We start from the raw sequence: 57,671 nt of genomic DNA on the forward strand, positions 1-57,671 counted from the left end.
TAGCAGGGAAAACTATTTTTTTATTTGTCTCATCACTAAGTTGACGGCTATGGTGCAGACCTAACTTCCAGCAAATACATTCTTTAAGGGCAAGTCAATGCTCAGTAGCTTATTGGTTTCAGCAAGAGATGACAGAAGTAATAACAATCGTTTCACAACTTTCTTAAAAAAAAAGGCTATTGCAACTTAGGTTACAAACTTCAGCTTTTTTAAATCCCATTTTTACTCCTGGGTAAAGCTTTACACCGACAAGACTAAAAAGTACATCAATCTAACAATTAAATTGAACATTTATGAAAAGACCTGTTTCCCGGCCTTTAATTATTATGGCCCAGATACTGCTATGCCTTTTCATTTCTGTAGATTCTTTCTCCCAGCAGAAGGAGTCAGGTGGGGCAGGACCATACCATGACAGAGATAAAAAGAGTCTTACCAGAGATCAGAAAAAGAAACTGAAAGAATACAAAAAGCATCCTGTCTGGGTGGATATGTTAAAAGACCAGTCTCATCTCAATTATTATGAAACGGTAACTGCATTTGAAACTTTCTGGGAAGAGCGTCCTAAACCTAAAGAAAAAGAACTTGAAAAAGGGAAAAAGGGAAAAAAGGAAAAGAAAAGATCTCTTCCTAAAAGACTCCTGAAATCTGATAAAAAGCTAAAACGGGAAAGCAACCGGCTGGTCGTTGAATGGAAATCTTTTGAATCGTGGAGGAGAGAGGTACAGCCATTTGTGCAACCCGATGGTACAATTTTATCCGAAGAAAGGATGCTACAAATCATTAACAGTCAGGTGCAGGAATAATCTTAAAAAAGTAAATTATGAAAAAAAGGTATAAATCTTTAACGTGGGCGCTGTTGCTGGTATTATCCGGTATCAGCAGTCTGATGGGACAGCAGGCAGGCGAATGGCAACCGCTGGGTCCTGTAAAATTTCCCCTCAACAAGATAGGGCAGATCAATGGTATCACGAGGACAGGTGATTTAAAGTTCCACCCGACAGATCCCAAAAAAATGTATGCTGTAAGTGTTGCTGGAGGGCTTTTTATCAGCAACGACGAAGGTAGAAACTGGACTACAGGTGGTACAGATACTATTCCTCAGGCACATGGTACAACTGTCTGTATTGACTATACAGACGACCGCATCATGTATTTCGGAACCGGCGATGAACACTTTCTGAATATATATAACAGAACCAAGGGTCTCTGGAAGACTGTAAACGGTGGCAAAACATGGTCGAGAATAGGTGAAACTACTATCGGCAACAGATCTACTACAGAAATACTGATGTCTCCCACAGATCACAATGTACTGATCGCTTCCACTGATGATGGTATATGGAAATCACTTGACGCCGGAAACACCTGGACAAAAAAGGCTGAAGGAACATTTCCTTCTATGGTTTTCAGAATGAATGATAATCCGACTATCATGTATGCGGCATCAAACAGCGGTTTCTTTAGAAGTGTAAACCTTGGTGACTCATGGGACCCGATTGCATTGCCTGGAACAGGGCTCAGCGGCGGTGGACGAATTGGTGTGACCAAAGCTTCACCTGATGTTGTTTATTTAACTTTCGTCGGTGACAACAATTCGAAACCAAGAACATGTACTCCTGTACTCAGGTCTTATGATTCTGGTCTGTCATTTGATATAGTAAAACCAGCCGGCGGAACCAATCTGAACGGTTATACAGAGTTTGAAGGAGGACAAGGCGACTATAATTTCTGTTTCACTGTTGATCCTCTGAATGCAAACACTTTGTATGCAGGGGGACATGTAGTATACAAATCAACAGATGGCGGTGTAAACTGGGTCAGAACTAATCCATGGCACACCAGTGTACATACAGATATGCACAACCTGATCTACTCACCTCATAACGACCACAGGCTCTATAATACCAATGACGGAGGAATCTGGTCGAGTGAAGACGGAGGATTTACATGGACACATCTTAACGATGGTATTGCAGGCGCGGAGTCTTCAGTTGCCGCCCAGAGCCCGATCATAAAAGACAGAATGTGCATTGGTACCCAGGACAATGGTGAACTTGTTTATACGGACAATGTCTGGTTTACCAATGGCGGAGGTGACTTCCATACCAGAATGGAGTTTGACTACAACAGCGCAGATTATGTATACAGGTTAACAGGAGAAAGAAGGTATCTGCCTAACGGCAACACTGAAAGTCTTAATTACCAGTTTTCTGCTTCCGAAAATGGTAACGAAGAAAAATTGGTATTCAACCCTACCAATCTGAATGTTGCATTTCTTTCCAGAACAGATATTTACAGATGTACCAATATTACCGGTTCTCCGTCATGGACAAAGATTAAAAGTATCGGCACAAGAATCATGGCTTTGGCATCTCATCCTGCCAATCCCAATCTGCTATATGCTGTCGATGCGAACAACAACTTTTATGTGACTGAGAATGCCCTGGATCCGGAACCGACATTTAATACGTATCCCGCCCCTGCTGCTGCGTGGAATGCTGCCAGCATTGCTCCGGTAAAAGGAAATCAGAATGTTGTTTATATCAGCTGCGGTGGTAGTGTTTACAGGTCTGGTAATAAAGGTGCAAGCTGGGGAAGTCCGATAAATGGTACAGTACTGCCATCTGATATAAATATCATAAAACTCATCCATGATGACTACAGTACAAACGAGTCCATATACGCAGCTTCCGCAATAGGTGTATGGTACAAAAACAACAGCACAACAAACACATGGACTAATTATTCCAAGGGTCTTCCTGCTTTTGCGAAATACTACAACTTTCTTATTTACAATGACGGTACAAATAATTCTGAATTAAGAATTGTTGCTGCCGGAAGAGGTGTATTCAGAAGGAGTCTGAGTGGGAAACCTGCGATACTTAGGGATCCTGAAAATCCTTCCAATGCTGTTGCAGGAGTAAGCTATAAATATTACGAAGGCACATGGGATCATCTTCCAAACTTCAATTCTCTTGTTCCTGTTCAGACAGGTACTACAACTGATTTTAACTTGTCAGTAAGAAATAGAAATGAATATTTTGGTGTCGTGTATAACGGATATATAAATGTTCCTGCAGATGCAGTGTATACATTTTACCTGAATTCTCAGGATGGAAGCAAATTGTATATAGGTGACCAGCTGGTTATTCACAACGACGTTCTTAACTCAACTACGGAGAAAAGCGGGACAATAGGATTGAAGACCGGTAAACATGCAGTTCGTGTGGAGTATTTCAACAATACAGGTACCCCTTCAATGACCGTTTCATTCTCATCACCAACACTTACGAAACAGGTAGTGGCTTCCTCCGGTCTTTTCACGCTTCCTGCTGAAGTAATCTGCACAGGTGGTGGTGCAATAAGCCGTGAAATCTGGAAACAGATCCCTGGCTTCAGTGTAGCTGATATTCCGGTTACAACTATTCCTCACATTCAGGATCAGTTGGGCAACCTGCTTGAACAAAGAGCAGACATGGGAGATGAATACGGAGTAAGACTCAGAGGATACATTTGTGCACCCTATACCGGCGCTTACAAATTCTGGTTATCAAGTGATGAAGTCGCTGAATTATGGCTCAGCACTGATCAGACTCCAGGCTTGAAGCAAAAAATCGCTGAGCTCACAAGCAGAAGCGGCGCGAGAGACTGGTATGCATATACTTCACAGCAGTCAGCATCCATTAACCTTGTAGCGGGACAGAAATATTATATTGAGGTATTGCACAAAGAAAACGAGGGTAATGATAACCTGGCTGTAGGCTGGACGTTACCAAGTGGTGAAATGGAAAGACCAATTGCAGGTCACAGACTTTCTCCATATCAGGGAGTGGCCAATACACCGGGAATAAAGCTGATTTTACCCTTAGACAAGTTATATTATACAGCTGGTTCATCTCTTCCTATACAGGTCGAACTTACACAAGCTACTGCTGCGATCTCAAAAGTAGAATATTTTGTAAACGGTGCAAACCTTGGAGTAGAAACAGGACCTGATTTTAGTCATATCTGGACCAATATTGCAGCAGGAAATTATCGTATTTATGCAAAAGTAACCGACCAGTTAGGTTTCTCTGCAAGCAGCACTGTTAAAGATGTAACCTTTCTGCAATACAGAAATGCTGACAACCCTGCAAATACAGCTCCTGGGATCACAACAGAATATCATCAGGGCTCTTTCGGTTCTGTATACGATATGAACAGCTCAACACTTGTAAGGAAAACAACAGGAACTGAGATCAGCATAGATGACAGAGATAGGGACGACGACTTTGGATTTAAGTACAATGGTTTCCTTGAAATTACTGATCCTGGTATTTATTTTTTCAATCTGATCAGATCTGATGATGGTTTTGTCCTTTCTATAGGTGACACTATTCTTATCAACAATGATGGGTTTTCAGGGCAGGCGGAGGACAAGGAATTCCCCATTGCACTGAGAGCAGGAAAGCACAAAATTTCCGCTGCATATTTTGAAGGTGGAGGAGAACAATATATGAACTTAGGTTACTACGGACCTAATACTCCAATGCAACCCTTACCGGCCAGTCGTTTGTTTATAGAGACACAAGTGAATACTCTGCCTGTAGTTAGCCTTACTTCTCCTTCAAACGGACAAACATATACAGCCCCTGCAACTGTACAGCTTGCAGCCAATGCCACGGCGACAGGTGCTACAATTTCAAAGGTGGAGTTTTACAATGGCAGTGTAAAGCTGGGCGAAGATCCGACTTCTCCTTACACATATTCATGGTCAGGAGTAAGCGCGAATACTTATTCAATAACAGCAAGGGCTTACAACAACCTTGGTCAGTATACGATTTCTGCTCCTGTATCAATTACGGTAAACGGTACAACCTCAACATGCCTTATCACCGAGCCTGTGCCTACACCATCGCTTTATGTGGTGAGGAACCTTTGGGGCGATAACAACAATGGATCTTCGGTAACTGCAGATGCTGCTACAGGATCTATGATGGTTACTCACAGAGCGTATGGGCAAAATGAACTATATGTGATTGAAACCGGTAAAACCATCAGTGTTACAAGTGGTCAGGTTTATACCATCAGCTTTGATTTCAAAGATTATGTTAATGCACCTGTAACAGGAGTAGATGTTGGTTTTGCACAAGGACTGAACTCATCCAATAACGGCCCACAACTTCCTCAGTCAATGGTAGCTGCTCCTGCAGGTTATTCTTCATCTGCTTTTACAACTAAATCCGTGAATATCACTTCATCTGTTACAGCTTCAAATGTCAATCTGGTATTCAGGTTAAGATGGAACGGACAACCAAGTTCGCAGGTGGCAGATTTTATCAAAAATATCAATGTCTGCAATGCTTCAGGTTTAAGAATAGCTGAAACCAATGAAAACTCGCTTATTGTAATGCCTAACCCTGCAATCGAAACATTTACTCTAAGAGCAGAAAAAGCTATAGAAATGATTTATGTTACAGATGGCCAGGGAAAGCAGATTTATACAAATGCTGCGATACCTCAGGGTGCCGATCTCGAATTTGGTAAAGATTTCGAATTTGGCATTTACAACCTCTCTGTCATTTATACAGACGGCAGCAGAGAAATTGTGAAAATTCTGAAAACAAAATAAATTCAAGTATCAGTTAGTTTAGTGAACAAAAGGTCCGGGAAATTCCCAGACCTTTTTTATTTTTAAGATAAATATTTTAAAAGAATCAATCCCAATATTTCTCCCCAGCCGGTGTCTGCACCCTCATCCGTTGCCTTTCCCCTGACAGGCCACGGTGGGGTTGCATTTATAATTCATTCAATTTATACTAACTGCTGATTTTGATACTTCGTTTTACACTTGTAAAGATTAATAGTTATTGCTGTTTGCTTAGGACTAGAGTAGTTGACCTCTGTGTTTTTTTGCTTAATAAATCTTCTCTAACTTTTAACTAAATTTGCATTAAGAGTAAATTGAAGGTAATGATTGTTAAATTCCATCTGATCTTGTTGATTCAAAAAAGAGATAACATTATATGATCTATATATGAAGAAATACCTAGTTTTTTTAGTCTTGCTAAATGCTATACCTCTTTTTGGGCAAAATATATCTGATGCTCCAATAATGCATCCAGGAAGTGTATCTGACTTTATTGGAGAGGATTGGCATATACTTGATTCAGCAAAAGGTGATTTGAATAAAGATGGATTGGAGGATGTGGCACTGGTACTGGAAAGTAATTATAGTCCTAGGGTTGTTGAAGCAGATAGTACATATATAGAAACAAGTGATAGCAATCCAAGGAGTTTACTGATTTTGATGAAAAGGAGGGATGGCTTATTTACTTTGACAGAAGAGTCAGGAACCTTTATTCCGTTTCCTGAAGAATACAAAGCAGATCCTTTTGAAGGTATTGAAATTGTAAAAGGAGTTTTGTGGATTGATATTTTGGATATGTCTTACTATGGTAGTTGGTGGGTTACAAAAGCAAGATACAAATTCCGGTTTCAAAACGGACAATTTGAACTGATTGGGGCAGATAGAAACTCCTTGCATCGATCTTCCCTTGAATTTGAAAATCTTAGCTTTAATTTCCTATCAAAAAAATGGACAAATGTAAAAGGTAAGGACGTGGAGGAAGGGGAGGAACTTGTACCTACAACAGAAATTACTCAACCGTTGCAAATTAAACACTTGAAAACTTTTAAGACTTTTATTTCTCCCTTTTCATGGGAGGTTGTTCCTGGATTTGTTATTTAAATGAATTTATTTTTTAGTTCACCAGCTGGTAAATATAGGCTGCTAGTGAACAATTGTATATGCTTAATGTCTGCCATCTGTCATCCGTGACCTGTCCCCTGACAGGCCACTCTGTCTATAGCAAGTAAATATTGTTATATTGGAGAAGCTATGGAAAACCTTTTTTAAAAACAATTCGCAATTCCAGGATGAATCTCATGACTGGCTTTTAAAATCCTCTCTCATCCTCTCGCAAACGAGGACTATAGGGAAGGACTATATGGGTTCTACTTTCTAATGAATCATTTTTTTTATATATTGACAATTAAAATTATTATTATAAATAATAAGTAAAAAGGTGAATTGTGAGGGTATAAATTATTTTGTATTTAGAAGGATTCTTTTTCTTCATTTACTATTATTCAATATATCTTACTTTTCTCAGGATCTTGAAAGGGTGGACTTAATCCATGGTGCTGTCGCTAATCCTGATTTGTATTTTGAGAATGGTAAAGCTGAATCTACTTATGGTTATTATAAGGTAGTTCCAAACGGAGACGTAAAAGGCTTGCTTGTATTGCTTCCTGGTTATGGAAGGAGTTCTAATCAAATCATTAAGGAAACACAATTACCGGCTGTTGCGAAAGAAAGTCAGATTGCTACCATTTTTCCCACCATTAATCAAAGATCGACGCTCGATTCTATTAGCACTGTGCTTATAACTGCTTCCATAAAAGATATGACTGACAAATATAATATACCTAAGGATAGGGTGTTTTTAGGAGGTTTTTCATCCGGAGGAAACTTAGCTTTGTTGTATACCGAAATGTCAGTGAAAAACAAAGGTAATGCATATGTGGTACCTAAAGGTGTCTTTGCTGTGGATGCTCCTGTAGACCTTATCCAGCTTCACTATACTATGGTCAGAACCACAGAAGCCAATTGTAATGAGGCTTATGTTAATGAGGCTAAATGGGTGGTGGCAAATGATATTAAAAAGTATGGAGGCACGCCTGAACAGAATCCAACAGGATATATAACTGATTCTCCATACTCCAGATCTGCAAAGAATGGGGGAAATGCTCAATATTTAAAAGATTTGCCGGTAAGATTATATACTGATCCTGATATAAAATGGAATCTCGAGGTTCGTTGTGCTGATTATTATGATATGAATGCTTTTGGTCTGGCCGGAATGATAAGGTTTTTAAAACTTTCCGGAAATAAAAACGCAGAGTTGATTTCGGCAATTAATAAGGGGTATGATTTGAACGGAAAGAGGAATCCTCATTCATGGTCGATTTTGGATGCGAAGGATTGTAAGGAGTGGATGATTGAGGGATTTAATGATACTGTAAAGTGATTCGGCTTATGTGAAGAAGTGTTGACTTAATTTGACAGTTTGGGATTAAATGATGGGCTATGACGAATCTGCTTGTCAGGAGAATCCTATGCACGGTTTTAAAAATAATTTTTCCAGTTATTTTCCTTAGCTCCAGAACGGTTCGAATTTAAGGCTAATATACGCTGATGCCTAAAACAAGAAGGTCTGCATAAATTGGTTAGGTTCATTGATGGGAAAATCTATTACAAAAAGAAAGGGGAGTATTATGTCAGAAATTCTTCCGCTCGAAATGGGTAAGAAAAAGTTCTACCTATAAGACTTTCCGAAGTTTAGCATCAACAAGATGTATCAGTTAAAAATCGCTATTCTGTGAGATTAAATCTTAAAATAAACTTTAAAAATTGATCCTTTTCCTTTTTCACTTTCAACCTCTATTCTTCCCCCTGAATTATCTACAATTCTTTTCACAATGTATAGACCAACTCCTGTCCCCTCTACATGCGTATATAGTCTTTGAAACATTGTAAAGATTTTTCCTATTTTTTCCGCTTCTATTCCCAAGCCATTATCCTGTATAGATAATAGAACAAAATCATCCACTCGTTCAGTTTTAATAATTATTTCAGGCATTCGTTTCGGAGATTGGTATTTGAGAGCATTGCTCAAAAGATTATATATTATGCTCCTGAAATTCCTTTTTGAGAATTGAAGCTTGAGAATTTTAAGTTTACTCTTGATTATTGCATTTGAACTTTTAATTAAATCCTTTAACAAAAATTGAGTTTCATCAATTATTTCAGATATGTCAATTTCTTCATTTGCTTCTTCCAAACTTTTCTGAGCACGACTGATTTCTGTCAGATCAAGGATAGTATGTTTAAACTTCTCGACCGAAAGATCAACCATGTCCAGCAAGTCTTTCATATCCTTCGATATTTCAGAGTATTTTTCACTTGATTTAATGGCAGTAATTAAGCCTTCAATATTGGCGACAGGAGCTCTTAGGTCATGAGAAGCTGTATAGATAAAATTATCCAAGTCAGTATTTATTTTTTTTAACTCTTCAATATTTTGGGAAAGCTCTTCTGTTCTTTCCGTGACCCTTTGCTCAAGTTCAATATTTAATCGAGACAATTTTTCTTGTGCTTGTTTCTTTTCTGTTAAATCCTGCGTTATTTTAGAAAAACCTACTAATTTTTTGTCCTTGTCATATATGGCCGTAATTACGACCCGGGCATAGAATTGTGTTCCGTCTTTCCGGACTCTCCAGCCTTCATCTTCAAACCTGCCATTCTTTTTTGCTTCCTCCAGTTCATAATCGGGGAAGTGTCTTTCGAGCGCTGCCTTTGGATAGAATATAGAAAAATGTTTACCTATGATTTCTTTCTCTGTATAACCTTTCAATCTTTTTGCTCCTTCATTCCAGGTAGTAATATTTCCTTCCGGATCCAGCATAAAAATAGCATAATCTCTTACTCCTTCTATTAGAAGCTTATAGCGGTCTTCGGATATCTTTTTATCGGTATTATCGAAGGCAACAATTAAAGCTTGTTTGAGTATCCCTTCCCCAGTTTTTTTAAATTCCGTAGCTCTTGTAAATAACCACCTGTAATTCCCATTGGAATGTTGAACTCTGATTTCTAATTCCACAGCACTTTCATCCTGTAGCTCCGAAATTTTTTTTTGCCATTCCATAGCCTTCTCCCAATCGTCAGGATGAATGGGAATTTTTTTTGATCCTTTTCCCATTATCTTTAACTCGTCCAGAGAATATCCAAGAATATCCGTTGCCTCCTGATTAATATAGATGCTTTCTTTATTCAATACATCATATACAGAAATAATAACAGGTGAAACTTCAACTATCCTTTGAATAAAATGCTGGTTTTCCTTTAAAGTTTCTTCCGTTTTTTTTCTTTGTGAAATATCACGGATAATTCCTGTAAAGAAGAAAAAGCCGTTTTCTTCCCAATAAGAGAGTGAAAGCTCAACTGGAAAAATTGTACCATCCTTTTTCTGTGCTTCAAGCTCCAGTACATGCCCCATTAGCTTAGGTATGCCAGTATTAAGAAACCGTTCAACTCCTTTTCTATGGTACTCCCTGTATTGAGGAGGCATCAGGATCGTGAGCTCTTGACCAAACAGATCTTCATTTGTATATCCAAACACTTCCTGTACTTTGGAGTTAGAGGAAATAATGATAGAATTTTGATCTGTAATAATGATTGCATCTGTTGCAGTTTCTACAACTGTCTTAAACTTCATTTCTGAAAGTTCAAGTTTTTTTTGGAGGGTATTTGTCTGATTATTTGAATTATTCACTAAAGAAATTTAAGTAGAGACCATGTCGTTTATACTAACAACCTTTTAGGGAGAGAGAATGTTATCCTGAGGAATTGCTATTAAAGCTCTCAAAGATAAAAAAAATTCTCTTTGGGAACAATTTGTCTCTTAAATAGTGTCTTTCGGAAGAAACGGAAAACGGGTTAATATAAGGACTAGAGTGGTTCCCCGAACTGATGGAGATCCTTCTGATGTTTCGGATCATATTAAGAGACAGGCTTCGAGTGGGATTTTTTTATTTGGGCATTCAATGAGTCGGTCAGTCTGTTAATAAATGTTTCATGACGTATTGTTGTTATAATCCAATTAACTCCAAACAACCAGGCAAAAGCAAACAGCCCAGGAAAAATTGAGTGCATTGAGAAATATGCTGGAAGCCCTATAAAAACAGAAAGACCTAGGGTAAAATAAAATGTTCTGGCAAAAGAATACGAATAAATGAAGGTGCGGGTGGATATATTAATTTCAAAATAACCTTTGTCTATAGGTGCCATTAAATGAGTTCTACCTTGACCAAAGTTGAAAAAGGGATTTTTGAAATCCAATCTTGTATTGGTGATTTTTATATCGTCAATGCTTAGATCATTCAATTTATTTTTTATGGTATTTATACATGCATTGGCAATTTCATTATCACATTTTCTTAACCTTCTTTCGTTTTGAGTGGTAAGTAGAGTCATATCAAAAATTAGATTTTTAAAATTGAATAATCGGTAAGCTAATAATGGCTTTAATAATTGATTTTGTATTCTTCCAGTTTTCTGTACAATGTCGTAACACCTATTCCCAGAAGTTCTGCGGACTTTGTTTTGTTTCCTTTTGTCAGATGTAATACTTTTTGTATGTAGATTTTTTCGATGGTTGTAAGGTCATAAGGAGATTTACCGTTGTTGTTTTCAGCCAGAAATACTTCAGAAGGGAGTAAGGCACTTGTAAGAGTATCTCCATCTGCAAGTATGATAGCCCGTTCTATAATATTCTTTAACTCTCTTATGTTTCCTTTAAACGAATAGCCTTTCAGTTTTTGAAGGAATCCAGAATCTATTTTGGAAATTTTCTTTTTTACCTGATGGCTGTATTGAAGTATAAAAAAATTACATAAATCTTCAATATCTTCAATCCTTTCCCGAAGTGGTGGAAGTTGTATAGTAAAGCTTGCAAGTCTGTAGTAGAGGTCCTGACGAAAATGTCCTTCTTCTCCTTCCTTTATAAGGTCTCTATTGGTAGCAGAGATTATTCTCACATTAACTTTGGTTGTCTTTGTATCACCAGGTTTTATGAAGGTCTGAGTCTCCAATACTCTTAATAATTTGGCTTGTAATTCAATATTCATTTCTCCGATCTCGTCAAGAAAAATTGTACCATTATTTGCTTCTTCAAAAAGACCTTTTTTGTCTTTGTTCGCCCCTGTAAATGCTCCGGTCTTATAGCCAAATAGTTCAGATTCAATAGTCTCTTTGGGTATGGCACTGCAGTTTATTGCTACATAGTTATTATTCCTTCTTTCACTTGAATAATGAATTGCCTGAGCAAACACTTCCTTTCCTGTACCTGTTTCACCCAATAGGAGCACGGACATATCTGTAGGGGCTACTTTAGCAGCAAGTTTTTTAGACTCTATCAGCAATGGTGAATTTCCTATGATGGTATCAAGGTTGTGCTTTTCTGATATCTTTTTTTCGAGCTGAACTACACGTGCTTTTAGTTGAGCTTTGTCCATGGCTTTGCTAATGGCAGGTATGATTTGCTCTTCTCCTTCGCCTTTAGTGATGTAGTCAAAAGCACCGTTTCTCATTGCATTCACTCCATCTTCTATTGTCCCATATGCAGTCATAACGATGATTTCCGGAATGGGATAGGAGTTTTTAATTTTCAGAAGCTGATCAAGAATATTGCCATCAGTAAGTTTTACATCTGTGAGTATAACTTCTATATCCTCTTTCTCGAGTTGACGGAAAGCATTTTTAATATTGTTGGCTTGAATAACTCTATAACCTTCCAGTGATAATATTCTGGTTAAAAGCTCTCTAAGCTTGTCTTCATCTTCAATAATTAAAATAGTACCGCTTTCCATTGACTTGTTTTTCCTCAAATAATGTTATTTCTCACCGTAAAGCAATACTTCAATTAAAGAAATTTTAGTTTTTCCTAAACAATAATTCATATTGATTATCTACAATTTCTCTTGGGAAAAATCTTCTTTTTTTACTTCATCTGTCATTTTGATAAACAGGTATTTCAAAATGGAAGGGTTTTATATTCCCTTAAATTCAGCTAAAAACACCCTAATGGTTTTAAGGTTTTAATTTTCAGTTTATTGAAAGGCTTTGGGGTTTCCGAAATTGTATTTGGCATCTGAGTGGCATATGTATGGTAAAATAAAACTGAACAACAAATGGAAACACTAATGACAGTAATTTTTATCGGAGCAGGTGGTGCTTGCTTCTGGATTTTCTTTAAATCAATTGACTTCTTCGAACATGTATAATCTATTGCTATGATCGCCCTACTGATATTATCGATGGCTTCATTTGCCTACCTGTTTTATGTGTTGTTAAGACCTGAGAAATTTTAAAGCACTAAGACATTGCCAGGCACTTTATAAAAACGATTAACGAATTTAAATTATGTCAACGGAAATTCTTGGAGTATTATTTATGTTTATGCTGACTCTGCTACTGGCCATACCTTTTGGCAAGTATATAGCGAGAGTTTATAATGGGGATAAGACGATTACCGATTTTATGGCTCCGATTGAACGAGCCATTTATCGTATTTGCGGTATAGATTCGCATAAAGAAATGAACTGGAAGCAGCATATGGCCGCTTTGCTTTGCATCAATATGATCTGGTTTTTTGGGGCTATGATTATTCTGACGACTCAGGGAAGCCTTCCGTTAAATCCTGATGGAAACCCTTCCATGAGTTATCACCTAGCTTTTAACACCGCAATAAGTTTTCTGGTAAATTGTAATCTACAACATTATTCCGGGGAGACAGGAGTTACTTACTTTTCTCAATTAACAGTCATGACCTTCCTGCATTTCGTATCTGCAGCAACCGGTATGGCTGCTTTGGTTGTAGTATTCAGGGCTTTCAGGGACAAGACAACTACTTCACTGGGAAATTTCTTCCGCTATTTTCTTTTAAGTTGTACCAGGATTTTGTTACCGGTGGCCATAGTTGTTGCTACTATCCTTGCATTCAGAGGCGTGCCTGCATCTTTTGCCGGAAAAGATCAGATCATCTCAATGGAAGGTGATACCGTCAATGTATCAAGAGGTCCGGCGGCTGGTATGATCGCTATAAAGCATTTGGGGACAAACGGAGGCGGATGGTTTGGTGTAAACTCAGCGCATCCGCTTGAAAACCCTGACTATGTTACTAACATCACGGAAATGGTAGCACAGGTATTGATTCCAGTAGCTATGATATTTGCTTTTGGATATTTTATAAAGAGAAAGAAATTGTCATGGACAATATTTGCAGTGATGACTGCAGGTTTCTTAATGCTTGTAATTCCAACCATCTATTATGAAATCCATGGAAATCCTGAGATTACCAAAATGGGCATAGATCAATCTCTCGGAAGTATGGAAGGAAAAGAAATACGTTTTGGGTCGGCAGCTTCTGCTTATTGGGCAATTATTACCACAGTTATTTCAACAGGTTCAGTTAACTCCATGCATGATAGTCTTACGCCTATGTCAGGAACAATGACCCTGCTGGCTATGATGATTAATGCCTTTTATGGAGGATGCGGAGTGGGCATACTTAATTATTTTATATTTCTTGTGATAACAGTATTTATTGCCGGACTTATGGTAGGCAGAACACCTGAGATGTTTGGAAGAAAAGTAGAAGCAAGAGAAGTAAAGATTGCTATCATGATTGCCTTGTTACATCCTTTCATTATTCTGGTTCCTACGGCCATGGCGGCTTTTGGCATTACTTCAAATCCTGATTTGGGCTGGCTTAATAACCCAGGTTTTCACGGGTTTTCAGAAATGCTTTATGAATATACTTCTTCCGCTGCCAATAACGGCTCAGGCTTTGAAGGTCTGGGTGACAATACAGTCTGGTGGAATATCAGTTGTGGCTTTGTTCTGATATTCGGAAGGTATCTGCCGATCATTGGCCCTGTGGCAATTGCAGGAATTTTGGCATCGAAGAAATACATTCCGGAATCATCAGGAACGCTTAAAATTGATTCAATAACCTTTAGTATCACAACCTTCGCTGTGATCCTGATCATTGCAGCACTGGCATTCTTTCCAGCTCTGGTACTAGGACCTTTGGCCGAATACTTTTCACATTGATCTGTAAGCAAGAAAGCATATAAAGTATCTCATTTATAAATAGGTTATTCCCTGGATAAAAGAGGTCAAATATTTTGTCCGGGATTAAAAATATAAGAATTATGAAACGTCAGACATCAACAACCCTTTTTCAGAAGGATCTTGTTATCGCAGCTTTCAAAGAATCATTCATTAAGTTGCATCCAAAAACAATGATTAAAAATCCTGTCATGTTCATGGTAGAAATAGGAACGGTAATCATGTTTATTGTGACTATCATGACTTTATTTTCAGTAGTATCAGGACAAGGAAGTTTTGCTTATAACTTTCTTATTTTCCTGATTCTCCTAGTAACATTGCTTTTTGCCAATTTTGCAGAAGCCATAGCTGAGGCCCGTGGAAAAGCACAGGCAGAATCACTTAGAAAAACAAGAGAAGAGACACCTGCAACTATTATATATTCAGATGGGAGGACAAAGAGAATCAGTTCTTCAGAATTAAAGAAAGGAGACATATTTATAGTAAAGGCAGGAGAAATTATTCCATCTGATGGAGAGATTACAGAAGGATTAGCCACCATTGATGAATCAGCTATTACAGGAGAATCTGCGCCTGTAATAAGAGAAGGCGGAGGAGATCGCTCGAGTGTTACCGGAGGTACCAAAGTGCTTTCAGATCAGATCAAAGTCAGGGTAACCATTGCTCAAGGAGAGTCATTCCTGGATAAGATGATCGCTCTGGTTGAAGGAGCAAGCCGACAAAAAACGCCTAACGAAATTGCACTCACTATTTTGCTTGCAGGATTCACCATGGTATTCCTTCTTGTGACCGTGACTCTTAAAACTTTTGGAGACTATGCAAATGCAACGCTTCCTTTAGCTTCATTGATTTCTTTATTTGTTTGTCTTATCCCGACAACGATCGGAGGTTTGCTTTCTGCCATAGGAATAGCTGGTATGGACAGAGCACTTCAGGCCAATGTAATCAGTAAATCCGGAAAAGCAGTGGAGACAGCAGGGGACGTGGATACCTTACTGTTAGACAAAACCGGAACCATTACAATAGGAAACAGGAAAGCTACCAATTTCTTTCCTGCAGAAGGTATCGATAAGACAGAATTCATTAGAATATGTGTTTTAAGCTCTCTTGCTGACGAAACCCCGGAGGGAAAATCCATTGTGGAGCTGGGAAAAACACAGAAAGTCGAAGTGAGCACAAAAGATATTCAGCAAGCAAAGCTGATTAAATTTACAGCAGAAACACGTTCCAGCGGTCTTGATTTTCCGGATGGTCTAGAAATAAGGAAAGGTGCTTTTGATGCCATAAAAAGGATTACAGAAAAAGCCGGATTTTCTTTTCCTGCTGAAATCAACAACCATGTAAAGACAATTTCTTCCAATGGAGGAACACCTCTTGTAGTAACCAAGAATAGTAAAGTTGTTGGTGTTATACAGTTGGAGGACATTATCAAACCCGGAATGGTAGAACGTTTTGAAAGACTGAGGAAAATGGGTGTAAAAACAGTGATGGTAACAGGAGACAATCCACTGACGGCTAAGTTTATTGCGAATAAAGCAGGAGTTGATGACTTCATCGCTGAAGCAACTCCTGAAGAGAAGATGAACTACATAAAGAAGGAACAAGCTTCCGGAAAACTTGTAGCTATGATGGGAGACGGAACAAATGATGCCCCAGCACTTGCACAGGCAGATGTTGGTGTAGCTATGAACTCTGGAACACAGGCAGCTAAAGAAGCATGTAATATGGTCGACCTAGACAATGATCCTACGAAACTGATTGAGATTGTTGAAATAGGTAAACAACTGCTTATTACCAGAGGAACTCTAACTACCTTTTCAATTGCCAATGATGTGGCCAAATACTTTGCAATAGTGCCAGCATTATTTATAGCCAGCATTCCAGGGTTGCAGGCATTGAATATCATGAGATTGTCCAGCCCTGAGACAGCTATTCTTTCCGCCGTGATTTTTAATGCCATTATCATTCCCTTTCTGATTCCTCTGGCACTTAAAGGCGTGCAATATAAACCACTTGGAGCAAGTGCTTTACTAGCAAGAAATCTCCTGATCTATGGACTAGGCGGTGTGCTGGTTCCTTTTGCAGGAATTAAGCTTATTGATATGGCTGTCAGTATTTTCTGGTAATTTAAATAAAGATAAAAATGAAAACTGCATTTAAACAATCATTTGCATTGACTGTAATCCTGATCGTGCTTTTTGCATTTGTATATCCATTGACGATTTCTTTTATCGCGCTGCTATCGCCGGGGAAGGGAAATGGCGTAAAGCTTTCTAAAAACGAAAAAGTGATTGGATATGAAAATATAGGACAAAAATTTTACAGTGACCGGTATTTTCAAGGCCGACCATCTGCCGTGGATTATAATGCTGCAGGTTCTGCTGGATCAAATAAGGGGACGACTAATCCGGATTATCTGAAAACAGTGAAAGAAAGGATCGATACTTTTCTGGTACACAACCCTGAAGTAAAAAGAGAAAACATTCCTGCAGATCTGGTAACAGCGTCTGCAAGCGGACTTGATCCTGATATATCTCCTGATGCAGCATATATTCAGATCAAAAGAATCGGTAAAGTAAGGAATCTTTCTGAAGAACAATTGAACGTCCTTGTAGGTCAACAGATTGAAAGGCCGCTATTCGGTCTTTTCGGACCATCAAAAGTAAATGTGCTGAAGCTTAATTTGGCCCTTGACAATCTTTCTCATAAATAATTAATCACTTATTTTAACCCTTTAAGACTTCCTGCAAGAGGTGGTATGAAAGGGTATGCCCAAAAATTAATTTATCTTAAAATGAAAAAAAGAGTTTTAGTACGTGTATTTATTGTTTTGATGATCCTCCCAATATTTGTAGAGGCTCAGGAAAAAGACAGTTTAAGAATATCTAAAAATAATGTCAACTTGTGGGGATATGCGGATATTTATTATGGTTATAATTTTAATCAGCCGCCTTCCCGCGTCGATGGTGAAATGGTTAACGGGAACATTTTTCTTTATTCACACAACAGACATAATGAATTCAATATTAATAATGGCATAGTAGGACTCGAGTATTCAAAAGATAGAGTAAGAGGAGCGTTTGCATTACAATCAGGAACCTATGTGCAATATAACTATGCAGCAGAACCAGCAGTACTAAGAAACATTTTTGAAGCATATGCCGGGTATATGGTGGCAAATAAATTATGGATTGATGCAGGTATTTTTGCTTCTCATATAGGGTCAGAAAGCGCAATTTCCTTTAACGACCTGACACTTTCGAGGTCCATGATGGCAGACAATACACCATATTATGAAACGGGGGTGAAAGCCACATATGAAGTAAATGATCAATTGTTACTGACTGGATTGGCGTTGAATGGATGGCAGAATATAACAGACCACAATAAGAATAAAGCTTTGGGAAGCCAGATTCAGTATAAACCCCATGAAAAGGTATTGATCAATTACAGCACGTTTTATGGAAAAGAAGCCGGAGCGTATGAAAATACAACAGAAATTGTTAATACGGATTCATTGTCTACAAGAAGGTTTTTTAATGATTTATACGTGCAGGCCACTTTTAACAAGCTGACTATACTAGCTGCTTTTGATATTGGTTTCCAGAAAAAACTTAACTCCAATGGTGATTATGTATGGTGGAATCCCAATTTAATTTTAAAGTGTAACATTACAGATAAAATAGCATTAGCAGCTAGAGGTGAATATTATAATGATAAAAATGGAGTAATCATTAATTCCGGTACAGTTAATGGGTTTCAGACTTTTTCAGGTTCTTTAGGGCTTAACTTAAAACTTACCGAACATATGATCTGGAAGATCGAGGGAAAAGCGTTTGAATCAAAAGATAAAGTATTTATAAATAATGCCAAGACGTCCAATAGCAGTATATTAGTGTTGTCCTCAGTGGCTTTTAAATTTTAGTAAAGTTAATTTAATCAAATCATGGAGAGAGGTTATAACCCTTCCATGATTTGATTGTTTTATAAAATAAAATGGAATATGTCAGAACAGTCCGCATCGGCTGAGAGGTTTCTTAATCTGATACAGCACTCTAAACGAGGAAAGTTTAAGATTTATATTGGTATGTCTGCTGGTGTTGGAAAATCCTACAGAATGCTGCAGGAAGCGCATCAATTGCTTAAGAACAATGTGGACGTCTGGATTGGATATATTGAAACGCATAAAAGATCTGAGACGGAAGCCCTTACCACCGGTTTACCTGTGATACCCAGGAAAGAGATTTTTTACAAAGGCCATCGTCTTGAGGAAATGGATATAGACGCTATCATATTAAAGCGCCCTGAACTTGTCATTGTAGATGAACTGGCACACACCAATGTACCAGGATCAAAGTATGAAAAAAGATGGCAGGATGTTGAAGAGATTTTAAATGCCGGAATAAATGTAATCAGCGCACTCAATATTCAGCATATAGAAAGTATTAATTCAGAGGTCTCTAAAATTACAGGAGTAGAAGTGCAAGAAAGGGTTCCTGATCGTATTATTCGTATGGCGGATGAAGTGGTGAATATTGATCTTACTATAGATGAATTAATTGAGCGATTAATGCAAGGGAAAATTTATGTTCCGGAAAAAATTCAAACGGCATTAACTAATTTTTTTAAGAAAGATAATCTCCTGCAACTTAGAGAACTTGCCTTGAAGGAAGTAACACATCAGGTTGAACGAAAGGTAGATAAAGAAGTATTTCCACAGTCAAAGCTCAGCGATAACATATTGGGTTGTATCAGCGAAAACTATAAGGTGTCTCAGAAAGTCATCAGAAAAACAGCACGCTATGCAGGGCGTTTTCAGGCAGAATGGTATATTCTATATGTAGAAACACCAAAGTCCTCTATGCAATCTGTAGATCTTGCTACTCAAAGACATTTGATCAATAATTTTCAACTTGTTACAGAATTGGGAGGGACTTTACAGAGACTGAAAGGGACAAACGTATCTGATGAAATAGTAAAATTCTCCGGAGACCATAATGTATCTGTAATAATCGCCGGAAGGTCCAGAGCTTCCTGGTATACCAAAGTTTTCAAAGCAGATGTAATTTCCAGGCTTCAGCAGAAATTAAAGAACACATCGATAGATCTGACTATAGTATCTTAAATATGAAAATTAAAGTTAAGCTTACCTTAGGTACCACATTGCTATTCATTTTAATCATCTTAATGGGATCTGCAGGTATCTATTTTATCCATGACCTAGCAGCAGATTCGGGTGAAATTATTAAAGATAATTATGCCTCTCTTGAGCATTGTAGAGACATGCAAAAAGCTTTAAATAATCTTCAAGGTTTGAATGATCTTCTGAGAAGAGAAAAGAGTGCAAGCACAATTTCAGGCATTAAAAAAAGTATTGCAGATCAGCAAAAGAAATTCGAGCAAGCTTTGCAAAAGCAAGAGGGAAATGTAACAGAATCAGGTGAAAAAGATGTCACAGAAAATTTAAAGGAGGCATATAATTACTATTCCATGTTCTATAGTTCCGATATGGATGAAATAGAGCTGCAGAAAAGATTTTCGAATGTACATGAGCGCATCACAGATGTATTTAATATCAACATGGAAGCAATGAATAGAAAGAATACCAAGGCTATGCAAACAGGGAAAAAGGCTATATGGTATGTTTCATTCATTGCAGTGGCAGCATTTATCGTATCATTTACATTACTTCTCAATTTTCCTGGCTATATAGCAGATCCTTTGATTGAGATTACTAGAAAGATCAAAGAAATTGCAAATAGAAATTATAATCAGACTATTAGTTATCCGGGAAGGAAAGATGAGCTTGGAGAACTCTCACTTGCGTTTAATACAATGTCATTGCGTTTGCAAGATTATGAAAAATCAAACATTGCAGATTTAAGGACAGAAAAAAACAGAATTGATTCAATTGTAAGAAATCTGAATGAGGGCATTATTCTTTTTGATTCAGGAATGAATATCAAAGTTTTTAATCCTGTAGCAGAAGAGCTTATAAGTTTAAAGGCCAGCGAAGTAGTTGAACAATATGCTCCTGATGTGGCAGTTCATAATGATCTGTTCAGAGAATTGATAAAGGATATTGGTAAAGAAGGAAAGCATCTTAACAGTAAACCGTTAAGAATAACTTTAGGTAATGAGGAGAATTTCTTTCAGAAAGATGTTTATAAAATTCATATCGAAGATCCTGATACCCAAAAAGCATCTATTGCAGGATATATCTTAACTTTAAAGAATATTACTGAATATAAAAAACTTGATCTCGCCAAAACTAATTTTATAGCTGTTGTTTCACATGAATTGAAAACTCCAATTTCTTCCATGAAACTAAGTCTGAAATTATTAGAAGATACACGGATAGGGGAATTGAATGAAGAGCAGTTGAATCTTGTAAAAACAGTAAAAGGAGAAGTAGAGAGAATGTCGAAAATTACAGCTGAGCTTTTAGATATCTCTCAGGTTGAAACAGGTAATATACGTCTTACTATTGATGAAGTTAATCCTTCTGACATTGTGAAAATTTCTGAAAATGTTTTAAAAACACATATTGATGAAAAGAAAATCAGGCTATTAAACACCATACCGGAAAATCTTATGAAGGTAAAAGCGGATCTTGAAAAGACAGTATGGGTGATGACCAATCTTCTCGCCAATGCTATAAGATATACACCTGAAAATGGTTTAATAACCGTATCTATTGCTTCCCATAAAGATAACCTTGAATTCTCTGTTCAGGATACAGGAACAGGCATTGATCCTAAAAATAAAGAAAGGATATTTCAGAGATTTGTACAAGTGGAAGGGAAAAAATCAAAAGAAGGTGTAGGTCTTGGACTGGCCATTTCCAAAGAATTTATCCAGGAACAAGGCGGCAGGATCTGGGTAGAAAGTGAGCTAGGTATCGGAAGCAAATTTATTTTTACATTGCCTTTGGCTTAACAATAATGTTAACTTTTATCTGATAAGGTGGTTCTGATTCTTAACTAGTTTATTATCTATGAGGATTAAAACGAAAATCACCATCGGAGTGGGAGTTCTTGTAATACTGGCAATAGCTCAAGGTATTGTTTGTAATATTTACCTTAATAAGGCATCTGAAGCTTCAGGAAGAATATTGAAAGACAATGGAGCCTCTATTGAATATACCAAAGAAATGATGTCTGCCATAGACGGACTATTCGAAATTTATATAAAGAAAAATGGTAGTGTAAAATCGGGAAAATCAGAAAAGGATCTATTTAAAGTATTTGAAGAGAATTTTCAATCGGAAAAGAATAATGTAACAGAAGAAGGAGAAAAGGAAATTGTTGAAAATTTAGGGAATGCTTATCACGAATTCAGGAATAATCTAAAGGCTTTAAGTCCGGAGGTATCTAAAAGTAATCAAAAACTTGTAGACCAATATTTAAAGATAAAGGAGTCTCTTGTAAATATTTTAAGCATTAATATGGATGCTATTAACAGGAAAAATAAGGTTTCTGCAGAAACTAATCAGCAAGCCCTTTGGTATATCTACATTGTTGAAATGCTTACTATATTCTGGGTGTTACCATTGCTTTTTATTTTACCTGCTTTAATTGCCAATCCTATAAAGGAACTTAAAGAGAAAATGAGAGAGATAGCGAAAGGAAATTTCAGACAAAAGATTATAATAATTAGAAAAGATGAATTAGGTGATTTGGCTGAAGAATTTAATTTAATGGCAGAAAAAATTCATGAATATCAGAGTAAGGGAAAGTAAAATGTTTTTTTAAAATTAACCCAGGATATTATCTCTTTATAAAAGACAACCATAGTCCTTTTTATTAGTATAATTTTTAGTCATAAATTCAGCGTGAAATGAGGTTTAGAGATTTTTTACCTTTTGAAAAGCATGTTTACTTAACTCACCTGACAGTGAACGAAGTTGTCAGGAGGCTTAAAGAAAACATTGGGCCAAAAAAACTTCTGTATTTATAACTTTTAACGGAAAGGTAACAAAACCATATGAAGGGACAATTTCAGGCAACGTATTCAAAGTTAACAGAATAATAAAATACAGAAACTCTTTTTTACCGGTTATTATCGGTGAGATCTCAACTATTGGTGAGCTTAAAAGGATCCATATAAAGATGCGGCCTTTAAAATTTGTTTTGGTATTTATTTCAATTTGGCTTGGGATAGTCGGGGTGGTCTGTATGGGAATTACTTGGCTCCTCGGCCGGTGTCTGCATTCCCCGGCCAATGCAGAACTATAGATGTCAAATTAACAGATTCTTTCCTTTGTCATTCTGAGCCCTGCGAAGGATCTGAGCTTTCAAAATAAATAAAATTAAGCTATCTGGCAGAATGGTAGTATAAATAACAAATTTTTTGTGACTATCAGATCCTTCGCAGGGCTCAGAATGACCAATCACCGATAAAACAATGTTAAAGTTTACGGCTTTGGTGCAGACACCGGCTGGGGAGAGAGAAAGTCTTGCCATTTTGTTCAGTAAGGGAAAAACATTTTTCTGAATAATAACTTAATGTTAAGTAAAATTTATTCTTCGGCATGAGAATAACTTATTTAAATACTTTTACTTTCGTTCATATCATAGTTTTTATCATTTTCATTCTGGTTATTACCAAGTTTTATAAGGAATCTAAAGAGTTATTGGGCAATTTCAAATGGGTATCTCACACCTATACTGTTCTTAATAATCTGGAGCTTACTGCGACCCACATTTCCGATATGGAAACAAACACATTGGCTTTCTATCAGACAAACTCTCCACCGTTCCACAATTCCTTTATTCAGGATACAATTGCTATATACAATACAGTATCAAAAATTCAAACCATTACAAAGGATAATCCAACTCAGCAAAGGAACTTAGATCAGTTAGACTCTTTATTAGATCAAAGAATCAGTGAACTGGTTACTTTTATTCAATATCGGAAACACCACGAGATTAATAAGGAGACAATAGAAACAGAAGCAGAAAAAATAAGGTCAGATAGCACTAATCTGGCAATTATTAATCTTCTTAAACATATGAAAGGGTTGGAGGACTCTCTGTTAACTGAAAGAGAAGACAGAGCGATCGTAAAAGTAACCCAGATTCAAAATCTGTTTATTACAATTGCTATAGGTACTTTTGTTATTGGCTTGATTTTTCTTTTTGAAGTCAGAAGGGACTTAAAGCAAAAAAGAAAAATTCAGGAAGGATTGAGAAATTTAGATAGAAATAAAAATCTTTTTTTTTCTATTATAAGTCATGACCTGCGTGGGCCGATAAATTCTGCATATAAATTAGCTGAGTTTTTAAATGGTCACAACAATGAGATTGATAGGCTAAAAATGGCAGAGATGCTCCAGCATTCGATTAAAAAAGTGGCTACTTTACTGGATGAGCTTCTTGAGTGGGCCAGGCTTCAAATGAATAAAATCGATTTTAATCCACAAGTGATCGATCTATGTGAAATAGTTGACGAAGTTATAGAAAGCCTTAATGATATGGAAAAGAATAAAGGCGTTGTTATCATTAATAAAATAAATAATTGTACTGCTTATGGAGATCTTTATATGACTTCTACCATAATCCGAAACTTACTAACAAATGCAATAAAGTTTTCAATGGAAAATAAAAGCATATATGTTTCTGGTCAGCTTTTGGAAAATGGCCTTCTGGAAGTTAAAGTTATTGATGAGGGGATAGGGATGAGTGAAGATTCAAGAAATAAATTGTTCCGATTAGATGTAAGACAAACAACGAAAGGGACAAAACAGGAATCCGGTTCGGGTTTAGGCTTGATCATTTGTAAGGAATTTGTTGAGAAACAAGGAGGCAAAATCTGGGCAACCAGTGTTGAAGGAAATGGTAGTAAATTTTGTTTTACGTTGCCATCAAGAAAATAACTGCTGCTACACAATTAAGGTATAAAAGATGTTGATCTGACTCCCCGGCCGGTGTCTGCACCGGACGGAATCTCATCCGTGGCCTGTGACTCACGTTAGCTTATGCAAGTTTAGAATTACATAATTTGTAATTAAAGTAAATTAGCAACAGTTTGAGCAACAGCAAGACTATTTCTGGAATATTTTGTTCCTGTTGCTCAAACTGTTGCTCTCACTTCCCCAGCCGGTGTCTGCACCGGACGGAATCTTTCAATCACAGCTTAACCAAAATATTCTCTGTAATCTGTGATAAATGAATATCTTTTATCACCTTCCAAATAAAACGATGCAGATGACCACTGATAATCTTCCGGTCTTTTTACTAAATTCCATTTTACCCCTAAAGGATTATTATGAATATAATCTATCTTTTGTTCTACTTTTTTTTACTATTCATTAGTATTGCCATTGGATCTCTTTTCCATATCCTATAATCTCTTTCCTTTGTCTTTTCAATAAAATGATCCAAAACCTTGGGATGATTGTCTTTCAAATCCTTCACAAAATGATGGGCTGTAATCTTATTAAAACTTGCACTTGGTTTTTCCTTTCCGTTTAACTTGTTTAGTTTCCAAATCAAATGGGGATGATTCGGCATAATGACAAAACAATAAATAGTTACCAATCCTTTCTCGACTTGTTCTTTCATTAGATCAATAATAAATTCCTTGTACTTGTCAGGAGAGAGCAATGATTTCCAATCTTTAATTGTATTTGTCCAAAAGTAAACCTCCTCAAGATTCATCTGGGAGATACGACGTTCTTTTAATAAAAAATTATCCATGATTTTTAGCTGGTTAAATCCAAAAATAAAAAGGTGTGATAAATAAAAAAAGAGACCAAGTTATTATTTAATGCAGCACTTTTGGTAAGATTCCGTCCGGAGCAGACACCGGCCGGGGAGACGCAAGACTATTTCTGGAATATTTTGTTACTGTTGCTTAAACTGTTGCTCTCTTTTCCATTATTAGTTCTCTTTTATATAGCAGGGAAAACTATTTTTTTACTTGTCTCATCACCAGGCCGGGGAGGTGGACAAGCATTACACCTTAAAAAAATCCTGTTATCATTATAATCCATCACGTGGTTATAATATTTAACTATTTGATTAACAATGATATTTTTTTAATGCTTAATCCCGATTAAAATTTATCTGTTTTTCAGGAGTTTATTTCACCCTTATTTTGTTTTGAAAGGTAAGGTTTCTTTTCTCATTAAAATAAGGTAACTTTTACCATAAACGATCGGAAAAACTAATGCTATCGGACAAATTTCATCCTGCTGTTGCTTCCTGGTTTACCCAAACCTTTAGTCAGCCTACCAATGTGCAGACTCAGGCCTGGAATGAAATTAAAAAAGGAAAATCGGTATTAATTGCAGCACCAACAGGATCTGGTAAAACATTGGCTTCTTTTATGTCTGCTATTGATGATCTTGTAAAGCAAGGATGCAATGGTGAACTGGAGGATGCAACCCAAGTCATCTATATTTCGCCTCTTAAAGCCCTCAGCAATGATATAGAAAGAAACCTCCAATTGCCATTAAAGGGAATATCAGAAGAACTTGTCAAATCGGGTTGTCCGGATGTAAAGATCAGAGTTGGAGTGAGGACTGGCGATACAACTAGTGTTGAGCGAAGTTCCATGATACGGAAACCTCCTCATATCATTGTAACTACACCTGAATCTCTTTATTTATTGCTTACAAGCGTCAATGGAAGAAAGATTCTTTCAACCGTAAAATCAGTCATTGTAGATGAGATACACAGTATTGTAGGCAGTAAAAGAGGAAGCCATTTGTCTTTGTCTCTTGAACGACTTCAGCATCTTACAGGAAACAAATTGATAAGAATAGGTATTTCAGCTACTCAGAAACCAATAGAAAAAGTAGCTGATTTTTTGATGGGGAATGCCCGAAAGAGACCATGTAAGATCATCGATACAGGGCATAAAAGGGCAATGGATCTTACCATTGAAGTTCCAGGTTCTCCTCTTACATCAGTAATGTCCCATGAAGTCTGGGGAGAAATCTATAACAGATTAGAAGCATTAATTCTTGAACATAAGACGACGCTTATTTTTGTCAATACAAGAAGGCTTGCAGAACGACTGGCTCTGCATTTAACTGAACGACTTGGTCCTTCTGCTGTAACTGCGCATCATGGTAGTATGTCAAAGGAACAAAGGTTTGATGCAGAGCAGAGATTAAAATCAGGAAGTTTAAAAGCTTTGGTGGCCACATCCTCTCTGGAGTTAGGAATTGATATTGGTTTCGTAGATCTTGTTTGTCAGATAAGTTCTCCAAGGTCCATTGCCGCTTTTCTTCAAAGAGTGGGACGCTCAGGTCACTCCGTGGAAGGTAGGCCGAAAGGCATGTTGTTTCCTCTGACAAGAGATGAGTTGCTGGAATGTACTGCTATTTTCGATTCTGTCAGAAGAGGTGAACTGGATGCTATCGTGATGCCTGAAAAGCCTATTGATATCCTCGCCCAACAGGTTGTTGCAGAAGTAGCTTCGGAAGAGCAGGATGAGGATGCTCTTTTTGAAATGCTTCGAAATGCTTATCCATTCAGGGACCTTTCAAGAAAAGAGTTTGATGAAATCATCAACATGCTTTCAGACGGTTTTACAACCAGAAGAGGTAAAAGAGGTGCTTATATTTTTCATGATGTAGTTCATAAGAAACTCAGAGCTAGAAAAGGCGCAAGATTGACAGCCATCGTAAACGGCGGAGCAATCCCGGATAATTTTGACTTTGATGTTATAAAGGAACCGGAGAATATTTTTGTAGGAACATTAAATGAGGATTTCGCGATTGAAAGTTTACCCGGAGATATTTTTCAGCTGGGTAATGCTTCCTATAGAATTACAAGGATAGAAAATAGTAAAGTAAAAGTTGAAGATGCAGCGGGTCAGCCTCCTTCATTGCCATTCTGGCTGGGCGAAGGCCCTGGGAGAACAACAGAATTGTCAGATGCCGTATCAAGAGTTCGAGAGACAGTATCTGATCTTATTGGTGAAGTGGATGAATTTTCATTAAAGGATGATAACAACAATTCCTGGAAAACCAAAGGAATTGAATGGCTGGTAAATGAAGTGGGACTTTGCGAAGCAGGAGCAGACCAGCTGGTGACTTATCTCGCACTATCAAAGGTAGCTTTAGGAACAGTGCCTACTCAGAAAAGACTGGTATTAGAACGCTTTTTTGATGAAGCAGGTGATATGCATCTCATTGTACATTCTCCTTTTGGGAATAGAGTAAACAGAGGTTGGGGATTGTCTTTAAGAAAAAGATTTTGCAAGAAGTTTAATTTCGAGTTACAGGCCGCAGCAACAGAAGATGCTATAATCCTTTCGTTGGGCTCTACTCACAGCTTTCCACTGGAGGAAGTTTTTAATTATCTGAAAGAACAATCTGTTGAAGAAATATTAGTTCAGGCCTTGCTTGATTCTCCGATCTTTGAGATCAGATGGAGGTGGAATGCCAGTGTAGCGCTTGCAGTTTTACGAAGAAGAGGCGGACAAAAGATGCCTCCTCAGCTGCAGCGCATGCAGTCAGAGGACCTTGTTGCGCTGGTATTTCCGGATCAGTTGGCTTGCTTTGAAAATATACAGGGCGAAAGAGAAGTACCTGATCATCCTTTGGTAAATCAGACCATCCATGATTGTCTTACAGAAGCAATGGATATTGATTTATTGAAGGATGTATTGAAGAGAATAGAGAAAAGAGAAGTTGAGCTTGTAGCTAAAGACCTTCGGGAGCCATCTCCGCTTGCTCAGGAAATACTCACCGCCAGGCCTTATGCATTTCTGGATGATGCTCCACTTGAGGAAAGAAGAACCAGAGCAGTATTGAGCAGGAGATGGCTGGATGCTTCAGAAGCTGAAGATCTTGGCAGACTGGATGCTGCTGCGATTGAACTTGTAAAGTCAGAAGCCTGGCCTGTAGCCTCATCACCGGATGAATTGCAGGATGCATTAAGCATGCTTGGATACATCACTGAAGAAGAAATGAAAAGGGGGGATGGAAGATTTCCATGGGATGAGTTCTTCCAGGTCCTTACCAAAGAGCAGCGTGCAGGCATATTTAAAACTTCCAATGGTAATAAGCTCTGGATTTCAATTGATCGGATTCCGCAATTTGAATCGATTTATAAGAACTTCAAATTAACCCCTTCTTTGCCTGTTCCTGAAAGGCTCAGGGAAAAGAAGTGGACGAAAGAAGATGCACTAAAGGAAATAGTCAGAGGAAGGCTTGAAGGTCTGGGACCAGTGACGGAAGAGGAACTGGCTAGTGAAATGGACATTTCCCAAAGTGACATCAACTATGCAATGCTCACATTAGAGCAAGAGGGATTTGTATTCCGGGGAAAATTTAATCCTGCAGCCACAACAATTGAATGGTGCGAAAGAAGGCTTTTGTCAAGGATACATCGGTATACGCTCCAAAAGCTCAGGAAAGAAATTGAAGCTGTTTCTCCTGCAGATTTTATGAGGTACCTTATTGAATGGCAAGGCTTGTCTTCAGAGCAGGCAGAGGGGCCACTAGCGGTAGAAGCTGTTCTTTCAAAGCTGGAAGGATTTGAAGCTTCATCTGCAGCATGGGAATCGGAGATACTTCCATCAAGAGTTGCAAATTATAATCATACATGGCTGGACTTTTGCTGTATGAGCGGGAAATATGTCTGGGGAAGAATAGGTAAGACAGATGGTTCTGTTAAGAAACTTAACTCACCGATCAAGACCACTCCGGTCATGCTGGTTTCAAGAAAAAATGCTGAAGTATGGAAATATGATGCCGGCAATAACAATGCTCCAGAGCTTTCTGCAAAGGCTATACAGGTAGTAAACTTTCTTAAAGAACGAGGAGCTTCTTTCTTTGAAGATATTGCCATAGGAACAAGATTATTCGATTCCCAGACAGAGGAAGCGATTGCAGAGCTTGTCTCGGCAGGTATTGTTAGTTCAGATAGCTTTACCGGACTTCGTGCTTTATTGGTTCCATCAAAATACAAATTGGAATCCTCTACACGAAGGACAGTACCATTTACCATGAGTGATTCAGGAAGATGGAGTCTTATCAGGAACGAATTCCATGAAGAACCTTCCAAGGATAGATTTCTCGCAATGACCGCCAATGTATTATTGAAACGTTATGGTGTTGTATTTAGGAAGCTTGCAGAACAAGAATCAATAATGCCACCGTGGAGGGACTTAGTCAGAACTTTCAGGAAAATGGAAGCCCGTGGCGAAATCAGAGGAGGACGGTTTGTGGATGGCGTTTGGGGAGAGCAGTTTGCTTTGCCGGAAGCTGTCACCATGTTAAGAGATGCCCGTAAAAAAGAATTAAATAGATCATTGGTTGTCGTTTCTGCCGTAGATCCATTAAACCTGACGGGCGTATTGCTTCCTGGAAAAAGAGTTACGGGATACTTTGGAAACAGAATATTATTGAAAGATGGCGTACCTGTGGCAGTGCTGGAAGGCGGGGAAGTGAAGTTTTTACAGGAGTTTGAAAAAATGGAAAAATGGGAGCTCCAAAACCAGCTTATCCGTAAGAATATTGCTCCTGAATTACGAACTTATCTTGGAGTATAATTTACGGATATGAGTTAGTTATGTGAGTGCCTTTGCAGAGGGACAGCCGTGGGTTTGAATCACAATTGATTGAGGAGCGATCAATATCCTGCGGCTGATCAATCCCAGCATAGATAGCGTCCTTGCCAACTTCGATGTTCCGGGCAAGATCGATCTGATCGATTTTATGCAGCGCAATTATATGTTTAACATGCCGCTCGAGACTGGGCTACTTAACCGGTTGAAGCCTGTCTACCTTTAACAGAGACTTTAAAAAACTGATTAGTACCACGCCTCAAAAGTGGCTAACGGATAAAAGACTGGAACTGGCTTACTATCACCTGGTCGAAAAAAAGAAAAAACCGACTGAGATTTACCTCGAAGTCGGTTTTGAAGACCCCTCCCATTTTTCCTTTATTTTCAAAAAGAAATATGGGGTCTCTCCCAATCAACTTTCGCCAAATAGATTTAAAACCTGATCATCAGTTCGTTATTTTTAAAGACCGAATCAGGCCATCAGCAAATGCGAAATGGAAATTGAGTAGTATCGGACTGCCCTCAAATGTTCCTGAAATCTTAGCACTGAGCTTACCCGTATCGTCAGTTGTCGAATACTCAACAGGCTCCATAACGGTATTGTACTTTTCGTTTGTTTCTTCTTTCCAGGCTTTGATCTCATCTCTTCCCCGATGGTTCTTGCCTTCATCAAACACAACAGCATCTGGCGTAAAACAGGCTACATAGGCGGCACTTTCACCGGCATTTTGTGCCTTTACGAAGGCTGTAATAAGATTTGGTAAATTCATGGTTTTAGTATTTTGTTATCATTAAATAGTTGGGATGGTTCCCCCATCGATTACATATTCGGTTCCTGTTAAATATCCTGCCCTTGGCGAAACTAAAAATCCTACAAGTTCTGCAACCTCTTCCGGTTGAGCTGGCCTGCCGAATGGTATGCCGCCTAAGGCATCCATTACGCTTTGAGTTGCCTGCTCAATCGTACCATTAGCGCTGACAGCAATTCTTTCCATCATCCGGATTGCAGAAGTGGTCATGATCCATCCGGGCGAAACGGTAAGCACACGGACACCTTTTGGTGAAACCTCGTTGGACAGGCTTTTGCTGTAATTGATCAACCCTGCTTTTGCCGCGGCATAAGGCAAGGTAGAATCGTATAGGGGAAGTTTACCCTGTATACTGGCGATGTGAATAATGACCCCATTTCCCCTGTCGATCATTTGCGGCAGGAAGCCTCTGTCCAAGCGGACCGGCGCCAGCAAGTTCGCATTGAGGGTAGCAATCCATTGTTCATCAGTCAATACTGCAAAACCACCCCCCGGAGTTTCTGAACTGCCCATGTTGTTGACCAGAATATCCAGCCTTCCAAATTTCTGCAAAATCTCCTCTACCACTTTTTGAATCCCGCCCGGCGTACTGAGGTCTGCAGCAATAAAATATAGCTGATCGTTTTGTTCTTCAGGCTTGTTTCTCGCACTGACTGCAACCGTTGCTCCTGCACTAAGCAAACGTTCTGCTATGGCTTTGCCAGCTCCCTTAGTGCCACCAGTTACTAATGCTATTTTCCCTGACAACTCGTTATCCAAATTAAACGTTTTCATAATAAATCATTTGTTTAGGGCAAATTTCAGATATACAGACAGCCCTTGCAAGTGCGGAAAAGCGAATCAGATAGGGATAAATTTATCCCATATTTGCCATTTTGTTCTATAACCATAAATTTGCGCTATGTACGAAAGGAAAATACCAGTAAACCTGAATTGTGGATTGGATTTAATTGGCGAAGTACTCTATGGCAAATGGAAAATCCGTTTATTATGGTTTATCAATGAAGGATTTCAGCGCCCAAGCGAACTGCAGCGCAAAATTCCGGATGCATCAAGAAGGATCCTCAATATGCAGTTGAATGAACTGGAAGCCCATGAGCTGATTACCAAAGTTATTTATCCCGTATTGCCACCAAAGGTTGAGTACAGCCTGACCGAGTTTGGCAAGACCCTGATTCCGATCATTGGTGCCTTGGGCAAATGGGGCGATGACCATGAAGAGCACCTTAAGGAGGTCATTACCAAAAGAATAAATGCCATTTCTGCGGGAAAAAATTCAACCATTCACTAAGAAAGTTTAAATTTCTTTATCGCTCACATCGTTTTAGCGTCTAGGAAAGGCTTTCGTTTTTTTGCTATTGAAAGCCAAAGAATATGCGAGGTCTTAGTGAGACGCCGAGATAAGAATAGTAAAAATCGTCATCCGATAGCTATCATTCGCCGAAAAATTCTGCTAGAAATTTCCAATACAGTTCTTTCGCTCACCGGTAAATCTGCCCGCGAGGTTCGGCTTCCCGGATGATATGAAACTGCGTTCCTGTATGACCCTGTTCTCAGTGACAAAAGATGCCGATTCGGTATTTAAACCGGTTTTGGACAAATATCCAATATAGAACGGGAATCACCTTAAAACCTGCCATTTCGAGCGCTATTTTGAGCACATCCAATATCGATTCGTCGGTGTCTTGCACCAATTATAGTTTCTGCCATATACTAATGACCTTTAAACAACAGCCTAAATTTTGGTAAACTATACATTTGGTATTCTGATTTAATAAATTTATTTGTTAGTTTTAGTTTTTGAACATCAAGAACCACCAGAAACTAAATGTTGACATACGGTATTACTCCTCCTAAAGCAAAAAATTCAGAAGAACGTATTCTGGAAATTGCAGAGAAGCAGGTAAGTAGGATTAAGGGCCTGGGAGCGGATGCGCTTATCATTTACGATATTCAGGATGAATCTGACAGGATTGCAGATAACAGACCCTATCCATTTTTACCTACGCTGGATCCTAAAGTTTATGCAGATGTTTATCTTAAAGAATTAACCCTTCCTAAAATTCTTTTCAGGTCAGTAGGAAATTATTCACCGGAACTTCTGAAGACTGAGCTTACAGAGGCTTGTAACAATCAGAAGTATGTGTTTGTCGGGGCTTCTTCACAAAATCAAAAGGTGCAACTGACGCTGGAGGATGCCTATCAGCTATGTCAGAATGCTAATAGTGACATTCTTCTGGGTGGTATTATGATTCCTGAAAGACATCAAAAGAAAAATGATGAACATTATAGAGTAAAGAATAAGATCAGCAGTGGTTGTGAGTTTTTTATTTCTCAGGCTGTCTACCACAGCGAGGCATCAAAAAACTTTCTTTCAGATTATTACTATCTTTTTGAAACAACATCAGAAAAGATGAGACCGATTATTTTCACACTGACTTTATGTGGTTCACCTAAAACTCTTGAGTTCCTTAAGTGGCTTGGAGTTTCGGTACCTAAGTGGGTTGAAAATGAATTACTGAATTCTAAAGATATTCTACAAAAATCATTTGATGTCAGTTATCAAATATTTAAAGAACTACATGAATTTGCAATGGATAAGAATATTCCTATAGGCTTTAATATTGAAAGTGTTTCTATTAATAAGGAAGAGATTGAAGCGTCTGTAGAGTTGTTTGAAAAGGTAAAAAATGAATACAGAACTGTACAGCCCAGACATAATATACTCGCAGATACGGCAACGTTTTAAAGATTTTAATTACTAAATTTTGAAACACCTGCCGAGTTCCGGCAGGTGTTTTTTTTATTAATAGGATTAGTGTTTTTAATTCCTGTCATTAAGGTATTGAATACGGCAATTTATATTACGTCCCATTATAATAGTTTTGTCACTTTTCTCCTTGATGAGAAAAGTAACCAAAAGAATCAAGGGCTGTGAGGAAATTTGCTAAAATTTCAGCTCGTTTCGCTAAAAATTTTGAAACTCGTCCTCCTGCGTCGGACTCAAACATCAAAATTTTTGGCCGCTTCACTCACTGAAATTTCTTAACGCAATTTCCTCAAGGCCCGGTCCGATAAGCAAAAGAGAACTAAAGCATTAATCCAATTTATTAAAGAGTTATTAATGAAATGTTAGGCAGCATCTGATATGCTGCGATAAAGTTTAAATTTTTCAATATGCAAAAGACAGAAAAAACAACCCCGAGCAGATACGCTAATCAGCGTATGCATTATTCAGAAGAAGTGATCTTCCCGATATTGGATGATGCATTGTTCTGCATTGTCAGCTATTCTTTAAACAATGAACCGTACTCCATTCCGACAGCCTTTGTAAGGGAGGGTTCAAAGCTTTACATTCACGGTTCTGTAGGAAGTCATTTTTTGAGACAACTGGCACCCGGGACTCCGGTTTGCATTTCAGTAATGCTAGCAGATTCATTGGTCGTGGCGAAGTCTGCATTTCACCATTCAGTGAATTACAGGTCTGTGATCATATTTTCCAAAAGTGAACTCATTGATGACTATGAACTTAAAGCTGATTTTTTTAAAAAACTGACAGAGAAAATGGTACCGGGAAGCTGGGGTTATCTTCGTCCTATGAAAGCAAGTGAAGTCAATAAAACAATGCTTATTGCCTTTGAAATTAATGAAGCATCAGCAAAAGTAAGAAACGCTCCTCCAAGTGACGATGAAGAAGATAAGGACCTTCCTATTTGGTCTGGTCTTATTCCGATTCCACCTAAGAGACTGGCGCCGATACCTGATGAGTCAAGTAAAAATATACCGTTACCAGACCATCTTAAACAATAATACTTTGTGATATAATCACTTATCCGATAATATAAAATTTGGCTTTTGATTGCAGTGAATTCCTGTTCAATAAGAGCCATCTTTTTTTTACATTTGTTCTATTCTTTTGAATGATGTCCAATCCGGATGTCTATTATTTTTATGGGGATTAATAAGATTAAAATGAAAAAGTTAATTGCATTGCTGTTACTTATCAGTGCAGCTGTTACAAGTCAGGCCCAGCATTCATTAAAATGGGGAAAGCCAAGTAAAGAAGAAATTCAATTAAAGGTCTGTAGTTTTGATAGTTCGGCCAATGCTGTAGTATTAGCAGCAACAGGTGATATTAAGTTTATAAATAATTTTATCTATCTGGAAATATATAGGAAAATTAAGATACTTAGTTCAAAAGGTTTGGATTATGTTACAGTTGAGATTCCTTATACAGTCAAGAATAACCTGGATGACATTCAAAACCTAAAAGCTCAGACTATCAATTTTGAAAATGGCATTCCGGTTATCACACAGTTAAGCAAAGATCAGATCTTTACCCAAACCCCGGAACCAGGCGTTGAAGAAAAGAAATTTACTTTCCCGAATGTTAAAGAAGGTTCTATAGTAGAATATAAATACACCATTGTAAATCAGAGATTTTATTTTTTAAAAGACTGGCATTTTCAGAATAAAATTCCAACAATATATAGTGAATTAAAAGCTGAGATTCCCAGAAATCTGGAATATAATGTCATACTATCAGGCAAGTTGCTTCTTGATAAATATAATGGTGCATCACCCAATGGCAATACATGGTCGTTAAATAATATTCCCGGGTACGAACATGAAGACTTTGTCTATTGCTATAAAGACTATATCAATCAGATACAGTTTCAATTGAAAAGTTATTTAAAATTTGATTTTAATAGAGTCAATAATCAAAGTGTCTTGCAAAGCTGGACTGAACTTGCAATCGACGTTACTGACGAATATTCTAAATACTTAGAAAAAAAAGGAATAGCAAGAGATCTACTTAATCAAATCATAGATTTAAAAGACTCCAGAGAAGATGCATTAAAGAAAATTTACCAATTCGTTCAGGCTTTTAAAACGACTGATTACGACTTGTTTCCTGTTCAGAATATCTCGGATCTGATAAGATCCAGAAACGGAAACTCGGCAGAAATAAATCTCTTGTTGTGCTTATTGTTGAATGAAGCTGGTATTCCTGCAAATCCTATTCTAATATCTACTAAAAATCACGGCAAAGTAACTAAGCAATTTCCTCAAATGGATCAGTTTAACCACGTGATGGCTGCAATTCCAGGAAAGGATAGTAGTTATGCATTTTTAGATGCGGTGAGTAATAGTTCCAATTATCATCACTTGCCTCCAAGTCATATAAACTATTGGGGATTTATCGTGGATGGGGCTCGTAGCCGATGGTTAAAAATGGATTATCGTACAGAGAGCAAAGAAAACTATCTCATTAATTATAATTTAGAACCTGGCGGTGTTAAAATAAGCTTTAGCGGAAAGTATAGCGGATATGCTGCCAAAGAAAAGCGAGAAAACAAAATAAATAAGACTGTCAAAGAGCCCGTTTTTTCATTGGAAAATGAATTAATCAAAAAGGATAGTTCCTCTTTTCTTAATCTCGAAAATGAATACGAAGATTATTCTGAAAACTACTATTACTCTTCTTCTGTCAGGCCAGCAGGAAAGTTGTTTCTTAATCTGAATCTGTTTGAACAACAAAACCCTTTTAAACAGAAAGAAAGGCAATTTCCAGTCGAACTAGAGTTTCCATATAGCATCAACAATACAATTAATATTAAATTATCAAAAGGAGATACGGCTACTGTGATTCCAAAGAATTTAACTTTAGTTCTGCAAGATGAAGGAATTCAGTATGGGAAATTTATTTATAAAACAGCTGAGAATAATAATAATATAAAGGTCTTTATCAAATGGGAAATGTCTGAAACCATTATTCCTCAGAATTTTTATAGTTTTCTTAAAGAGTTTAATAATAAAGTAATCTCTAAGTTGAACGAGCCAATTGTTATAGAAAGGAAGTAATGAAATACCTTGTATTAATTTTAACTGTTCTTCTTCAGTTTAAAAGCTTTGCTCAGACGAGCAGATTGCCCAATGCAATAATTGAATATAAGCATGCGGAATATACTATTAAGGATGTAAACAATGTTCATCTTAAGTATAAATTCAAAATACAGATTCTGAATGCTAAAGGACAAAAGTATGGAAATGCATACATCAATACAGACAATGAATCAAAGCTTAAGTCCTTTAAAGCTACGATTACTGATGTGCTGGGCAATAAGGTTTACTCTGCGTCAAAGTCTGATCTGGTAGAATTTCATGTTCAGGAATATTATACTTTATATTCTGATAATAAAGTAAAATACAAAGAACTGAACTATTATCAGTATCCCTATACTGTAGAATATGAATATGAAGTAGATTATAAAGTTTTCCTTGGTATTTTTTTTTCGGTTATAGAAGATTATGGCCTGCCTACAGGAAAGGCACTATTAACTGTAAAGACAGCTAAAGGAATAGACTACCTTTATAAGACCAATCAGTTTGAAGGTAAGGAAGATCGGAGTGTTATGGATGATATGAATGTATGTACCTGGAAAAGTGAAACAGTTCAGGCTATGTACGAAGAAAGCTTTGCTCCATCTTTTTGGATAAGCGCACCTTCAATATATATAACTCCTCAAAAGATCAATTATAACGGGTATTCAGGTTCTATGGATTCCTGGAAGAACTTTGGCAAATGGTCCTGGACATTGTTGGAGAACAGAAACGAACTTCCTGAAGAAACCAGAAAGTTAATTTTAAAACTTACCGAAACAGAACCTGATACTCTAAAGAAAATTCGTATACTTTATAAACATCTTCAACAGTCGACAAGATATATCGGTGTTCAGGATGGAATAAGAGGTGTTCAGCCTTTCCCGGCTGCATATGTTGACCAGAATAAGTATGGTGATTGCAAAGGCTTGTCCAACTATATGAATGCAATGTTATCCGTTATCGGAGTAAATGGAATATATACTGAAATAGGGCATGGGAAAAACCAAATAATCAGGTACGAAGATTTTCCTAGCTTCTATCAGACCAATCATATAATTGTTGTAGTACCATTAAAGAAGGATACTGTCTGGCTTGAATGTACAAGCAAAGAGTATCCATTTGGTTATATAGGAAAGGGGAACTCAGATAGAAAAGCACTTGCCATTACATCCTCTGGTGGTAAATTGATAAATACACCTGTTTATACGCTTGAGAATAATATCAGTAATATAAACGCTTCCATGCAAATTCAAGAGAATGGCAGTATGGCTTGCAATGCCAGATATACAAACTCAGGGGTTATGTTGGATGAGCTGATAAGGATAAGGTCATTGGATAAAAAAGAACAGGAACAATACCTGCTTGATAAGTTTCCTTCAAGGGAATTAACGGTAAAGAAATATTCAATTAAGGAAACTTCTGATGTTTATCCTTCTATGACTTTTGATGTTGAAATGGAGGAAATGGAATTTGCTTCTAAAACGGGAGATATGATTTCCTTTACTCCGAATTACCTCAGGAGATTTAAAAATCCTTTTAATTCTAATGAGGAGAGAGTTAATGACATTCAGTCAGATTACAGCTTTCAGGAGCATGATACTGTTACCATAACACTTCCAGAAGGATACATGGTCGAGCATCTGCCTGAACCGAAAACTTTGGACACGGAATTCGGAAAATTCAAAACGGAATTTATTCAAAAGGGAAATCAAGTAGTTTATATCCGCCACTCAATCAGGCTTAAAGGCAGGTTTTCAAAAGATAAATATGTTGCTTTAGTTGATTTCTTTAAACAAATCCAGGTTGCCGATCAACAGAAAATTTATTTGAAAAGGAGATAAATATCCAATCTTCGTTAACTTATCCTGAATATTTCGGTTTATTATTTATTTTAGGCGATCATTAACATAAAAATTATTTTATGAATCCACTTTTACAGAGTTATAATACCCCTTTTGGTACAATACCTTTTGATCAGATTAAAAACGAACACTTTCTCCCTGCCATAAAAGAAGCAATAGCTTTAGGAAAAGAGGATATTAAAAGAATTACAGCCTCTAAGGAAGTGCCTGATTTTGAAAATACAATAGTGGCATTGGAAAGAAGTGGCGAATTGGTAGGCTCCGTTTCTTCGGTCTTTTTTAATCTGAACTCTGCGGAGACGAACGATGAAATTCAAAAACTTGCAAGAGAAATTTCTCCTCTGCTTTCAGAATACTCCAATGATATCTTATTGGATCAAGAGCTGTTTGTGAAGATTAAAACAGTTTATGATAAAAAAGATAAGCTGACTCTTACTCCTGAACAAAATACCTTGCTGGCAAAGACTTATAAGAGTTTTGTCCGCAATGGAGCCAACCTGTCTGAAGATAAAAAACTTAAGCTTCGTGAAATTGATAAAGACTTGTCTCAATTGTCACTCTTATTCGGGGAGCATGTTTTAAAAGAAACAAATGATTTTTTCATGGAAGTTACGGATGAAAAGCAACTTTCAGGATTGCCTCCATTTGTAGTTGAAGCTGCAGCCATTGCTGCCAAAGAAAAAGGAAAAGAAGGGTGGATCTTCACTCTGCAATTCCCAAGTTATATTCCTTTTATGACTTATGCTGATGACAGAGCACTGAGAGAAAAAATGTTCTATGCTTTCGGATCTAAGGCTTTCAAAGGTGATGACAATGACAATAAGAAGATTGTATTAGATATTGTAAGACTTCGTCATGAGAGAGCTAATTTGCTAGGGTATAAGTCACACGCAGATTTTGTGCTGGAAGAAAGAATGGCAGAATCTCCATCAAAAGTCAGTGCGTTTCTTGACAACCTTCTTAAGTATGCAAAACCAATTGGAGAGAAAGAATTAAAAGAACTTTCAGACTATGCAAGATCGATAGGTGGACCGGAGAAACTGGCAAGATGGGATATTTCTTACTATTCAGAAAAACTGAAGAAAGAAAAGTATTCTATTGATGATGAAATGTTGAAGCCTTATTTCAAGCTGGAAAATGTCATTGACGGAGTATTTCAAGTATCGGGAAAATTATATGGCTTGAAGTTCAAGGAAATCAATAACGTGCAGGTGTATCATCCGGATGTAAAGGTTTACGAAGTGTTGGATGAGCAGGATAAACACGTAGCAGTTTTCTATGCTGACTTCTTCCCAAGAGCAGGAAAGAGAAATGGCGCATGGATGACTTCTTTCAGAGGCCAGAAGAAAGTTAACGGAAATGATATCAGACCACATGTTTCTATAGTATGCAATTTCACTAAGCCTACAGGAACTCAGCCTTCTTTGCTTACTTTCAATGAGGTTACTACATTGTTCCATGAATTTGGCCATGCACTGCATGGGATGCTTGCGAACGGAACCTATGAGAGTCTCTCCGGAACCAGTGTTTACTGGGATTTTGTAGAGTTGCCTTCCCAGGTGTTTGAAAATTGGGTATATGAAAAAGACAGCCTTGATTTATTTGCAAAGCATTATGAAACCGGAGCGGCTATTCCACTTGATCTTATTAAAAAAATCAAAGAGAGTGCAAACTTCATGGAAGCTTACCAGACTGTCAGACAAGTAGGTCTTGCTCAGCTGGATATGGGCTGGCATTCGGGTAAGGCTCTGGATGTGAAAGATGTGGGAGCTTATGAAAAAGAACTGCAAAAGGCTACAGATCTTCTGCCAGCTGCAGAAGGAGCGAATACTAGCTGTTCTTTCTCCCATATATTTCAGGGAGGGTATTCTTCAGGGTATTATAGCTATAAATGGGCGGAAGTATTGGATGCAGATGCATTCGAATTCTTCCAGGAGAAAGGTATTTTTAATAAAGACACTGCAACTCTTTTTAAAACCCATGTCCTTAGCGCTGGTGGAAGTGAGCATCCAATGGAGTTATACAAAAGATTCCGTGGTAAAGAACCTTCTCCAGAGGCATTGCTTAGAAGAACTGGAATGCTTAATTGAATTTTAAGTTATAAGTTATAAGTTATAAGTTATAAGTTATAAGTAGAGAGTAACAGTTTGAGCAAGAGCAAGACCATTTCTAAATATTTTGTTGCTCTTGCTCAAACTGTTGCTGTTTTCTTTAACTAAGCATTAAGTAATTTTAAAATCCTAAGTCGGCCATGTCTTTTAGGAGAAGGGCTAAGGATGAGGTCATTAGTTTTAGAGTAGTCATTATCCAATTAAATTGAATAATATGAGACATACTATACAATTAATATTAATCATGCTTCTATTATCCTGCTCTTCTGAAAAAATAAGCAAAGAAGAGAAAGAACAATCAGTAGTTACCAAAAAGTCTTCTATTAATAAGCAGGATACAGAATTGACGGATGATTGTGTCTTTGATACAAGTACCTTCAAGTTTACATCTCAGGCAATTCATAAATTTAATCCGACTATTAAATTTCATTGGGATGAAAATGAAAAACGTGCAACTCTTCCTCTGGAGGATGGAGACAGCCTAATACTACACATTGGAGGATGCAATCACTTTTCCTATTGGGCAAAATTCAGAACTGATTATTCCAAGTTTAATGACAGTATTTATCTATTGAACAAAGCAAAATGGATAGCTGAGAATTTCTTTGATAATGGTTTTGATAGAAATTATGTCAGATTCATTTCTGATAAAAAATATTACCTTGAAAATAATGGTAAGCCTTTAATGAAAAGTTATTCTATTCGAACAGACTCTTTGATTCAGGAGAATGAGATTTATGAAGGCTTTTATTTTATGAGAGATGGAGATAGGACAGAGATATGGATTCATGGGTATGTTAATTGATCTTACTTATGCGATTTTTTAATCTTTCATTTATATTTTTTATTCTGGTTTGGTCGTGCACAACCCAGAAAGAGCAGACAGGAGAGGTACGTTCAGAGGAAGAAGAAACTGTTTTATCATTTCAGGAAGAGGCCTCAGTGATGAATAATTTCACTATCGTTCAGACCGACTCCGTTGAATTTGAAAAGACAAAATTTACAGATAATCCTTTTATTAATGATGCTTCTTTAATTACAGTTTTGAAAGATGGAATAAGCTTGTCTATAGATAATTCTGAAAACATGATTTTGAAAGATTCTATAACTGAATATGAGGCTGAAAATTTCAATTATCATTTTGAAGGTTATAATGAGTCTTTAAAACAGTACCTCATTGCACAAGTAATGTATGAGGATGAAAGAATATTTTTGGTTGATAAAAGTTCTGGAAAGATAACAACCCTTTGGAACAGACCTATTCCGGATGCACAGGGAAGGTTTATATTTAATAAGCAAAGTAATGAAAGCTTGGTATATGATTATGATCTTCCATTTGGATTTCAGATATGGGAAAAGCAGGCTGATTCATTAACAAGAGTTGAAGAGGTGAGACTTAAGCACAATATAATTATAGATGGCAAATGGACACCCTCCGGCACTTTGTTTATTAAAAGCCTTCCCATTAGTGAGTTTTTAACAAAGGGAGAAGAAGCTACATCAGGATTGACCTATTATAAAATATTAAAGAAAGTAAAATAGATAATATCCTCTTCGTATATTAACTTTCTATTGATTTTGAATTTTATAAATCAGTTAGAATCACTTCTTAGTACTTATAACTTAAAACTTATAACTCACTTGGCTCCACGATTAGAAACGATTTTCGGTAAAATACTTATCGGAAAACAACTTAAAATGTCTTTAAAGGAAAATAGAACCGCTGAGCTTTGGCGAAGTTTTATGCCTTTGAGAAATACTATACTTAATCCTGTATCTTCTGATTTATTTAGTTTGCAGATATATCAGCATAATGATGATTATATGAATCCTGAATCTGAGTTTGTGAAGTGGGCTGCTGTCGAAGTATCAGATAACATGGAAGTGCCGGAAGGTATGGAATCTTATTTCTTGTCAGGAGGTCTGTATGCTGTATTCTTACACAAAGGTGGTCCGCAAAACTTTCGTGAAACTTTCGACTTCATATATTCAGAATGGATGCCCACCTCGGGTTACATTGTTGATCACAGAGAGCATTTTGAAAAGCTTGGAGATAAGTATAAAAATAATGATCCTGATTCGGAAGAGGAAATTTGGATACCAGTTAAAAGGAGGGAGGATTAATCTCCGTGTAATATCATTTCACAGATGAAATAATGATCAAACTTGTAATAGTCTTCTCAATCAAAACAAAATAAATTTAAATCAAATATAAATGTCAGCTAATCGTAAAGTTGTTTTATTCATTGCTGCGAGCATGGATGGCTATATCGCAGCACCCAATGATGATTTAAGTTTTCTCTCATTAGTAAATAAGGAAGGAGAGGATTATGGATATGCTTCTTTTATACAAACTGTCGATACTGTTATTGTAGGCAGGAAAACTTATGACTGGGTGATGGCGAATGTACCGGAGTTTTCACATGCTGATAAAACAACTTATATTATTACAAGATCTTCCAAGCCATCTATTGGCAATACTACCTTCTATAGCGGAAACCTTAAAGACCTGATTGCTGAATTGAAGGGAAAAAAGGGTAAGAACATCTTCTGTGACGGAGGATCGGAAATCATTCAAGAATTGCTTAAGGAAAAGCTTATTGACGAAATGACCGTTTCCATTATCCCTATTTTACTGGGAGATGGCACAAGACTTTTCAAGGACGGAAGGCCGGAGCAAAAGTTAAAGCTTGTTTCAACAAAACAGTTTGATACAGGTTTAACACAATTACATTACTTATTAGAATGAAAGTGGTCAGGTGATATAAATAAGTTAAGATAATCCCCCATCAAGTTTGACGGTATTTACCTCCCTGATATTAGGTTATGTAAGTTAATTTTGTAATTAGTTACTTAAGAAATTCTATGGAAAAGATCAAATTTGATAAGGATATCAAAGTGTTTTATGTGAATGCAAAATCCTTTCCAGAAGGGATTCAGGAAGCACATCAAAAGCTACATTCTTTAATTACATTTTCCAAAGATAGGAAGTACTTCGGCGTTTCAAGACCGGAACAGGGAGGAGAAATAGTCTATCGCGCTGCTGCTGAAGAACTGGAGTCTGGAGAAGCAGAGAAGCTTCATCTTGAAACTTTAGTTTTAAAGAAGGGGGAATATGTGAGCATTACTATAAAAGATTTTGCAAAAGACATTATGAGTATTGACAGAGCATTTAAAGAACTTCTTGCTTTGCCTGACCTTGATCCGCAAGGATATTGCGTTGAATGGTATTATAATGAGAAAGATGTCAATTGCATGATCAGGCTTAAGTAAACCAATTCAAACAGATTTGAGGTAAAATAGCTAATTGAATGCATTTCATATTCCAGTCTTTAAACATAAATGAGAAAATTAAAACTACAGGTTCAAATATCTGTTGATGGATATATTGCTGACGAAAATGGCCATACAGATTGGCTTGTCTGGCCCTGGACTGAGGAGTGGACCTGGGATCTTGAGTTGAGACAATACTTTTATGAATTGAAAAAATCTATCGATACTGTATTGCTTAGTCGTAAAATGGCCCAGGAAGGATTTATAAATCACTGGTCTCAAGTAGCCAACAAACCATCCAATCCTCAATCTGCATTTGCAAAAAAAATAAGCGAAGCTAAAAAGGTTGTTTTTTCAAGAACTCTTAAGAAATCCGAATGGGATAATACAGTCCTAGCTGGAGAAGATTTTATTAAAGAAATCAATTCTCTGAAGGCACAGCAAGGAAAGGATATCATTGTTTATGGAGGAGCAACATTCGTCTCTTCATTGATAGATGCAGATTTGATTGATGAGTTTTATTTGTTCGTAAATCCAACGAGTTTGGGTAATGGTTTAAGCATTTTTAAAGACAGACATAAGCTAAATTTAGTTGAAGCGAAAGGATTTGATTGCGGGGTAGCAGTGTTGAAATATATTAAGCACTTTTGATTAACTATCCGAATAATCAGTTGTTTTAGCTCTTGTTCATACCTCTTTTGTATATTAGTTTCTTCATGGTAGTTTAATTTTGAAGTTGATAAAATTCTTGATATTTTAAGAGTCAAATTGAATCTTTATTATCATTTACAACTTTCACTTAACCAAAACTCAAATGAAATTAAAAGTTATTTTTACCTCATTATTATTTATAACAGTTCTTAGTGTAAATGCCCAGAGAGCAAGTCTGATAAAAGGAAACTGGAAGTACCAGGATGTAACAGAAAAGGAAAAACTGGATTCTACAAGCTTAAAAATGTTGGAAATGTTTTTCAGCGAAGTAACTTTTGATATTAAAGAAAACGGTCAGTATAAGGCCCAGTTTATGGGTAAATCTGAAGAGGGCGCATGGAAACTTAACAAGGATGAATCTAAAATCACCTTCACCTCCAGCAAAGGACCTGTCAATGAAATGACAATTGTTGAAGTAAGTCAGAATAAATTGGTACTGAATTTTGGTAAGCCTAATTCTCTTATCCTGAAAAAGGCAGAACCTGCAAAAGAGAGTAAGTAAAAGAAGATATAAGAAATAAACAGAATAGCTCATTAGATTAATTTCTAATGAGCTATTTCTTTTATCTATCTTTTTATCTTTTGTAATTTTCTTACTGTTGTTGAATTGTCGTCTATTACTGATAATATATAAACACCATCATTAAGATCAGCTCCAGTTGATAGCGTTAATATATTTCCGTTAACTTTTTCATCTTTAATCAACTTCCCATCAATGGAATGAATCTGAATAATACGCTCTTTTTCCTGAGTAGTATTAAATTGAATATTAAATGAGTTGTCACTAGGGTTAGGGTATACATTAACTATAGCTTCAGCATGTGAAGGAGTAATATGAATGATTTTACTGAATGTGTATTTATTGTCAGAGGTTTTAATTACTAGCTGATAGTATTGGTAACCTTCTTCAGAATCGTAAAATTTCTCTTCAACATAAGAGTTTTTGTTATAGAACTTAAAGCTCTCATTAATAGGTTTAAAGCTAACACCATCTTTAGATTTCTGTATATATATAACGGAGTTTGAAATAATGTCGTTTACCTTATAATTGAGCTTTATCTGATTATTGGAAAGGGTGCCGTTAAAGTAAAGTATGTTAAGTGGTAAAGGACAATTGTTGGTTAAATTCACCGTATCTGAGTGTGTGCCGCAGGTATCCGTTACAGTTACCCAATATTTTCCTTCCTGATATGCTGTGAATTTATCTGAAGTATAGCCAGGTGTTTGCCATTGGTAGGTTTTGAAGCCTGCTCCTGCATTAAGTTCAAAAACCTCTCCCTTGCAAACTCCTATATCCGGCCCCAGTTCAAGGGTAGGTGTGTTCATTTCAGTTATATTAATGGTATCACTTATTTCGCAATTATCAGGAGTTATTACATTTACCCAGTATTTTCCTGGAAGTGTTGTTGAAATAGTACGATTGGTACTTCCTGTACTCCATTTGTAGGAACTATATCCGGTGCCGGCATCCAGCTTCACACTATTTCCATTACATAATAACTGATCATCAATGATATTGAGATTTGAAAATGGAGGAAGGTTCTTAATTGTTATGCAATCTTTTGAAACACATCCCTGACTATTGGTTACCGTGACACAGTAAGTTCCTGACTTTGTCACGGATAGAGTCGGAGTAGTAGATCCGTCAGACCAATAATAAGTGTCGAAGCCATTGCCAGCATCAAGTAAGAAAGCTATAGTACCACAAACTGCAGTATCCGCACCAAGATTTATTTTAGGAGCACTGTTTTTTTCTATCTCAATATTCAGCATATAGCTAATTATGCCGCATTCACCAGGAGTTTCTGCAGTTAGTGATTGCATGCCTTCTATGGAGCCAACATCTATCGTGATTTTTGTTTTATCTATCTTCACTATGGATCCTGTTCCCTTGTATGTCCAGGTAACATCACCAATACAACTAGCAGAAGTTGCCTCATAAGTGACAATCGAGTTCTGACAAACAGATGATGGTCCTGCAATTGAAATGTCGTTTCCGAATAGACCCGGAATAAAGTTTGGAAGACCAAGGTTTCCGTAAGTTCCTGATTTATGAAAGACAGCATCGTCAGTTGCATTGCTCAGCATCCCGAGAGCATTTGGATTATTAATAGCTCCGAGCCCATAATATGTTACATAATATATTTTACTATCTGGTCCCATTTGTACGCTTGGTTTGGTAGTAGATGTAGTGGATATATCTAATCTGCTAGCCGCAATTTGTCCAGGAGTTCCTGCATATAAATTATATTGATAGAGACCTCTTCCATCATATTCTGTGACATATAAAATTCTGTTATCAGGTGAAAACTCAGAACTGTAAGCATCAGACAGGGAATTAGAAGTTTCAAGTGTTACTGGGCTGCTAACGGTTCCGGTTTCATTGTCAAAATCAAAAAGCTCTACAGTTGGAAGAGAAGAGCTTCCACCAAGAGTGGAGCATAGTTTCCTGCTATCATGAGATACTCTTAAATATCCATATCTATTACCTCCGGAAGTCATAGATCCTGTATTGGTAATCACAGGAATTGGATTTATGCCGGAACTTGTGAGCAGATAAGCGACAAATTTGTTATTGTTCTTTTCGTGTGAAATGATCCAGATGTCTTTACAGTTTTTATGATATACAGCAGTTACTCTTTCTGCAATGTTGTTCTGTAATGTAATGTTTTTCTGACCTGCTACAATGCTTCCTTTGCCACCATTCAATGACATGTCGACAACGGAATAGCTGAGATCAGAATTAAATTCTTGCCAATCATGAACTGTAAATATACAGTATCTATCAGCATTGCCCGGAAAGGGTGTAATAATAGATGATTGTGACGAAAGCCCCGAACCATTTAAGCCTGTGCCATTTGGCATAAGTGTATGATCAGCAGTCCAAACACTTTGTCCGTTCGTATAAAAAAGGAGTTTACCATTATCATCTGAAATACTTGCTACTCCTTCAGATTGATTCATGGAAGTCTTGCTTACAGCGACAGGAATACCACTGGCAAAATCTACACTTGCCCAAGAGCCGTAACACCAAACATCTCCGGCATGGTTAACCTTACAATTGCCAACCTGAATCTTGGTTACATCAGAAGTGTCGCAGCATAAGCCACTACATGCAATCAACTGGACAAAATGCGCTCCGTTCACATTAAAGTTATAAGTCAGATCATTGGTTGTTCCCGCATCTATTCCATCTATGAACCATTTGTAGCTTGAAGCTCCTGTACTCAAATTGGTAAATGTTAGAGAAGTATTTGTGGGTATATTGGTAGAGGGACTTGTAAACTTTGATTCAACAGGACATTTTACAACTATATCCCAGTATGTTTCTGCAGTGCAATTAGGATCACTATTGGATGCTTTGCAAATTACTTTATAGATACCAGGTGTGGAATATATTTTTGAAGGACTCACAGTATTCAAAGCTGTAGCTCCATCACCAAAGTCCCAATCATATGTTACGTTAATTTGCGGTACATTAGTAAAGGTTAAAGATTGCCCAGCGAGCACTTCTAGTTTTGTTGCGGGTAAAGGTGAAATAGAAAAAGCAATAGAAGAGGTGCATGGGTTTTTGCACCCTTTAGATTGGAGTAAGCTTTTACGAATGATGGAGATGGCAGGAATCATTCTGTCTTTTTGCCCTTGAGTAAATATATTGACACAGGCCAGATCATTGTAGTCCATATAGTTTGTAGTCATATCCATCTGATCTCCCATACCACCTAAGGCAACTGATCTAAATGGATTTTGCGGGGTGGTGTCATCTTCATCCCCGGTACAAGTGTTTGCCGTGGAACCACAAGTGACATAGTTTGTAGATGCGTCAGGAGGCGTATCGCAGACATGATCTCCATCCATTAGACAGTTGTTGTTAGTGCATCCTCCTTCAAAAGTATGATAACATCCCAGGTAATGTCCGGCCTCATGAATCAGTACTTTGGAGTAATCAGTAGATGTCCCAGTCCATTGAGCTTCAACAACGATCCCGTCTTCATTACCACCATGAGATGAAGGAAAGTACGCATAACCTGCCACACCCGGTCCTGAGGATAGTGAATTGATTTCATTGATAATCCATACATTCAGATAATCTTGAGGAGGCCATCTGATAAGGTCTTTCAGGTCCATATCCTGATTCTCCATGTTGATATTTGTGAGCGGGGAAATCGTTCTTGTAATACCGGAAGTTAAATTTCCATCAGGATCCTGGACTGCAAGACAAAATTGAATATTGGTATTTATTCCGGCGGTTTGTGCGTAAACGCCTGTGTTTGAAAATGCTTCATTTAAATCTTTAAGGCATTTAATCACTCTGCTGTCTGATATATTTTCCGGACCTCCGTTATGAACTATGTGGAAAACAACAGGAATAACATAAGTTTGACCAGCTCTCTTATGCTTTTTAAAGGTATCCAGATATAAAAGATTATTAATAGAATCTTCTTTCTTTTGATAAGATACCCCTTTAAGCCGTTTTAACAAGTCCGTTGCACAAGCAGGAGGTTTGCTATCGGATGGATCTGAACTTTGACCTAAAGTAATCCCAAGTGGAAAAACAATTAAAAAGAGGTAAAGGATACCCTTTAAAAATATCTGATGAGTAATTTGTCTGAAAAATGAGTTGTTCATAAATTCTGAATATAATGTCCCATTGATTAGGGCGCACAATATTCAGAATGTTACATAAAAAAACAGGGATTTATGGGGTTAATTGATAATCAGGAATTTATTCTTTCTGAAGTCCAATTTTTCCAGCTTTAATTCCTATATCAGTACATAGAATACTCATTAATATTTAATCACTTTTACCATTCTTCCATTTGCATATCTAACCAGGTATATGCCGGGGAGATAGTGATCCCCAAAACTTATATGCTCTGCTGGTTGAATCTGCTCAATTTGCTGACCTTGGGAATTATAAATTTCAACCAAAGAATTATTTAAATGGTCTATGTTAAAATCATTGCTGGATGGATTTGGATATATAGCAATATCGGCATCATTATCAGAATTATCCTTTAGCCCTGTAACAGTATTGATCTCGAATGAAATGGGAGAAGAAGTTCCTTTACATCCAGCGGTAGTAGTTGCTACAGCAGTAATGTTCTGATAAGAACCATTCGGTACCTGATTCCATATAAAGGAGTTAGTTTGCGTATTACCGATGAGTTTGTTTCCGTTATAAAATTCTATTGATGATATATCCGGACTAGTTGATTGGGTAATAAGTGTTACAGTTGTAAATCCCCCGGAAGATTGGACAATGGAATTATTTGCAGGACTGGTGATGGTTATTTGAGGTGTAGCATTTATGGTAATAATTGATGTTCCTGAAGTAGTGGCGGCATTTAAATTATCAATAGCTTGAGCTGAAATGGTGTGTTTACCTACGGATGGGCTTTCCCAAGTATAACTATATGGGGAGTTATAATCAGTATACAAGAGGGTGGTACCATCATAAAAGTTAACTCTGGAAATTAAACCATCACTATCGGTAGCATTTGCATTAAGCTCTACATGTGTTCCCTGACACAAACTTGTATTGCTTCCTGGTGAAGCAAAAGTTATTGAAGGTGCCTTGTTTTCGCAGTTATACTTAAATCCGGACATAGCATCGGTTGCCTGATATGGGGCACTTCCAGACCCACTGTTCCAAGCGACTTTGTCATAGCCTTGCCAGTTATATGCTTCAGGCTCCCACCAGAAAATTCCCAGACCTTTTTTATTGGATAAAGATTGTAGATTTTTAATGACCTGTTCAACAAATTGCCTGCCTTCCTGAGGGGCAGAAACAGAAACTCCGATTTCAGAAACCATGATTTCCTTATTGTATCTGGAAATCATATCATTCATATTGGTTAAGGCTTGCTGCGCATAGGTTTGCCAATCCTGAGGCGTATCTGGGTACATTGACATACCTATGATGTCAAATTTAGCTCCATTACTGATTAATCCTCCGATATTCCACCGGAATAGTGCATTGTCAAATCCATTGGCAACATGTACAATAACTTTGGTATTAGGAAATACAGCTTTTACTGCTTCGTATCCTTTATTCACAAAGGACGCATAATTGGCCATGTTTGTTGATGCCTGTCCTTCTGGCCAAAGCATACCATTGTTAGTTTCGTTTCCAACCTGAACCCATTCCGGCGTAATGTTTTGAGCCTTCAAATCATTGAGTACGTCTGTCGTGTAGTTGTAAACAGCTTGTCCTAATTGGCTGACATTATAATTTGCCCATGCAGCTGGTTTTGTCTGCTTGCCAGGATCTGCCCAGGAATCGCTATAGTGAAAATCAATCATCAATCTATAGCCTTTTGCCGCAGCTCTTTTGGCTACATTTATCACATCTTGCTTGCCATTCCATCCATTGGCTGGATTGACCCATACTCTCAATCTTATCGAGTTAATACAATAGTCGTCTAGTATATCAAAAAGATCTCTTTGGATTCCATTACTGTCTCTCCAGGTTCGCCCGGAGTTTTCCATTTGTGAAAGCCAGCCGACATCAGCACCTCTTGCGATCTGCGATTGGGCATTATTGTCGAATAACAACAGAAAAGCGATGGTTATCAGGTAGATCTTTTTCATAATGCCTTAAATATATAAGATTTAATTTATGTTTTTTTATATTTTTTAAAGAAATATAAAAGGTGTGATAACTCAAATTCTAAAAACTTAATATCAGAATTGAGTAAGGAATTAACATCTTGATGGACGAAATAGGAAAGATCATTTCAAATTATAAATTATTCTGAGCTTAGTTGGAAGCTAAAAAATGAACAAGGAGTATGGTCAAATTTGTATAAAAGACTATCTATTACTATAGATTTTTCCATTCCTTGTGTAACAGAAGAGTCGTCTGACAAGAGATTTCAGATTGTTGGTTGTTAAATACTTTCCAAAGCATCTAATTTGTTTAGTACAAAATTGAATCTTCTTATTCTAATAGTTCTTTAAAGGTTTCCATTGAGCCAGCATAGAATGCCATTAATTCTAAAGTTCCCTGAGCCGGTTTTTGGGGATTCAGATAAAAATAAAAACTTCTGATTCTTGAAAACAGGTAAGTTGTGGCGGGGTCATCAATAAAAGAGAAATCAAAGTGAATCCATTGGAAATCCTCCTGCAGAGGCTGCGTTATTGCGTCGATATGAAGGATGGTATCCTTTTCGTCTTCTTCTTTTCCTATGAAGTCTAAACGTAACTGGTGTGAAGGGTTTCCTTTTGCCAATACCATTATATGACGGTTTTCTTTTTCTGACAAGTCTACGAACAGATCTGATGTTTTTGGATGTGGACATTCCTGTGCTGATAAACAGAAGTATTCAAGATCGGATTTATCATAGTTTATAATAGCCGATTCTGTCTCTTCATTATATAGTATCTCATGTGTTTCCGGATGAAATTTGGAATCCAATGCATGAATATTATTCCGATCAAACTGGATGAAGAAATAGTTCCGTTTGTCCGGTGTAATGAAGATGTCTTTATCAGGCTGATAGGCTTTATTGTATTTAACCGCCTTGCCATTCAGCCATCCCATCAAGTCAAAGGAACAAAGTGATTGTGGAAAGAATATCTCACTGTCAGGATTCCAGTAATCGATTAAATGTATTGTGGAATTATCTTTTACTTTTTTTTCCTTATCGTGACAATTCACAAAACAGACTTTATTAGCCCTGTTTATATTTTCAAATGCCTCAATAGTGGTTAAATTGTTCTCTTCTCGTGATACATCCATTTTGAAAAACAGATTCCCTAAGGTTATCTTAGATTTCCTTTCATCCCAATGTTTTAGAGCTTCGGCCGGTGATTTATAATCAATGAAATGAAGTTCAATATCGCCCAGAATTCCTAAGGGATAATCATTGTCCAGGCAATGCCTGAAAGATCTTTGATGTTTAGATTCTGAATGATTGATAAAGTTTATAGGCTTATCAATATATTGCTCAAAATCCTTTACAAGTTTTATGAAGTCGGAATTGAAAATCTGTATTCCGATAAATGGAGACTGGTAAGGGATAGCGAATGCATCATAAACCTCTTTACCCCAGTTATCATCACTTACTATTGTAAAGTTTTTATTGTTTACCTTATTAAGGTTCAATTGTCTTTTGTTCGCACTTTTACTCCATGAAAGATTTTTTTGATACAGTTCATATATTCTTTTGATATGTTTATTGCAAGCATATCGTTGACGGAGTTCTTCTATAATCAAATATGTTAAAGAGTTTTGCTTTAACAGATCAAATTTATTATCCGATGTTTCACTTTTAATTCGGTAGACACTTGCAAAGAAAGGGTGAACAAACCCCTTTCCTTTAAGTAGCAATAACCAAAATAATTGTGTATCCCAATAGTATTTAAATGTTTCCAACTTAGGAATATCTTTCAGAGCTTCGGTCCTGATTGCCATCGTCGATAATTGAGTTAACCAATAATCGAAATAGCGCTCCTGACCGAATTCAAAACCGTTAGGCTTATTCTTAAAAACTACAGGATGAAAATCATCTTGAATTTCATTCAAAGTCTCATTAAGTCTGTTAAACCTGTGACAAGAAAAAATGTATTCAGGATGCTCATCAAGAAAAGAAATCTGCTTTTTTATTTTTTCTGTATCCGTCCAGTAATCATTGGGGTCAAGTAGCAATGTATACTGACCTCTGCACTTTTGAAATGCCTGTAATATGTTTTCAGAAGGTCCGAGTTTATTATCCTGGCACAGAGGGATTACATTCTCCGGATATCTAAGTTGAAATAATTCTATGATCTCCCTGGTCCTGTCTCTGCTGCAGTCATCGGTTATAATGACTTCAAAATTATATTCATGCTCCTGAGCAAAGACACTTTTTAATGCCTTTATTAAATGAAGCTCATGATTATGTGTAGAGACTACTACACTGAACTTTAAAGGTCTTATTGGCAATGGCATTTATTATTGAATCTTCTGTTAAAATACCAGTTTGGCATCCTGGCTGACTTCCTCTTTTACCGTTTTCTGAATTTCGATAATTGAATTACACACATGGTCAATTTCGCTCTGTGTCAGCATTGCAAAGTTTGGAAGGCATAATACTTTCCTTGAAATCTCTGTTGCTACCGGGAGGTTCAAAGGATTTGAAGAAGGTAACGATTTGTAAAGTGGAAATTCACTAATCAGGGGATAGAAATACCTCCTGGAATAAATATTGAAAGTTTTAAGCATTTCGTAAGTCTTATCTCTGCTTACTCCGAATTTTTCTTCATCAATTAAAATAGGGAAGTAGGAATAATTGTGTTTAGTATCAGCTACCTCTTCAAGGAAAGTTATTCCTTCAATATTTTTTAATCTTTTTTTGTAATTCAATGATACGTTTTTAAGACGATCAATTCTCTGGTCAATTGTTTTTAATTGAATTAATCCCATTGCAGCCTGAACTTCATTCATCTTAGCATTCATGCCAGGCATCACAACTGTGACTTCATCAGAAAACCCAAAGTTTTTCAGGAAGTCAATCCTTCTTTTGGTAATTGGATCATGACTAATAATGGCGCCACCTTCGAAGGTGTTGAATATTTTAGTAGCATGAAAACTTAATACAGACAGATCACCATAATTAAGAATGGATTGTCTTTTATAGCGAACCCCAAAGCTATGACAGGCATCATAGATCACCTTTAAACCGTGAGCTGTAGCAATTTCTTGTATCTTTTCTATTTTACATGGATTTCCATAAACATGTACAGGCATTATTGCTTTTGTATCCGGAGTGATAGATGCTTCAAGCTTAGCTGGATCCAGGTTGTATGTGCCAGGTTCTATATCACAGAACACAGGTTTACTACCATTCCATAGCAGAGAATGTGCAGTTGCTGCAAAACTGAAAGGAGTGGTGATTACATCGCCTGATATTCTTAATGTTTGCAATGCGGTCATTAAAGCCAGTGTTCCGTTTGCAAAGAGGGAAACGTATTTCACTCCAAGATATTTGGCCAGGTCTTCTTCTAACTGCTCATGAAAAGGTCCTCCATTGGTAAGGATCTGCCGTTCCCATATTTTTTCAAGATAAGATTTAAATTCATCCAGTGGGGGAAGGTAGGGCTTGGTTACATATAGTGGCTGGTTCATGGCTGTGTAGTTAGGGTTTCGTTATAAAAATTAATGATCGGTCATCTTAAAGCTCACCTCTTTTTTGAATGTTTTTAAAGTACTATAATTTTATAAAATCCGAGATTATTAATGACAGATGAAATTTAGGTTGATGAAATAAGAAGGTCTGTAACAAATGATACACAGGTGTTTATTTTTTTATATTTTATTTACAAACAGATTAGTTGATGATGATTATCATATTAAAGACACCTTTAAAATTTTTATCTGATGCAGGCCATTCAATCCAAACACCTTGAAAATATCGGGTGGACAAGTGCAGTATTCAAAGAGCATTTTACCACAATTAACATCAGAATCGATGATTTTAAAAAATTTACTAAGGAAGTTGTAATTCCTTTATTTGCTGAAGTTGAATCGAAGAATATCGCTTCTAGTTTTTATTTTAGGCTGGCTACAGATTTTTGGAAAGGTGTGACATTCGGAGATATAATTCAGTTAGATTTTTGTGTTTCTCCATATAATTTTAAACTGCATCTTAAACCCTTGCTATATGAAAGGTTGAATAATTATTTTGACCGTAAATTTCTTGATGCACTCGAAGTAAAAGAAATTTGTGATACTGTCATTCAACCCAAAACAGATCTTGATGGCTTTGATATGTGGGATCTTCGTATTATTAGTATTGAAGATTATTTTATTGATAACCTTACTTATATAGTTGGTAAGAAAGAGGTAGGAATAATAAGAGAACTTTCTGTTAAATCCTCCAATTGTATTATAAATGAAATATTTAATTCGGAAAATGAAGAGGATACTTCAGAGCAAAATATACTTGATAAGTGCCTGTTAATGTATTACCCTGTAATGCATTCATTTTTTTCGGATTTGGAAGACATGTATGAGTTTTCTTCCTGGTTAGTTTATAAGACTTTATACCAAGTTAAACAGGTAGATAAAGTTCATGATTTGCAGGAATGGAAAATTAAGAAAATATTGGATGCGAATCAGTATTTTGAAGAACAGGAGGATACCTTCATGGGGCTTAGCAGATATGTTCTGGAAAGTCTTGACAATAATGATGAGTTTGAAGAAGATTGGCTGAATGATTGGATCAAGGCTTGTATTGATTGTAAAGATCAACTACTTATCCAAAATAGAAAGCAAAGATGGCCTACCATTCCTTTTAGCTATTTAGATGACGAAACTATATTTTTAAAACTTGATGAAGATCGGTACAGGCATTGGCAGAGTATTTACTTTATATTAAAAATGGTAAACAGCCAGTTGGGTATATCCTTTCATAGTGAACTCAATTTATTTAATGTGATAAAAAATTCCTTAAAAAGAATTGTTGGGAAAGATAACATTTACAGGTAATTTAGCTTTAAGAAGATTATAACACATTCAGATATTTTATTCTAAATCTGAATGTGTTTTTTATACTAAACTTAGTTCAATATCTCTTGAAATTTTTCTTTGGAACCACCGAATAAAGCCATTATTTCTATTTCTCCAGCTGCTTCTTCTTTAGGGTTTGCATATAAATAAAAACTTTTTATCCTGGAAAACATTTTTTCTGTTGCGATATCAACTTTAAATAATGAAAAATCAAAGTGAATCCATTGATATTCTTCATTTAGATGTTGTTCTATCCCTTCTGTCTCAAAAATAAAGTCATATAAATTGTTTTCAGCCCTTGCTCCGAGATTTAAGCCAAGTTTTGTTCCATTGCTACCTCTGGTAAGTATAAATACATGTCTGTCTTCAGGTGCTGAAAGGTCAAGGAATAAACTTTCATTCAACTCTTGGTCTGTTAATTGTGTCGGAATATGAAAGAACTCTGATTCTTTTTTATTATAGTTAATCTTAATAGATTCTGTTTCCTGATCAATAGTTAATTGATAAGCTTCAGGATAGGATAAAGTATCTATGATTCGTTCATCCTTTTGGTCAAATGTCAGAAAGAAATCAGATCTTCCGGTTAAATTTTTAAATATATTATCAGTATACGGAGTTAATTCAGTGTAATAGCCTTTACCTCCGTTTATCCAATCTATTACATTGAAATAGTTTAGTGAACATGGAAAAAATATTTCGCTTACAGGACTCCAGTTTTCCATTATCACCAATTCATCTTTTACCGGATCATTTTTAACCTTTCCCTCCTGATAGAACCCAAGGAAGCATACTTTATTATTAAGAGCAAGTGAATTAAACTGTTTTATTTCTTCAACATTATCAGTTTCGCGGGTTCCATCCATTTTAAAAAATAAGCGATCGTAATGGATTTTGAATTTTCTTTCATTCCAGCTATTGATTGCTTCTTCTTCTGATGTATAGTCAACGAAATGTAGTTCAATAGATTTACCTAATATTCCCAGTGGGTAAGGCTTTCCAAAGGTCTCTTGGAATCCATTGACATACCTGGACTGTGATATAGGAACAAATTGAATGCCTTGATTAATATAGTATTCAAAATCACTGGCAAGTTTTAGAAAGTCTTTGTTGTAAACTATTATTCCAACAAAGGGAGTTTGATAGGGAATGCCAAGAGCATTGTAAACTTCTGCACCCCAGTTGTCATCACTTATGATAGTAAAATTCTTGTTATTAACCTTTGTCAAATCAAGTGGCTTTCTGTTTTCTGTTTCCCTCCAA

General features: G+C 36.9%; 42 protein-coding genes (1 of these 42 running past the window's edge). 30 read left to right on the plus strand and 12 right to left on the minus strand.

The window, feature by feature from the left end; translation table 11 throughout:
* The first annotated feature begins 293 nt into the window (after positions 1–293).
* The 4 genes from J7604_RS24170 (at position 294) to J7604_RS24185 (ending at position 8,072) form a co-directional block, all read left to right on the plus strand.
* On the plus strand, positions 294–803 hold the full coding sequence (locus J7604_RS24170) for a hypothetical protein (protein ID WP_293902204.1): 510 nt from the start codon (positions 294–296) through the stop codon (positions 801–803).
* 17 nt (positions 804–820) lie between these two features.
* On the plus strand, positions 821–5,611 hold the full coding sequence (locus J7604_RS24175) for a PA14 domain-containing protein (RefSeq protein WP_293902207.1): 4,791 nt from the start codon (positions 821–823) through the stop codon (positions 5,609–5,611).
* A gap of 405 nt (positions 5,612–6,016) precedes the next feature.
* On the plus strand, positions 6,017–6,730 hold the full coding sequence (locus J7604_RS24180) for a hypothetical protein (protein ID WP_293902210.1): 714 nt from the start codon (positions 6,017–6,019) through the stop codon (positions 6,728–6,730).
* A 436-nt stretch (positions 6,731–7,166) separates the two neighbouring features.
* Positions 7,167–8,072: a hypothetical protein gene (locus J7604_RS24185; protein WP_293902213.1), complete on the plus strand. Its 906-nt coding sequence runs from the start codon at positions 7,167–7,169 to the stop codon at positions 8,070–8,072.
* Positions 8,073–8,429: 357 nt separating this feature from the next.
* Here the strand turns inward: J7604_RS24185 and J7604_RS24190 are convergent, their stop codons facing one another.
* The 3 genes from J7604_RS24190 to J7604_RS24200 all read right to left on the minus strand — a co-directional run bounded on the left by J7604_RS24190 (position 8,430) and on the right by J7604_RS24200 (position 12,489).
* The gene (locus J7604_RS24190) at positions 8,430–10,319 is read right to left on the minus strand and encodes a PAS domain S-box protein (RefSeq protein ID WP_293902216.1); all 1,890 of its coding nucleotides are present in this window, start codon (positions 10,317–10,319) and stop codon (positions 8,430–8,432) included.
* A gap of 284 nt (positions 10,320–10,603) precedes the next feature.
* A complete protein-coding gene (locus J7604_RS24195; RefSeq protein WP_293902219.1) occupies positions 10,604–11,077 on the minus strand; it encodes a hypothetical protein in 474 nt (157 codons plus the stop codon).
* Between the two features lie 50 nt (positions 11,078–11,127).
* Positions 11,128–12,489: a sigma-54-dependent transcriptional regulator gene (locus J7604_RS24200; RefSeq protein ID WP_367113605.1), complete on the minus strand. Its 1,362-nt coding sequence runs from the start codon at positions 12,487–12,489 to the stop codon at positions 11,128–11,130.
* Positions 12,490–12,894: 405 nt separating this feature from the next.
* Here J7604_RS24200 and kdpF point away from each other — a divergent pair, with 405 nt between their 5' ends.
* The 8 genes from kdpF (at position 12,895) to J7604_RS24235 (ending at position 22,475) form a co-directional block, all read left to right on the plus strand.
* Positions 12,895–12,972, plus strand: a complete 78-nt coding sequence (gene kdpF, locus J7604_RS27120; RefSeq protein ID WP_367113607.1) for a K(+)-transporting ATPase subunit F — start codon at positions 12,895–12,897, stop codon at positions 12,970–12,972.
* 52 nt (positions 12,973–13,024) lie between these two features.
* Positions 13,025–14,716 carry a potassium-transporting ATPase subunit KdpA gene (gene kdpA / locus J7604_RS24205; protein ID WP_293902222.1) on the plus strand — a complete coding sequence of 564 codons (1,692 nt, stop codon included), beginning with the start codon at positions 13,025–13,027 and terminating at the stop codon, positions 14,714–14,716.
* A 101-nt stretch (positions 14,717–14,817) separates the two neighbouring features.
* Positions 14,818–16,860, plus strand: a complete 2,043-nt coding sequence (kdpB, locus tag J7604_RS24210) for a potassium-transporting ATPase subunit KdpB (RefSeq protein WP_293902225.1) — start codon at positions 14,818–14,820, stop codon at positions 16,858–16,860.
* Between the two features lie 17 nt (positions 16,861–16,877).
* Entirely contained in the window at positions 16,878–17,447 is a 570-nt protein-coding gene (locus tag J7604_RS24215; RefSeq protein WP_293902228.1) for a K(+)-transporting ATPase subunit C, read from the plus strand.
* Positions 17,448–17,528: 81 nt separating this feature from the next.
* Positions 17,529–18,659, plus strand: a complete 1,131-nt coding sequence (locus J7604_RS24220) for a porin (RefSeq protein ID WP_293902231.1) — start codon at positions 17,529–17,531, stop codon at positions 18,657–18,659.
* A gap of 78 nt (positions 18,660–18,737) precedes the next feature.
* Positions 18,738–19,859 carry a sensor protein KdpD gene (locus tag J7604_RS24225; protein ID WP_293902234.1) on the plus strand — a complete coding sequence of 374 codons (1,122 nt, stop codon included), beginning with the start codon at positions 18,738–18,740 and terminating at the stop codon, positions 19,857–19,859.
* Positions 19,860–19,861: 2 nt separating this feature from the next.
* Positions 19,862–21,673, plus strand: a complete 1,812-nt coding sequence (locus J7604_RS24230) for an ATP-binding protein (protein ID WP_293902237.1) — start codon at positions 19,862–19,864, stop codon at positions 21,671–21,673.
* A gap of 58 nt (positions 21,674–21,731) precedes the next feature.
* Complete coding sequence (locus tag J7604_RS24235) at positions 21,732–22,475, plus strand: HAMP domain-containing protein (protein WP_293902240.1); 744 nt, start codon at positions 21,732–21,734, stop codon at positions 22,473–22,475.
* A 499-nt stretch (positions 22,476–22,974) separates the two neighbouring features.
* On the opposite strand, the gene J7604_RS24240 is transcribed toward J7604_RS24235, so the two are convergent.
* Positions 22,975–23,199, minus strand: a complete 225-nt coding sequence (locus tag J7604_RS24240; protein ID WP_293902243.1) for a hypothetical protein — start codon at positions 23,197–23,199, stop codon at positions 22,975–22,977.
* A 68-nt stretch (positions 23,200–23,267) separates the two neighbouring features.
* On the opposite strand from J7604_RS24240, the gene J7604_RS24245 reads away from it, so the two are divergent.
* Positions 23,268–24,614 (plus strand): ATP-binding protein, encoded by a 1,347-nt coding sequence (locus J7604_RS24245; RefSeq protein WP_293902246.1) that lies wholly within the window; start codon positions 23,268–23,270, stop codon positions 24,612–24,614.
* 415 nt (positions 24,615–25,029) lie between these two features.
* On the opposite strand, the gene J7604_RS24250 is transcribed toward J7604_RS24245, so the two are convergent.
* Positions 25,030–25,437, minus strand: a complete 408-nt coding sequence (locus J7604_RS24250) for a transposase (protein WP_293902249.1) — start codon at positions 25,435–25,437, stop codon at positions 25,030–25,032.
* 472 nt (positions 25,438–25,909) lie between these two features.
* Here J7604_RS24250 and J7604_RS24255 point away from each other — a divergent pair, with 472 nt between their 5' ends.
* Together J7604_RS24255 and J7604_RS24260 are read left to right on the plus strand one after the other, a co-directional pair.
* On the plus strand, positions 25,910–30,250 hold the full coding sequence (locus tag J7604_RS24255) for a DEAD/DEAH box helicase (protein WP_293902251.1): 4,341 nt from the start codon (positions 25,910–25,912) through the stop codon (positions 30,248–30,250).
* A gap of 260 nt (positions 30,251–30,510) precedes the next feature.
* A complete protein-coding gene (locus tag J7604_RS24260) occupies positions 30,511–30,708 on the plus strand; it encodes an AraC family transcriptional regulator (protein WP_293902286.1) in 198 nt (65 codons plus the stop codon).
* A 3-nt stretch (positions 30,709–30,711) separates the two neighbouring features.
* On the opposite strand, the gene J7604_RS24265 is transcribed toward J7604_RS24260, so the two are convergent.
* On the minus strand, positions 30,712–31,035 hold the full coding sequence (locus J7604_RS24265; RefSeq protein WP_293902253.1) for a nuclear transport factor 2 family protein: 324 nt from the start codon (positions 31,033–31,035) through the stop codon (positions 30,712–30,714).
* A gap of 21 nt (positions 31,036–31,056) precedes the next feature.
* Positions 31,057–31,848, minus strand: a complete 792-nt coding sequence (locus J7604_RS24270; protein ID WP_293902256.1) for an SDR family oxidoreductase — start codon at positions 31,846–31,848, stop codon at positions 31,057–31,059.
* A gap of 127 nt (positions 31,849–31,975) precedes the next feature.
* Between J7604_RS24270 and J7604_RS24275 the strand changes: the two genes are divergently transcribed.
* The 14 genes from J7604_RS24275 to J7604_RS24340 all read left to right on the plus strand — a co-directional run bounded on the left by J7604_RS24275 (position 31,976) and on the right by J7604_RS24340 (position 45,419).
* Entirely contained in the window at positions 31,976–32,365 is a 390-nt protein-coding gene (locus J7604_RS24275) for a helix-turn-helix domain-containing protein (protein WP_293902259.1), read from the plus strand.
* 250 nt (positions 32,366–32,615) lie between these two features.
* Positions 32,616–32,687: a hypothetical protein gene (locus J7604_RS24280; RefSeq protein WP_293902287.1), complete on the plus strand. Its 72-nt coding sequence runs from the start codon at positions 32,616–32,618 to the stop codon at positions 32,685–32,687.
* A gap of 215 nt (positions 32,688–32,902) precedes the next feature.
* Positions 32,903–33,823: a hypothetical protein gene (locus J7604_RS24285; protein ID WP_293902262.1), complete on the plus strand. Its 921-nt coding sequence runs from the start codon at positions 32,903–32,905 to the stop codon at positions 33,821–33,823.
* Positions 33,824–34,251: 428 nt separating this feature from the next.
* Positions 34,252–34,884, plus strand: coding sequence for a pyridoxamine 5'-phosphate oxidase family protein (locus J7604_RS24290; RefSeq protein WP_293902265.1), 633 nt, complete (start codon positions 34,252–34,254; stop codon positions 34,882–34,884).
* Between the two features lie 162 nt (positions 34,885–35,046).
* Positions 35,047–36,939, plus strand: a complete 1,893-nt coding sequence (locus J7604_RS24295) for a DUF3857 domain-containing protein (protein ID WP_293902266.1) — start codon at positions 35,047–35,049, stop codon at positions 36,937–36,939.
* Positions 36,939–38,801, plus strand: coding sequence for a DUF3857 domain-containing protein (locus tag J7604_RS24300; protein ID WP_293902268.1), 1,863 nt, complete (start codon positions 36,939–36,941; stop codon positions 38,799–38,801). The genes J7604_RS24295 and J7604_RS24300 overlap by 1 nt, the downstream gene beginning before the upstream one ends.
* An 80-nt stretch (positions 38,802–38,881) precedes the next feature.
* The gene (locus tag J7604_RS24305) at positions 38,882–40,912 is read left to right on the plus strand and encodes a M3 family metallopeptidase (RefSeq protein WP_293902270.1); all 2,031 of its coding nucleotides are present in this window, start codon (positions 38,882–38,884) and stop codon (positions 40,910–40,912) included.
* Positions 40,913–41,147: 235 nt separating this feature from the next.
* Positions 41,148–41,738 carry a hypothetical protein gene (locus J7604_RS24310; protein ID WP_293902272.1) on the plus strand — a complete coding sequence of 197 codons (591 nt, stop codon included), beginning with the start codon at positions 41,148–41,150 and terminating at the stop codon, positions 41,736–41,738.
* Between the two features lie 8 nt (positions 41,739–41,746).
* Positions 41,747–42,475 (plus strand): hypothetical protein, encoded by a 729-nt coding sequence (locus J7604_RS24315; protein ID WP_293902273.1) that lies wholly within the window; start codon positions 41,747–41,749, stop codon positions 42,473–42,475.
* A gap of 99 nt (positions 42,476–42,574) precedes the next feature.
* Entirely contained in the window at positions 42,575–43,057 is a 483-nt protein-coding gene (locus tag J7604_RS24320; RefSeq protein WP_293902274.1) for a GyrI-like domain-containing protein, read from the plus strand.
* Positions 43,058–43,148: 91 nt separating this feature from the next.
* Positions 43,149–43,682, plus strand: coding sequence for a dihydrofolate reductase family protein (locus tag J7604_RS24325; RefSeq protein WP_293902275.1), 534 nt, complete (start codon positions 43,149–43,151; stop codon positions 43,680–43,682).
* A gap of 116 nt (positions 43,683–43,798) precedes the next feature.
* Complete coding sequence (locus J7604_RS24330; RefSeq protein WP_293902276.1) at positions 43,799–44,206, plus strand: transcriptional regulator; 408 nt, start codon at positions 43,799–43,801, stop codon at positions 44,204–44,206.
* 69 nt (positions 44,207–44,275) lie between these two features.
* Entirely contained in the window at positions 44,276–44,857 is a 582-nt protein-coding gene (locus tag J7604_RS24335) for a dihydrofolate reductase family protein (protein ID WP_293902277.1), read from the plus strand.
* A 163-nt stretch (positions 44,858–45,020) separates the two neighbouring features.
* Positions 45,021–45,419 (plus strand): lipocalin family protein, encoded by a 399-nt coding sequence (locus J7604_RS24340; protein ID WP_293902278.1) that lies wholly within the window; start codon positions 45,021–45,023, stop codon positions 45,417–45,419.
* Between the two features lie 65 nt (positions 45,420–45,484).
* On the opposite strand, the gene J7604_RS24345 is transcribed toward J7604_RS24340, so the two are convergent.
* The 4 genes from J7604_RS24345 to J7604_RS24360 all read right to left on the minus strand — a co-directional run bounded on the left by J7604_RS24345 (position 45,485) and on the right by J7604_RS24360 (position 55,028).
* On the minus strand, positions 45,485–49,546 hold the full coding sequence (locus J7604_RS24345; RefSeq protein WP_293902279.1) for a M43 family zinc metalloprotease: 4,062 nt from the start codon (positions 49,544–49,546) through the stop codon (positions 45,485–45,487).
* Positions 49,547–49,705: 159 nt separating this feature from the next.
* Positions 49,706–51,511 carry a glycosyl hydrolase 53 family protein gene (locus tag J7604_RS24350; protein ID WP_293902280.1) on the minus strand — a complete coding sequence of 602 codons (1,806 nt, stop codon included), beginning with the start codon at positions 51,509–51,511 and terminating at the stop codon, positions 49,706–49,708.
* A 349-nt stretch (positions 51,512–51,860) separates the two neighbouring features.
* Positions 51,861–53,852 carry a DUF1919 domain-containing protein gene (locus J7604_RS24355; RefSeq protein ID WP_293902281.1) on the minus strand — a complete coding sequence of 664 codons (1,992 nt, stop codon included), beginning with the start codon at positions 53,850–53,852 and terminating at the stop codon, positions 51,861–51,863.
* A gap of 18 nt (positions 53,853–53,870) precedes the next feature.
* The gene (locus J7604_RS24360; protein WP_293902282.1) at positions 53,871–55,028 is read right to left on the minus strand and encodes a DegT/DnrJ/EryC1/StrS aminotransferase family protein; all 1,158 of its coding nucleotides are present in this window, start codon (positions 55,026–55,028) and stop codon (positions 53,871–53,873) included.
* A gap of 252 nt (positions 55,029–55,280) precedes the next feature.
* Between J7604_RS24360 and J7604_RS24365 the strand changes: the two genes are divergently transcribed.
* Positions 55,281–56,390 carry a hypothetical protein gene (locus J7604_RS24365; RefSeq protein ID WP_293902283.1) on the plus strand — a complete coding sequence of 370 codons (1,110 nt, stop codon included), beginning with the start codon at positions 55,281–55,283 and terminating at the stop codon, positions 56,388–56,390.
* Positions 56,391–56,461: 71 nt separating this feature from the next.
* Here the strand turns inward: J7604_RS24365 and J7604_RS24370 are convergent.
* The coding region annotated (locus J7604_RS24370) for a DUF1919 domain-containing protein (protein ID WP_293902284.1) crosses the window boundary (this coding region is incomplete at its 5' end): on the minus strand, positions 56,462–57,671 show 1,210 of its 1,961 nt. The annotated region continues 751 nt past the right edge of the window.

The sequence above is a fragment of the Sporocytophaga sp. genome, assembly GCF_017745095.1.
Classification (GTDB): domain Bacteria; phylum Bacteroidota; class Bacteroidia; order Cytophagales; family Cytophagaceae; genus Sporocytophaga.

Excerpts from the sequence above, each read along its gene's own strand:
- J7604_RS24315 (WP_293902273.1), top strand. The coding sequence starts at position 41,747 with ATGCGATTTTTTAATCTTTCATTTATATTTTTTATTCTGGTTTGGTCG.
- J7604_RS24255 (WP_293902251.1), top strand. The coding sequence starts at position 25,910 with ATGCTATCGGACAAATTTCATCCTGCTGTTGCTTCCTGGTTTACCCAA.
- J7604_RS24275 (WP_293902259.1), top strand. The coding sequence starts at position 31,976 with ATGTACGAAAGGAAAATACCAGTAAACCTGAATTGTGGATTGGATTTA.
- J7604_RS24330 (WP_293902276.1), top strand. The coding sequence starts at position 43,799 with ATGGAAAAGATCAAATTTGATAAGGATATCAAAGTGTTTTATGTGAAT.
- J7604_RS24180 (WP_293902210.1), top strand. The coding sequence starts at position 6,017 with ATGAAGAAATACCTAGTTTTTTTAGTCTTGCTAAATGCTATACCTCTT.
- J7604_RS24225 (WP_293902234.1), top strand. The coding sequence starts at position 18,738 with ATGTCAGAACAGTCCGCATCGGCTGAGAGGTTTCTTAATCTGATACAG.
- J7604_RS24230 (WP_293902237.1), top strand. The coding sequence starts at position 19,862 with ATGAAAATTAAAGTTAAGCTTACCTTAGGTACCACATTGCTATTCATT.
- J7604_RS24190 (WP_293902216.1), bottom strand. The coding sequence starts at position 10,319 with ATGAAGTTTAAGACAGTTGTAGAAACTGCAACAGATGCAATCATTATT.
- J7604_RS24220 (WP_293902231.1), top strand. The coding sequence starts at position 17,529 with ATGAAAAAAAGAGTTTTAGTACGTGTATTTATTGTTTTGATGATCCTC.
- J7604_RS24240 (WP_293902243.1), bottom strand. The coding sequence starts at position 23,199 with ATGGCAAGACTTTCTCTCTCCCCAGCCGGTGTCTGCACCAAAGCCGTA.
- kdpB (WP_293902225.1), top strand. The coding sequence starts at position 14,818 with ATGAAACGTCAGACATCAACAACCCTTTTTCAGAAGGATCTTGTTATC.
- J7604_RS24340 (WP_293902278.1), top strand. The coding sequence starts at position 45,021 with ATGAAATTAAAAGTTATTTTTACCTCATTATTATTTATAACAGTTCTT.
- J7604_RS24265 (WP_293902253.1), bottom strand. The coding sequence starts at position 31,035 with ATGAATTTACCAAATCTTATTACAGCCTTCGTAAAGGCACAAAATGCC.
- J7604_RS24175 (WP_293902207.1), top strand. The coding sequence starts at position 821 with ATGAAAAAAAGGTATAAATCTTTAACGTGGGCGCTGTTGCTGGTATTA.
- J7604_RS24295 (WP_293902266.1), top strand. The coding sequence starts at position 35,047 with ATGAAAAAGTTAATTGCATTGCTGTTACTTATCAGTGCAGCTGTTACA.
- J7604_RS24170 (WP_293902204.1), top strand. The coding sequence starts at position 294 with ATGAAAAGACCTGTTTCCCGGCCTTTAATTATTATGGCCCAGATACTG.
- J7604_RS24345 (WP_293902279.1), bottom strand. The coding sequence starts at position 49,546 with ATGAACAACTCATTTTTCAGACAAATTACTCATCAGATATTTTTAAAG.
- J7604_RS24215 (WP_293902228.1), top strand. The coding sequence starts at position 16,878 with ATGAAAACTGCATTTAAACAATCATTTGCATTGACTGTAATCCTGATC.
- J7604_RS24245 (WP_293902246.1), top strand. The coding sequence starts at position 23,268 with ATGAGAATAACTTATTTAAATACTTTTACTTTCGTTCATATCATAGTT.
- kdpA (WP_293902222.1), top strand. The coding sequence starts at position 13,025 with ATGTCAACGGAAATTCTTGGAGTATTATTTATGTTTATGCTGACTCTG.
- J7604_RS24325 (WP_293902275.1), top strand. The coding sequence starts at position 43,149 with ATGTCAGCTAATCGTAAAGTTGTTTTATTCATTGCTGCGAGCATGGAT.
- J7604_RS24300 (WP_293902268.1), top strand. The coding sequence starts at position 36,939 with ATGAAATACCTTGTATTAATTTTAACTGTTCTTCTTCAGTTTAAAAGC.
- J7604_RS24355 (WP_293902281.1), bottom strand. The coding sequence starts at position 53,852 with ATGCCATTGCCAATAAGACCTTTAAAGTTCAGTGTAGTAGTCTCTACA.
- J7604_RS24360 (WP_293902282.1), bottom strand. The coding sequence starts at position 55,028 with ATGAACCAGCCACTATATGTAACCAAGCCCTACCTTCCCCCACTGGAT.
- J7604_RS24270 (WP_293902256.1), bottom strand. The coding sequence starts at position 31,848 with ATGAAAACGTTTAATTTGGATAACGAGTTGTCAGGGAAAATAGCATTA.
- J7604_RS24195 (WP_293902219.1), bottom strand. The coding sequence starts at position 11,077 with ATGACTCTACTTACCACTCAAAACGAAAGAAGGTTAAGAAAATGTGAT.
- J7604_RS24335 (WP_293902277.1), top strand. The coding sequence starts at position 44,276 with ATGAGAAAATTAAAACTACAGGTTCAAATATCTGTTGATGGATATATT.
- kdpF (WP_367113607.1), top strand. The coding sequence starts at position 12,895 with ATGATCGCCCTACTGATATTATCGATGGCTTCATTTGCCTACCTGTTT.
- J7604_RS24350 (WP_293902280.1), bottom strand. The coding sequence starts at position 51,511 with ATGAAAAAGATCTACCTGATAACCATCGCTTTTCTGTTGTTATTCGAC.
- J7604_RS24365 (WP_293902283.1), top strand. The coding sequence starts at position 55,281 with ATGCAGGCCATTCAATCCAAACACCTTGAAAATATCGGGTGGACAAGT.
- J7604_RS24285 (WP_293902262.1), top strand. The coding sequence starts at position 32,903 with ATGTTGACATACGGTATTACTCCTCCTAAAGCAAAAAATTCAGAAGAA.
- J7604_RS24290 (WP_293902265.1), top strand. The coding sequence starts at position 34,252 with ATGCAAAAGACAGAAAAAACAACCCCGAGCAGATACGCTAATCAGCGT.
- J7604_RS24305 (WP_293902270.1), top strand. The coding sequence starts at position 38,882 with ATGAATCCACTTTTACAGAGTTATAATACCCCTTTTGGTACAATACCT.
- J7604_RS24310 (WP_293902272.1), top strand. The coding sequence starts at position 41,148 with ATGAGACATACTATACAATTAATATTAATCATGCTTCTATTATCCTGC.
- J7604_RS24250 (WP_293902249.1), bottom strand. The coding sequence starts at position 25,437 with ATGGATAATTTTTTATTAAAAGAACGTCGTATCTCCCAGATGAATCTT.
- J7604_RS24235 (WP_293902240.1), top strand. The coding sequence starts at position 21,732 with ATGAGGATTAAAACGAAAATCACCATCGGAGTGGGAGTTCTTGTAATA.